At 66.9% G+C, this 51056-nt stretch carries 45 protein-coding genes, 2 pseudogenes and 1 riboswitch; of the genes and pseudogenes, 26 read left to right on the top strand and 21 right to left on the bottom strand.

The window, feature by feature from the left end; translation table 11 throughout:
- Window positions 1–65 precede the first annotated feature (65 nt).
- Entirely contained in the window at window positions 66–1814 is a 1749-nt protein-coding gene (locus CF68_RS06415; protein ID WP_035816838.1) for a class I adenylate-forming enzyme family protein, read from the top strand.
- A 62-nt stretch (window positions 1815–1876) separates the two neighbouring features.
- Window positions 1877–2704, top strand: a complete 828-nt coding sequence (locus CF68_RS06410; RefSeq protein WP_051591428.1) for a phosphatase PAP2 family protein — start codon at window positions 1877–1879, stop codon at window positions 2702–2704.
- Window positions 2705–2737: 33 nt separating this feature from the next.
- Here the strand turns inward: CF68_RS06410 and CF68_RS06405 are convergent, their stop codons facing one another.
- The 4 genes from CF68_RS06405 to CF68_RS37450 all read right to left on the bottom strand — a co-directional run bounded on the left by CF68_RS06405 (window position 2738) and on the right by CF68_RS37450 (window position 4689).
- A complete protein-coding gene (locus CF68_RS06405) occupies window positions 2738–3220 on the bottom strand; it encodes a CreA family protein (RefSeq protein WP_035816837.1) in 483 nt (160 codons plus the stop codon).
- A gap of 14 nt (window positions 3221–3234) precedes the next feature.
- Window positions 3235–3720 (bottom strand): acyl-CoA thioesterase, encoded by a 486-nt coding sequence (locus CF68_RS06400; protein WP_013952870.1) that lies wholly within the window; start codon window positions 3718–3720, stop codon window positions 3235–3237.
- Window positions 3721–3931: 211 nt separating this feature from the next.
- Window positions 3932–4213, bottom strand: coding sequence for an HU family DNA-binding protein (locus CF68_RS06395; RefSeq protein WP_010814166.1), 282 nt, complete (start codon window positions 4211–4213; stop codon window positions 3932–3934).
- 302 nt (window positions 4214–4515) lie between these two features.
- Window positions 4516–4689: a hypothetical protein gene (locus CF68_RS37450; protein WP_161786854.1), complete on the bottom strand. Its 174-nt coding sequence runs from the start codon at window positions 4687–4689 to the stop codon at window positions 4516–4518.
- A 32-nt stretch (window positions 4690–4721) separates the two neighbouring features.
- Here CF68_RS37450 and CF68_RS06390 point away from each other — a divergent pair, with 32 nt between their 5' ends.
- Both CF68_RS06390 and CF68_RS06385 read left to right on the top strand, forming a co-directional pair.
- Entirely contained in the window at window positions 4722–5924 is a 1203-nt protein-coding gene (locus CF68_RS06390; protein ID WP_035816835.1) for an ammonium transporter, read from the top strand.
- A gap of 213 nt (window positions 5925–6137) precedes the next feature.
- Entirely contained in the window at window positions 6138–6998 is an 861-nt protein-coding gene (locus CF68_RS06385) for a mechanosensitive ion channel family protein (protein WP_035816833.1), read from the top strand.
- A gap of 19 nt (window positions 6999–7017) precedes the next feature.
- Here the strand turns inward: CF68_RS06385 and CF68_RS06380 are convergent, their stop codons facing one another.
- Window positions 7018–8217: a Bcr/CflA family multidrug efflux MFS transporter gene (locus CF68_RS06380; protein ID WP_035816832.1), complete on the bottom strand. Its 1200-nt coding sequence runs from the start codon at window positions 8215–8217 to the stop codon at window positions 7018–7020.
- Between the two features lie 392 nt (window positions 8218–8609).
- Between CF68_RS06380 and CF68_RS06375 the strand changes: the two genes are divergently transcribed.
- Entirely contained in the window at window positions 8610–9197 is a 588-nt protein-coding gene (locus tag CF68_RS06375) for a hypothetical protein (RefSeq protein ID WP_035816831.1), read from the top strand.
- Window positions 9198–9303: 106 nt separating this feature from the next.
- Here the strand turns inward: CF68_RS06375 and mdoH are convergent, their stop codons facing one another.
- From mdoH to CF68_RS06360, 3 genes are all read right to left on the bottom strand, one after another.
- The gene (mdoH, locus tag CF68_RS06370) at window positions 9304–11913 is read right to left on the bottom strand and encodes a glucans biosynthesis glucosyltransferase MdoH (RefSeq protein ID WP_084187100.1); all 2610 of its coding nucleotides are present in this window, start codon (window positions 11911–11913) and stop codon (window positions 9304–9306) included.
- On the bottom strand, window positions 11886–13484 hold the full coding sequence (locus CF68_RS06365) for a glucan biosynthesis protein G (RefSeq protein WP_035816848.1): 1599 nt from the start codon (window positions 13482–13484) through the stop codon (window positions 11886–11888). Before CF68_RS06365 ends, mdoH begins: the two co-directional genes overlap by 28 nt.
- A 367-nt stretch (window positions 13485–13851) precedes the next feature.
- Window positions 13852–14223 carry a hypothetical protein gene (locus tag CF68_RS06360; protein WP_035816830.1) on the bottom strand — a complete coding sequence of 124 codons (372 nt, stop codon included), beginning with the start codon at window positions 14221–14223 and terminating at the stop codon, window positions 13852–13854.
- Window positions 14224–14425: 202 nt separating this feature from the next.
- Here CF68_RS06360 and CF68_RS06355 point away from each other — a divergent pair, with 202 nt between their 5' ends.
- On the top strand, window positions 14426–14857 hold the full coding sequence (locus CF68_RS06355; protein WP_035816828.1) for an RT0821/Lpp0805 family surface protein: 432 nt from the start codon (window positions 14426–14428) through the stop codon (window positions 14855–14857).
- A gap of 29 nt (window positions 14858–14886) precedes the next feature.
- Here the strand turns inward: CF68_RS06355 and CF68_RS06350 are convergent, their stop codons facing one another.
- The 4 genes from CF68_RS06350 to ribB all read right to left on the bottom strand — a co-directional run bounded on the left by CF68_RS06350 (window position 14887) and on the right by ribB (window position 18772).
- Window positions 14887–16593 carry a mechanosensitive ion channel family protein gene (locus CF68_RS06350; protein ID WP_235205684.1) on the bottom strand — a complete coding sequence of 569 codons (1707 nt, stop codon included), beginning with the start codon at window positions 16591–16593 and terminating at the stop codon, window positions 14887–14889.
- Between the two features lie 395 nt (window positions 16594–16988).
- Window positions 16989–17222, bottom strand: a complete 234-nt coding sequence (locus CF68_RS06345) for a hypothetical protein (protein WP_010814156.1) — start codon at window positions 17220–17222, stop codon at window positions 16989–16991.
- A gap of 175 nt (window positions 17223–17397) precedes the next feature.
- Window positions 17398–17985: a surface-adhesin E family protein gene (locus tag CF68_RS06340; RefSeq protein WP_035816824.1), complete on the bottom strand. Its 588-nt coding sequence runs from the start codon at window positions 17983–17985 to the stop codon at window positions 17398–17400.
- Window positions 17986–18088: 103 nt separating this feature from the next.
- Window positions 18089–18772: a 3,4-dihydroxy-2-butanone-4-phosphate synthase gene (ribB, locus tag CF68_RS06335; RefSeq protein ID WP_147266306.1), complete on the bottom strand. Its 684-nt coding sequence runs from the start codon at window positions 18770–18772 to the stop codon at window positions 18089–18091.
- 170 nt (window positions 18773–18942) lie between these two features.
- A riboswitch (FMN riboswitch) is annotated at window positions 18943–19101 on the bottom strand.
- A 347-nt stretch (window positions 19102–19448) separates the two neighbouring features.
- Between ribB and CF68_RS06330 the strand changes: the two genes are divergently transcribed.
- Window positions 19449–19988: an acyloxyacyl hydrolase gene (locus CF68_RS06330; protein ID WP_035816823.1), complete on the top strand. Its 540-nt coding sequence runs from the start codon at window positions 19449–19451 to the stop codon at window positions 19986–19988.
- On the opposite strand, the gene CF68_RS06325 is transcribed toward CF68_RS06330, so the two are convergent.
- From CF68_RS06325 to CF68_RS06305, 5 genes are all read right to left on the bottom strand, one after another.
- Entirely contained in the window at window positions 19963–20856 is an 894-nt protein-coding gene (locus CF68_RS06325; protein ID WP_035816844.1) for a helix-turn-helix domain-containing protein, read from the bottom strand. The two genes, CF68_RS06330 and CF68_RS06325, sit on opposite strands and share 26 nt — an antisense overlap.
- A 36-nt stretch (window positions 20857–20892) precedes the next feature.
- Entirely contained in the window at window positions 20893–21882 is a 990-nt protein-coding gene (locus CF68_RS06320; RefSeq protein ID WP_035816822.1) for a LysR family transcriptional regulator, read from the bottom strand.
- A 57-nt stretch (window positions 21883–21939) separates the two neighbouring features.
- Window positions 21940–22890 (bottom strand): amidohydrolase, encoded by a 951-nt coding sequence (locus CF68_RS06315; protein ID WP_035816820.1) that lies wholly within the window; start codon window positions 22888–22890, stop codon window positions 21940–21942.
- The gene (locus tag CF68_RS06310) at window positions 22887–24224 is read right to left on the bottom strand and encodes an MFS transporter (RefSeq protein WP_235205683.1); all 1338 of its coding nucleotides are present in this window, start codon (window positions 24222–24224) and stop codon (window positions 22887–22889) included. Before CF68_RS06310 ends, CF68_RS06315 begins: the two co-directional genes overlap by 4 nt.
- A gap of 76 nt (window positions 24225–24300) precedes the next feature.
- Window positions 24301–25245, bottom strand: coding sequence for a YncE family protein (locus CF68_RS06305; protein WP_035816818.1), 945 nt, complete (start codon window positions 25243–25245; stop codon window positions 24301–24303).
- A 252-nt stretch (window positions 25246–25497) separates the two neighbouring features.
- Here CF68_RS06305 and CF68_RS06300 point away from each other — a divergent pair.
- From CF68_RS06300 to CF68_RS06290, 3 genes and pseudogenes are all read left to right on the top strand, one after another.
- Window positions 25498–26819: pseudogene (locus CF68_RS06300) on the top strand (hemolysin family protein).
- Between the two features lie 315 nt (window positions 26820–27134).
- Window positions 27135–28457 carry an EAL domain-containing protein gene (locus CF68_RS06295; RefSeq protein ID WP_035816817.1) on the top strand — a complete coding sequence of 441 codons (1323 nt, stop codon included), beginning with the start codon at window positions 27135–27137 and terminating at the stop codon, window positions 28455–28457.
- A 145-nt stretch (window positions 28458–28602) separates the two neighbouring features.
- On the top strand, window positions 28603–28734 hold the full coding sequence (locus CF68_RS06290) for an entericidin A/B family lipoprotein (RefSeq protein ID WP_010814145.1): 132 nt from the start codon (window positions 28603–28605) through the stop codon (window positions 28732–28734).
- A 94-nt stretch (window positions 28735–28828) separates the two neighbouring features.
- On the opposite strand, the gene CF68_RS06285 is transcribed toward CF68_RS06290, so the two are convergent.
- From CF68_RS06285 to CF68_RS06275, 3 genes are all read right to left on the bottom strand, one after another.
- Window positions 28829–29473, bottom strand: coding sequence for a bifunctional 4-hydroxy-2-oxoglutarate aldolase/2-dehydro-3-deoxy-phosphogluconate aldolase (locus CF68_RS06285; RefSeq protein ID WP_035816816.1), 645 nt, complete (start codon window positions 29471–29473; stop codon window positions 28829–28831).
- A gap of 65 nt (window positions 29474–29538) precedes the next feature.
- On the bottom strand, window positions 29539–30474 hold the full coding sequence (locus CF68_RS06280; protein WP_035816815.1) for a sugar kinase: 936 nt from the start codon (window positions 30472–30474) through the stop codon (window positions 29539–29541).
- Window positions 30475–30487: 13 nt separating this feature from the next.
- On the bottom strand, window positions 30488–31756 hold the full coding sequence (locus CF68_RS06275) for an amino acid deaminase (protein WP_035816840.1): 1269 nt from the start codon (window positions 31754–31756) through the stop codon (window positions 30488–30490).
- A 224-nt stretch (window positions 31757–31980) separates the two neighbouring features.
- Between CF68_RS06275 and CF68_RS06270 the strand changes: the two genes are divergently transcribed.
- The 14 genes from CF68_RS06270 (at window position 31981) to CF68_RS06205 (ending at window position 49489) form a co-directional block, all read left to right on the top strand.
- Complete coding sequence (locus CF68_RS06270) at window positions 31981–32886, top strand: MurR/RpiR family transcriptional regulator (protein ID WP_035816814.1); 906 nt, start codon at window positions 31981–31983, stop codon at window positions 32884–32886.
- 2 nt (window positions 32887–32888) lie between these two features.
- Window positions 32889–34361: an amidohydrolase family protein gene (locus tag CF68_RS06265; protein ID WP_035816812.1), complete on the top strand. Its 1473-nt coding sequence runs from the start codon at window positions 32889–32891 to the stop codon at window positions 34359–34361.
- Window positions 34362–34413: 52 nt separating this feature from the next.
- Window positions 34414–34806: a RidA family protein gene (locus CF68_RS06260; protein WP_035816810.1), complete on the top strand. Its 393-nt coding sequence runs from the start codon at window positions 34414–34416 to the stop codon at window positions 34804–34806.
- A 111-nt stretch (window positions 34807–34917) separates the two neighbouring features.
- Window positions 34918–36279: a GntP family permease gene (locus CF68_RS06255; RefSeq protein WP_035816808.1), complete on the top strand. Its 1362-nt coding sequence runs from the start codon at window positions 34918–34920 to the stop codon at window positions 36277–36279.
- A 168-nt stretch (window positions 36280–36447) separates the two neighbouring features.
- Window positions 36448–37356 (top strand): aldo/keto reductase, encoded by a 909-nt coding sequence (locus tag CF68_RS06250; protein WP_013952843.1) that lies wholly within the window; start codon window positions 36448–36450, stop codon window positions 37354–37356.
- 12 nt (window positions 37357–37368) lie between these two features.
- Entirely contained in the window at window positions 37369–38736 is a 1368-nt protein-coding gene (locus tag CF68_RS06245) for an NTP/NDP exchange transporter (RefSeq protein ID WP_051591426.1), read from the top strand.
- Between the two features lie 150 nt (window positions 38737–38886).
- Window positions 38887–40350, top strand: coding sequence for an MFS transporter (locus CF68_RS06240; RefSeq protein WP_013952841.1), 1464 nt, complete (start codon window positions 38887–38889; stop codon window positions 40348–40350).
- The gene (locus CF68_RS06235) at window positions 40347–41870 is read left to right on the top strand and encodes an FGGY family carbohydrate kinase (protein ID WP_035816806.1); all 1524 of its coding nucleotides are present in this window, start codon (window positions 40347–40349) and stop codon (window positions 41868–41870) included. Before CF68_RS06240 ends, CF68_RS06235 begins: the two co-directional genes overlap by 4 nt.
- Window positions 41871–41888: 18 nt before the next feature.
- On the top strand, window positions 41889–43568 hold the full coding sequence (locus CF68_RS06230) for a glycerol-3-phosphate dehydrogenase/oxidase (protein ID WP_035816804.1): 1680 nt from the start codon (window positions 41889–41891) through the stop codon (window positions 43566–43568).
- Window positions 43565–45115, top strand: coding sequence for an FAD-binding oxidoreductase (locus tag CF68_RS06225; protein ID WP_035816803.1), 1551 nt, complete (start codon window positions 43565–43567; stop codon window positions 45113–45115). Before CF68_RS06230 ends, CF68_RS06225 begins: the two co-directional genes overlap by 4 nt.
- Window positions 45116–45120: 5 nt before the next feature.
- Window positions 45121–45705 carry a glycerol-3-phosphate responsive antiterminator gene (locus tag CF68_RS06220; RefSeq protein WP_013952837.1) on the top strand — a complete coding sequence of 195 codons (585 nt, stop codon included), beginning with the start codon at window positions 45121–45123 and terminating at the stop codon, window positions 45703–45705.
- Window positions 45706–45884: 179 nt separating this feature from the next.
- Window positions 45885–46991, top strand: coding sequence for an S-(hydroxymethyl)glutathione dehydrogenase/class III alcohol dehydrogenase (locus CF68_RS06215; RefSeq protein ID WP_013952836.1), 1107 nt, complete (start codon window positions 45885–45887; stop codon window positions 46989–46991).
- A gap of 13 nt (window positions 46992–47004) precedes the next feature.
- On the top strand, window positions 47005–47847 hold the full coding sequence (fghA, locus tag CF68_RS06210; RefSeq protein ID WP_013952835.1) for an S-formylglutathione hydrolase: 843 nt from the start codon (window positions 47005–47007) through the stop codon (window positions 47845–47847).
- A gap of 430 nt (window positions 47848–48277) precedes the next feature.
- Window positions 48278–49489 (top strand): GGDEF domain-containing protein, encoded by a 1212-nt coding sequence (locus tag CF68_RS06205; protein ID WP_035816802.1) that lies wholly within the window; start codon window positions 48278–48280, stop codon window positions 49487–49489.
- A 248-nt stretch (window positions 49490–49737) separates the two neighbouring features.
- Here the strand turns inward: CF68_RS06205 and CF68_RS36020 are convergent, their stop codons facing one another.
- Complete coding sequence (locus tag CF68_RS36020; RefSeq protein ID WP_084187098.1) at window positions 49738–50040, bottom strand: helix-turn-helix domain-containing protein; 303 nt, start codon at window positions 50038–50040, stop codon at window positions 49738–49740.
- A gap of 194 nt (window positions 50041–50234) precedes the next feature.
- Here CF68_RS36020 and CF68_RS06200 point away from each other — a divergent pair, with 194 nt between their 5' ends.
- On the top strand, window positions 50235–50585 hold the full coding sequence (locus CF68_RS06200) for a DUF2958 domain-containing protein (RefSeq protein ID WP_035816801.1): 351 nt from the start codon (window positions 50235–50237) through the stop codon (window positions 50583–50585).
- Window positions 50586–50849: 264 nt separating this feature from the next.
- Window positions 50850–51056: pseudogene (locus tag CF68_RS06195) on the top strand (MFS transporter); the annotation flags it as partial.

The raw sequence follows: 51056 nt of genomic DNA, 5'->3' as shown, positions 1-51056 counted from the left end.
GAAGGCCGGCGCCCGCCGCTTTCCTGCATTTCCCTCAACCTGCAGTGCAGTTCCGGGAGGCAGTCATGTCGAGCAATCCGCAGTTGGCCGGCACCTGGCCGGTCATGTCGCTGGCCGAGGCACACGCCCGGCTTACCGCGCCCGGCGCGCCGTTCGAAACCGAAACGCGCGTGATCCGCGGCATCCCCACCACCGTCTGGAAGAACGCCCCCCCCACGCTGCGCGAGCTGTTGCTGAACACGCGCGCGTTTGCCGACCGCACCTTCGTGGTCTACGAGGACGAGCGCGTCTCCTACGATGCCTTCCGGCGCGCCGCCATCGCCATGGCCCATGCACTGGTGCGCGACGGCGTGCGCAAGGGCGACCGCGTGGCCGTGGCCATGCGCAACCTGCCTGAATGGCCGGTGGCGTTCTACGGCGCGCTGCTGGCAGGCGCCATCGTGACGCCGCTCAATGCCTGGTGGACCGGTGCCGAGCTGGAATATGGCCTGGCCGATTCGGGCAGCCGCGTGGCGATCGTCGATGCCGAACGGCTCGACCGCATCCTGGAACACCTGCCGGGCTGCCCGGCGCTGGAACGCGTCTATGCCTCACGCGCCGGCGGCACCGCGGCCGAGCCGCGCGTGGCTCCGCTGGAGAGCGTGATCGGCAGCCCGGCTGACTGGGCCGCGCTGCCAGACCAGGCACCGCCACAGGTCGACATCGATCCGGACGACGACGCCACCATCTTCTACACCTCGGGCACCACCGGCAAACCCAAGGGCGCGCTAGGCACGCACCGCAACTCCACCAACGTGGCAGTCGCCGGCAGCTTCAGCCCGATCCGCAACCTGTTGCGCCGGGGCGAGCCGATTCCCGCGCCGGATCCCGCCGCACCGCAAAAGGCCATGCTGCTGGCGGTGCCGTTCTTCCACGTCACCGGCTGCATGGCGGTGCTCAACGGCGCCATCGCCACCGGCGGCAAGATCGTGCTGATGCACCGCTGGGACGCGCTGCGCGGCATGGAACTGATCGAGCTCGAGCGCTGCACCGCGGCCGGCGGCGTGCCCACCATCGCATGGCAGATCCTCGAGCATCCTGAGCGCGGCCGCTTCGACCTGTCCTCGCTGGAGAACGTCAACTACGGCGGCGCGCCGGCATCGCCCGAACTGGTGCGGCGCATCGGCGAGGTATTCCCGCTGGCCGCACCCGGCATCGGCTGGGGCATGACGGAAACATCGTCGACCTTCACCAGCCACAGCGCCGAGGAATACGTGATGCGCCCGGACAGCAGCGGCCCGGCACTGCCGATCGGCGAGATGAAGGTAGTGGACGGACACGGCCGCGCCTTGCCGCCCGGCGAAACCGGCGAGCTGATGGCGCGCGGCGCCAATGTCGTGCGCGGCTACTGGAACAAGCCCGAGGCCACGGCGCAGACCTTTGCCGACGGCTGGCTGCGCACCGGCGACATTGCGCGGCTGGATGAGGAAGGCTACGTCTATATCGTCGACCGGATGAAGGACATGCTGATTCGCGGCGGCGAGAACATCTACTGCATCGAGGTGGAAAGCACCCTCTACGAGCATCCGGCGGTGATGGATGCCGCGGTGGTCGGCCTCGCGCACAAGACGCTGGGCGAAGAACCGGCCGCGGTGATCAGCCTGAAGCCCGGCATGCAGGCGAGCGAGGTCGAGCTGCAGGATTTCGTGCGCACACGGCTGGCGGCGTTCAAGGTGCCGGTGCGTATCCTGATTTACCAGGAGATGCTGCCGCGCAATGCCAATGGCAAGATCCTGAAGTCGAACCTGCGCAAGCTGTTCGACGCTGCCGCCTGAGCTACGGCAGGACAGCCGACTCGACAAAAACAACAAGGAACGACAAATTGACGGAACAAGCAATGCGTGACCACTCCCTGTCCACCCCGGTGCGGACAATCGCCGCAGTGGCACTCGCCGCCCTGCTGGCGGGCTGCGCCGCCGGCGGCACCAACCTGTCCGCGGTACCAGAGCTGCGCCCTGGCGTGCCTGCCGGTTACCTGGCTACCGATGCGCGCCCGGACAGCCTGAAGCTGCTGCCCGCGCCCCCGGCGCAGGGCTCGGCAGCGCTGGCGCTGGATGAGGATGCCGCGCGGCAGGCCGGGACGCTGCGCGGTTCACCGCGCTGGCAAGTGGCTGGCGAGGATGCCGTGCTGACGTTCCCGCAGGCCGCCAGCGCATTCTCCTGCGCGCTGGGCGTGCCGGTCAGCGAGAAAGAAACGCCGTACCTGAACATCCTGCTGCGCCGCAGCCTGGTCGATGCAGGCCTGTCCACCTACAAGGCCAAGGACCACTACAAGCGCACACGCCCCTTCGTTGCCAACAAGACCCAGATGTGCACGCCAGCCGAGGCCGCCAAGCTGGAAAAGGACGGTTCGTACCCGTCCGGCCACAGCGCCATTGGCTGGGCCTGGGCGCTGATCCTGGCGGAGGTCGAGCCGGAACGCGCCAATGACATCCTGGCGCGCGGGCGCGCATTCGGCCAGAGCCGCGTGGTCTGCAATGTGCACTGGCAAAGCGATGTCAACGAGGGCCGCATGATGGCCGCGGCAACGGTGGCGCGGCTGCATGCCGATCCCACCTTCCGCGCCGACCTGGACCAGGCCCGCCGCGAAGTGGCGGCGGCACGCGCCAGCGGCGCGCGCCCGTCGCGCGACTGCCAGGCGGAGAGCGCAGCGCTGGCCCCCTGATCCGCCGGTTGCCGGAGCCGGCTACGGCACCGATTACTTCACCGGGATGACCGTGCCGGTCGGCACCGGCACGGCGGTGACGCTGTTCTGCGGGCTGCCGCTGACAATGCGGTCGGAGTACGTCAGGTACACCAGCGTATTGCGCTTGCGGTCGACCGCGCGCACGACGTGCAGGGCCTTGAACAGGATCGACATGCGCTCGGAGAAGACGTTGTCCTGCTGCCGGATCGGCCCCTTGAAGGCTATCGTGCCCACCTGCCGGCAGGCGATCGATGCCTCCGGCGGGTCTTCAGCCATGCCCAGCTGGCCCTTGATGCCGCCCGTGCGGGCGCGCGACACATAGCAGGTCACGCCGTCCACCTGGGGGTCGTCATAGGCTTCGATCACGACCTTGTCGGAGCCGGTCATGCGGAAATTGGTGCTGACGCTGCCGATTTCCTCGGCGTGGGCGCCCGAGGCGGCCGCCAGACAGGCGACGGCCAGGATCGTGCGGATGCGATTGCAGTTGCGCTTCATGGCGGGGTCGGTATTCAGGTCACCGACGACTTGATGTCGTCGTGGCGCTTTTCCATTTCCTGGCGCAGCGCGCGGCGCTGCTGGGCGGCGGCAAAGCGCTGGCGCTCCACCTCGTCGCGCGGCTCCAGCGGCGGCACCTCGGCCGGCGTGCCGTTGTCATCCACGGCCACCATGGTGAAGTAGCAGCTGTTGGTATGGCGCACCAGCTTGCTGCGGATATTTTCCGTCACCACCTTGATGCCGATTTCCATCGAGCTGCGGCCGGTGAAGTTGACCGAGGCCAGGAAGGTCACCAGCTCGCCCACGTGGATCGGCTGGCGGAACACCACCTGGTCGACCGACAGCGTCACCACGTAGCGGCCGGCGTAGCGGCTGGCGCAGGCATAGGCAACCATGTCCAGGTACTTGAGGATGGTGCCGCCGTGGACGTTGCCGGAAAAGTTGGCCATGTCCGGCGTCATCAGCACGGTCATGGAAAGCTGGTGGGACTGGTCGTTCATGATGCGGGTACGGATTGCGGGGCGGGATTTCGGGGGCGAACCTGCGACGGCGGCATTACCTGAATGCTATTGCCCGAACGCTGGCGCCGGCAGTTTAACCCGGATCGTGCCCGCCGTTGCCGGCGGCAGCCCGGTGCCGGCAGGCGTGGCCGTGCCAGGCAACAAAAAAGCGGCCTGCAAGGCCGCTTTTCACGCTGTGGACGCAAACTGCTTACTTCTTCTTGTTCACCGCGTCCTTGAAACCCTGTCCGGCAGAGAACTTGACCGTCTTGGCGGCCGGGATCTTGATGGTTTCACCGGTACGCGGATTGCGGCCGGTGCGGGCGGCGCGTTTGCCGGCGCTGAAGCTGCCAAAGCCCACCAGCGTCACCGAATCGCCCTTTGCCACTGCCTTCTTGATACTGTCCAGCGCTGCGTTGAGCGCACGCTCGGCGGCGGCATTGCTCAGTTCTGCTTCCGCGGCGATGGCCGATACCAGTTCACCTTTATTCATGGCTGATTTCCCTTGTTGGTCGTCGTCACCGATGTGCGTGCCTCGCGGCAAAGCCATCGATCGGCGCAGTCTAATCTGCCCGTTGCGCGTAGAGCAATCCCCAGTGGCACCAATGCGACAAAAAAACCCGCAAATCCTTGATTGAGGCCGGTTAGCGGGCAATTTCCCTCGCTTTTCCCGCTTGCCAGAAGCCGGCTTTGCCAGGCCGTCCCGCCGCGCGGCAACGCCGGACCGGACCGCGCCAGGGGCAAACAAATAGCATAGGACAAATTCCCATAAATGGGGCGTCGCACCATAACGGTTCAGCCCGCGCCGCCGTTGCGCGCCATTTCGGCGCATCCGCACCACCACGGCAATGCCAGCGGCAACGCTGCCAACAGCATCACCGTTGCCTGCGCGCGGCATTCCGGTGCGGTTTTACCCGACAAGGTGCAAGCGGCACCAGGATGCGGCCATTGCTGGAATGCTTTTTGCATACTCACGCTCCCATTTTGAGCATGAGGTCACTATGGACAACTGGAAGAGCGGCACCGACGCCCTGTTTATCCTGCTAGGCGCCATCATGGTGCTGGCCATGCACGCCGGCTTCGCCTTCCTGGAACTGGGCACGGTGCGCAAGAAGAACCAGGTCAACGCACTGGTAAAGATCCTGGTGGATTTTGCAGTTTCGACGATCGCCTATTTCTTTATCGGCTACACCATTGCCTACGGCGTGCAATTCATGTCCGGGGCCGAAACGCTGGCGCAGAAAAACGGTTACGAACTGGTCAAGTTCTTTTTCCTGGCGACATTTGCCGCGGCCATTCCGGCGATTATCTCGGGCGGTATCGCCGAGCGTTCACGCTTCAATCCGCAACTGGTCGCCACCTTCGTGCTAGTGGGTTTTGTCTATCCGTTCTTCGAAGGCATCGCCTGGAACCAGCGCTATGGCGTGCAGGACTGGATCACGCGCGTGGCCGGCGCACCGTTCCATGACTTCGCCGGCTCGGTGGTGGTGCATGCGCTGGGCGGCTGGATCGCGCTGCCTGCGGTGCTGCTGCTGGGCGCGCGGCGCGGGCGCTACCAGAAGGACGGCCGCATCAGCGCCCATCCGCCCTCAAACATCCCGTTCCTGGCGCTGGGCGCCTGGGTGCTGGCGGTGGGCTGGTTCGGCTTCAACGTCATGAGCGCGCAGACGGTCGACAAGGTCAGCGGCCTGGTGGCGATCAACTCGCTGATGGCAATGGCCGGCGGCACGCTGGCGGCCTGGGCGGCCGGACGCAACGACCCGGGCTTTGCCTACAACGGCCCGCTGGCCGGGCTGGTGGCGGTATGCGCGGGCTCGGACCTGATGCACCCGCTCGGCGCGCTGATCACCGGCGCGGTGGCCGGCGCGCTCTTTGTCTATATGTTCACGCTGGCGCAGAACAAATGGCATATCGATGACGTGCTCGGCGTGTGGCCGCTGCACGGGCTGTGCGGCGCCTGGGGCGGCATTGCCGCGGGCATCTTCGGGGCCAGGGCGCTGGGCGGGCTGGGCGGCGTGACGCTGGGCGCGCAGGCGATCGGCACCGTGCTTGGCATCGTGGTGGCGCTGGCCGGCGGCACCCTGGTATATGGCGCGCTGAAGAAGCTGGTGGGCATCCGGCTCGATGCCGAAGGCGAATTCAATGGGGCGGACCTGACCTTGCACCGGATTTCGGCAACGCCGGAACGGGAAACCAACTGGTAATGGCGTTCGGGCCGTCCTGATTTAAATAGACAAGCTGCGCAAAGCGGCTTGTCTTAACAATAATTTGCTTGCACTTCCGGTACGGCGTCTCAATAATTGCCGTGCCCATGTATTGCGCCGCAACAGCGCGCAGGGCTAGCACACAGCTGCCGGCTGAATCGGGGGATGTTGTGCCGGCGGCCGGCCGGACACCAACATGAAAGGAATACGCCGATGGATGCCACTACCTTCGATAACCTCAAGGCCCTGGTTGTCACCTATGCGACGGAATTCGGGGTCAAGATCCTGGCGGCCCTTGCCTTCTGGGTCATCGGCCGCTGGCTGATCCACTTTGTCGTGCGTATGGTGCAGAACGCGCTCGACAAGCAGAAGGTCGATCCCACGCTGCTGCGCTATGTCGGCTCGATCGTCACTGTGACGCTGAACGTGGTGCTGGTGATCGGCATCCTCGGATACTTCGGCATCCAGACCACGACCTTTGCCGCACTGATCGCCGCCGCTGGCGTGGCCATCGGCATGGCCTGGTCGGGGTTGATGGCGAACTTCGCTGCCGGTGCGTTCCTGGTGGTGCTGCGCCCGTTCAAGGTGGGAGACTTCGTGACGATCGGCGGCGTGACCGGCACGGTGCGCGAGATCGGCCTGTTCGCGACCTCGCTCGACACACCAGACAATGTGCAGACCGTGGTCGGCAACAACAAGATCTTCAGCGATACCATCCAGAACTTCACGGCCAACCCGTACCGGCGCGTGGAACTGAAAGCCCAGCTTGCCGGCAGCACCGACACTGCCCATGCGGCAGCGCTGCTGAAGGCCCGCATCGCCGAGATCCCCAACGTGCTGGCCGAGCCCCCGGTCGATGTCGAGATCCTGGAGTTCACACTGGTCGGCCCGGTGCTGGCGGTGCGTCCGCACTGCCACAACGACCACTACTGGCAAGTCTATTTCGATACCAACCGCATCATCCGCGAGAGCTTCGGCCAGGCCGGCTATGCCGCACCGATGCCAGCGCAGATGGTGGTGGTGCAACAAGCGGCTGTCGAGCAGCAGGCCGCCGCTGCGCAACAGGCCGCCTGACGACGGCTCGCAGCCGGTATTAGCGGGGGCGCCCGTAGTAGCGCATCAGCACCGCGCCCGCGCCGCAGGCCGCCATCACCACGCCCAGCGGCAGCGCGGTGCCGTCGCGCCAAAAGCTGACGGCCGCGCCGCCCAGCGTCCCGAGTGAAAACTGCAGCGTGCCCATCAGCGCCGAAGCCGTGCCGGCGCGATGGCCCTGATGGGCGAGCGCCAGTGCCGACGCATTCGGCGATACGCAGCCGAGCGCGCCGATAAAGACGAAAAAGCCCGCCAGCAGCACCGGCAGCACCGCCACGCCTGCAAGCGCGGCAACAGCCAGCCCCAGGCCCGCTGCACAGGCCGCCAGCAGCGCGCCCCCGAGCACCTGATCGAGCGAGCGGCCGCGCACCAGCCTGGCGTTGAGCTGCGACATCGTGATCAGGCCCAGCGCATTGGCGCCGAACACAAAGCCGTAGTGCGACGGCGCAATGCCGTGCAGCTCGATCAGCACGAACGGCGAGCCGGAGATATACGCGAACATGCCCGCCGAGCCGAAACCCGCAGACAGCGAGTAGCCGAGGAACTCGCGATCCCGCAGCAGCTCGGCGTAGCTTTTCGCCACCGTGCCGAGCCGCAGCGGCGCCGCATGGCGCCGGTCCAGCGATTCCTCCATGCGCAGGTGGACCAGCAGCAGGATCAGCATCCCTGCCACCGCCAGCACCCAGAAGATCGCGCGCCAGCCCGACACCGAGAGAATGGCGCCGCCGACGATCGGTGCCAGGATTGGCGCAACCCCCATCACCAGCATCAGCGACGAGAAGGCGCGCGCCGACTCATGCGCCTCAAGCCGGTCGCGGATCACCGCGCGTGCCATCACCATGCCGGCGCAGCCGCCCAGCGCCTGCAGGAAGCGCCACAGCATCAGCGACTCCACGCTGCGTGCCAGCGCGCAACCCACCGCGGCGGCCACGTAGAGGCCCAAGCCGACATAGAGCGGCGGCTTGCGCCCGAAGCGGTCGCTGAACGGCCCATAGAAGGCCTGCCCCAGCGCCAGCCCCACCAGGAATGTGCCGAGGGTCAGCTGCACCTGGCCGATGTCCACGCCGAGATCGCCGGCCAGGGACGGAAAACTCGGCAGGTACATGTCGATCGACAACGGCGCGATCGCCATCAGCGAGCCGCAGATCAGCAGCCAGGCAGGAAAGCGCGCGGCCGAGGCAGCGCTGGTGGAATGGGGCATGGAATGTATCCGGGGGAACGGCGCTGTCACGCACGGCCAGCCTGCTTGCGCCGCGGCCCGCGCCTGCAACCCGTGAAAAGACGCAATTGTTGCACAGCATAACGAAGGCGGTACGGCACTGGCGTGCAGGGTTTTGAAACAGTCGTTCAGAAAAACTGCCCTGCCAAGGTCGGGTTCGATGGTGCTGGCGAAGTTGGCGCTATTGGTGAATAGTGGTGTCAGGTACTTTGCGATCACGGCAGCGCGAATCCGGCGCTGCAGATGCCCGTGCCGGGTGGCGCGGCTTTCACCTGCGGCAAGGTGGAGGGTACAATGCCAGCCTGTCGGCGCAAGCCACACCGTCGGCCACGCAGAGACGGACGACAGTATCGGTCCCGGCAACGTTAGCCTGCATGAGAATACGACACACGCCGCTTCCCGCTTCGCTAGGCCCGGCCGCACTCGCGGCCGTGCTGATGCTGCCGCTGCCCCTGCCGGCCAAGGCCGCGCCGGCGCAGGTGCGCACTGTCGCCACCTCGGTGCCAGCCCCTGTGATCGATGAAGCCGACCCGCTGTCACGCATGCTCAAGGGCGCTGCCACCGGCCAGAACACCGGCGCCGCCGGCGTGCCAGAATTGCTGCGCAACACCACGCGGCCCGACAACGTGCTGGCACGCGCCTGCCGCCAGCTCAACGACGCCCTGCCGATCGAAATCGACGGCGAAACGCGGCTGCGCCGCTGCCAGTCGATCCCCGGCAAGCATGTGCTGTTCCAGTTGGAGCTCACCAACTACCGCGGGCCGATGCTGGACCTGGCCAGCTTCGAGGTCAACTACGCCGCGCCCCTGCAGCGCAATATCTGCGCCAACCGCGACGTCGAGATCCTGACCAAGCTTGGCATCAGCCTGATGTTCCGCTACATGACGCGCAAGGACCGTGGCGAGCGCCGCATCGGCGATGTCTACATCAACGCGCCCATCTGCACGGCGGCGCTGCGCTAGCCAATACAAACAAGAATCGATTGCAACTGATGCGGGACGGCATGCCGCCCGCCCAAAAGAAAGACGGCCCGCAGATGCGGGCCGTTCTCGTTTGGGGCAGTCCCGCTCAGGCAGCGCGCGGGCGCAGCGGCAGCACGTTGGCCGCACGCCGCACCAGGATGCGCGTGTCCTTCCAGCCGGCATCGGCCAGCGGCGAGCCCCACACCAGTTCATGCAGGCGTGCCAGTGCAAACGGATTGCCCAACAGCACATGCTTCTGCGCGGGGGTCAGCGCGCGCGGGCCATGCGTGAGCGCATGCTCGACCAGGGCCTCATGGCGCTTACGTGCCGATTCCGGCTGCACCACGCGCGGCGTGGCGGTCGCGCACATCAGCGCATTGGTGACCGGGTCCACCACGGCGTCGACAAAGTCAGGCGTTTCGGCCGCGGCTTCGACGTGCTGCTGCGTCTCGACGATCTCGCGCGGTACCTGCGTCTCCTCCGGGATCATGAAGAGGCCCGCATTGCGCGAGGCACGCCCGAACGAAACCCGCGACAGCATCACCGACAACGGGATCGACAGCGCCAGCGAGCCCACGATCGGCAACAGCCACAGCACGTAGGACGGGTTCAGCCAGTACACCAAACCACCCCAAGCCAGGCCCAGCGCAGTGTGCCAGCCGTGGCGGCGGAATGCTTCGCCCCAAGTGGTCTCGGCGTCTTCACGCGGCGGCGACTTCCACGAGATGCCCCACCCGCTGTACGCGGCGATCACGAACTTGGTGTGGAACAGCATGCGCGTGGGCGCCAGCAGCGCGGACAGCATCACCTCGATCAGCATGCTGGCAATCAGCTGCACCGCCCCGCCATAACGCCGCGCCTGCTTCATCAGCAGCACCACGCTGGCGAGCTTGGGCAGGAACAGCAGCGTCGCGGTGGCGGAGAACAGTGCGAGCGCCTTTTCGGGATGCCACTCGGGCCAGGTCGGGAACAACTGATATTGCTGCGTGAAGTACTCCGGCGGCACCAGCGCGTGCTTGGCCAGCATCGCCGTGGACAGCAGCAGGAACAGCAGCCACAGCGGCGCCGACAGGTAGGCCATGATGCCGGTCAGGAACACCGCGCGGTGCACCACGTGGAAGCCCTGCTTGAGCCACAGCCTGAAGTTCATCAGGTTGCCCTGGCACCAGCGGCGGTCGCGCTTGACCTCGTCCAGCAGGTTGGGCGGCAGCTCTTCGTACGAGCCTTCCAGGTCATAGGCAATCCACACGCCCCAGCCGGCACGGCGCATCAGCGCGGCTTCGACAAAGTCGTGCGACAGGATCTCGCCCGACAGCGGGCCGCGGCCGGGCAGCGGCGCCAGCGCGCAGTGCTCGATGAACGGATGCACGCGGATGATGGCGTTATGGCCCCAGTAGTGCGACTCACCCAGCTGCCAGTAATGCAGGCCGGCCGTGAACAGCGGCCCGTACACGCGCGTGGCGAACTGCTGCACGCGCGCGTAGAGGGTCTCGCGGCCCACTGCCAGGGGTGCGGACTGGATGATGCCCGCACCGGGGTTGGCTTCCATCAGCCGCACCAGCGTGGCCAGGCAGTCGCCGCTCATCACGCTGTCGGCATCGAGCACCACCATGTAGCGGTACTTGCTGCCCCAGCGGCGGCAGAAGTCGGCCACGTTGCCGGTCTTGCGCTTCACGCGGTGGCGGCGCCAGCGGTAGAAGATGCGGCCGAAGCCGCCGACGGCGCGGCACAACTCCATCCACGCGTCATGCTCGGCGGTGCGCAGGTCCGGATTGCCGCTGTCCGACAGCACGATGAAATCGAAGTTGGACAGGTGGCTGGTGCGCGCCAGCGATTCATAGGTGGCGCGCAACCCCGCGAACACGCGCGTCACGTCCTCATTGCAGATCGGCATGATGATCGCGGTGCGCGCCTCGGGCGCTATCGGCCCGTCGGGCGCGGCCGAGCGCGAGATCAGGTGGCGGTCGCCGTCCTTGGCCAGCACCAGGAAGCCCATCATTGCCGTCCAGAAGCCGGCCGACACCCATGAGAACAGGACGGCGAACAGCACCAGGATGGCGATCTCGAGCGGATCGGCGCCGTGGTACGGCAGCACATTGCTCATGAAGTACGTGGCCAGCACGGTCTGGATCACCACCAGGCCCAGCAGGAACCAGCGGCGGTGCGAGCCGGCCGGATGCCATTTGCCTTCGGCATCGGGACCGTCATGCAGCGTGTCCCACGTCTCGGGCACGGGCGGACGGCCCAGCATGCGGCGCCAGGTATTGCGCAGCCAGCCGGTGACGATATGCGGCGGCCACTGGCGCGGCACCATCGAACTGCGCTCGGGCTCGGGGCCGGTGTCGACCTTCACGGTGCCGTCTTCGCGCCGCTGCAGCAGCGGCGCGCCATCCACCTGGGGATTGCCATATGCCATCGTGAAACGCCGGCCGACGGAGGCGTAGGCACTACCGCCTTGCGCGGGCGGCGTGTCCTTGGCCGCCAGGCGCGACTGCAGGCGCGTGATCGCGTCCTGCGCATCGCGGCCGTCAGCGGTAACCGCGATCACGGGGGCAACGGATGCCACGGGGGTGACCGGTGCGACCGGCGTCGCGGCGCCGTCCGCCAGCAGCTCGCTGCGCACTTCAGGCGATACCGGCAAGCGGTCGACATAGCGCTCGCATGCCGCCGCCTGGGCCGGTCGCTGCTTTAGCCTGGGGGTAAGATGTAGCTCCACGTCTCGGATAGGGTTGTATTGCCGTTGCGAAGATAGCCGCGCAACTCTACCGGCTTGGTTTCGTCCTTGCGGCGCATCACCATGGTCATGCGCCAGCCGCCGGTCGCCTCATTGCGCTGCACCGACGTCTTCAGCAGCTCACCGTTGGCATCGGCCGAAACCACCGGGTCGATGCGCACGTTCGCCGGCAGCTTGCCGAAGGCCGGGCCTTCGAAGTCCACCACCAGCGAAAAGCTCGTGTCTTCCTTGTTGCGGGTCTGGCCCTGCCCCAAGCGGGTCTGGGTCACCCACGACAGCGGCGGCTGTTGTTCGCCGTCCTTCTGCCACAGCAGCCGGTACTCATAGTCGAAGGGTTGCTTCGGCTTGGGCGGGTTGTCCGGCACCCAGTACGCGACGATGTTGTCGTTGGTCTCGTCCGGCGTCGGGATCAGCACCAGCTCTACCCGGCCCGAGCCCCAGTTGCCGCGCGGCTGCACCCAGCCACTGGGCCGGCGCTCATACCACGAGCCGATCTCCTGGTAGCTGTTGAAGGTGCGGTCGCGCTGCATCAGCCCGAAGCCCTGCGGATTGGTCGCCGCGAACGAGGTGACCAGCAAGCGCTTGGGATTGACCAGCGGGCGCCAGACCCATTCGCCGGTGCCCAGGTGGATCGACAGCCCGTCAGAGTCATGCACCTCGGGGCGGAAATCCTGTGCCGGCGACGGCTGGTTCTCGCCGAACAGGAACATGCTGGTCAGCGGCGCCAGGCCCAGCTTGGTCACGTTCTCGCGCAGATAGAGGCGCGACTTGACCTCCATCGCGGTCTCGGCGCCGGGCTTGATGGTGAAACGGTACGCGCCGCTCATGCGGCGCGAATCCATCAGCGCGTAGATCGTGATCTCCTTGGCATTGGGGCCGGGGCGCTCGATCCAGTATTCAACAAAGCGCGGGAACTCCTCGCCCGAATTGAGCGCGGTGTCTACCGCCAGGCCGCGTGCCGACAAGCCGTACCACTGGTCCTTGCCCAGCGCGCGGAAGTAGCTTGCGCCCAGGAACGACGCCAGTTCATCCTTGCGCTTGCCCTGGTTCAGCGGATACAGGATGCGGAAGCCTGCGAAGCCCAGGCCCTTGAGCTTGCCGGCATCGACCTTGTGCGGGCCGTAGTTGAACGCGGACGGGTCGAAGCGGAATTCACGCACGCTGTTGCCCACCACTTCATGGATGCGCACGGGCTGGTCGAACACCATGCCCTCGTGGAAGAACGACAGCTCGAACGGCGCGCGCGTGCCGCGCCAGGCAAAGCGCTCGGGCTTGTATTCGATCTCGCGGTAGCGCTCGTACGACAGCTCGCGCAACTCGCGCGGCAGGTTCTGCGGCGGCGCCTTGTAGGGCGAGGCTGCCAGCTGGCGCGCGCGCGCCGCCACGGTGTCGAAATCGAACGCATGGGCTGCCATGGCACACAGCGCCAGCGCGCTGCCACCAAGCCAGGCTGCGATCCGCACACCCGCCCGCGCCGCGCGGCGGCGGGCCCCCGGCCCGGCAGCGGGCAAGGTAAGAGTAACGGACAGGCGTGGCGTGGCGATCTGTGACATGTATGCCAGGGTAAGCGGATGAATCGGGGTGACCGGCATCGGCGGTCGGAACGAAGGACGACTCAGCAAGAGACGGGCCCGGCGCCGAGTGGCGAGGCCCGGACACGAGGCAGACGGCCCGCGGGGCACTGTGTCCGGTTTGTTGCGATGCGCAATAAACCATAACAATTCGAGACGCAAAAGTCACGTTTCGATCACGCAAGGTTTGAAACAAAATGTTGGCCAGGTTGCCCGAAAGCCGCTCCGGACAAGGCATTGCGGGCGCCGGGGTCACACGGCCGCAAGCCCCGGCGAGGCCAACGCCTGCCGGCTGCGAGAATCTGGTGAAAGTCGGGGCCAGCCGGCAGCCGGCCCTTTTAATACGGTGTTACTTTTTAGCCCCTTCGCTGTACGGATCGAACTTGCCGCTCTTGGCGCCTTCGGAATACGGATCGAACTTCCCGCTCTTCATGCCACCCTGGCTATATGAGTCGAAGGACTTCTGCGCGCCGCCCTGGATCGGCTCCATCTGGTCAGGGCGGGCACCCGGGTTCAGCGAAGTCACGTTGTCGCTTTTTGCGCCATCCGAGTACGGGCTGAATTTGTCCTGCTTGGCGCCATCGGAGTAGGGACTGAACTGGTCTTGCTTGGCGCCGTCGGTGTAGGGATTGAATTTGTCGGCCTTGCCCGTGGTCTGGGCGTGCAGCGTGCCGAATGCGCAGGCCAGGGCCAGGCCGATGGTCAGATAGCTCAGCTTCATGGGATCTCCTCTCGCAGGGGGAAAGGCGCTTGCCTTGCAAAGCGCACGGCAGGCGCCGCTGCCGGCCGACGCGAAGCGCGGGGGCAACAATCAACGCTAGGTCAGCGGCTGGCACGTGTCAACCGCACCGCAGCGCTGCTGCGGCGCTGCATTGCGCTTACAATGCCACCCAAACGCCACCACGAAGCCACAAGGAATCGTCATGCTGCCTCGGCCATCCGACCCTACCGCCAGCCCTGTCCGCCCTGCCCTGCGCGCCGCCGTCACTGGCGCGCTTGGCGCCGCCCTGCTGTTTGCCGCTGCGGCACCGGCGCAGGCGTACTTCGACAATTACCTGAGCGGCACCATCATCGGCACGCTCAATGACAAGGAAGGCGCGTCGCTGGCAAAGTCAGTGCGCACGGCACTGAACGATACGGCCGACGGCAAGACCGTTGAATGGACGTTCCCCGCGGCGGGGCGGCGCCAGCAGATCGACGGCACCATCACGCCGACCGAAAGCAAGACCGACAAGGGCCAGCCCTGCCGGCGCCTGAAGTCCGACCTCAAGCGCGGCAGCGCTGAAGAGCACTGGAGCGGCTGGTTCTGCAAGCAGTCCAACGGGCAATGGAAGTCGCGCCACGTGGCTGACTAAGCGGCGCTGAGCGCTCGCGCCGCCGGCGTTCATGCCGCGCGCGACGGCGCGCGATGCGGCCGCGCCGCCGGATCGACCTGCGGCGATCCGGGTTCCTCGTACCACCTGGTCCCGGGCACGTAGACGGTCTTGTCCGGCTGCGCCATGAAATGCGGCGACATGATCTGCACGCCGTGGGTGTTGAACTGGTCCTGGATCGCCGCGTGCAGGGCCGACAGCGCGTAGAAGCGATTGCGCGGATGGTCCAGCGCGCAGAACAGCTCGTACTCGACGTAGAAGTCGGACAGCCCCCGCTGCAGCACGAATGACGTCGGCGACGGCGCAATATGCGCCGCCTCGGCCGCGGCTGCCAGCAGCATCGCATGAACCTGCCGCCAGGGCGTGTCGTAGCCGATCGTGACCGAAGTCGAGATCAGCGCAGCCTGCCAGCCTTCCTGCACGCGGGGATCACGCACGCTGCCGTGCCGGGTGTAGTTATGGATGGCACTGCCGACCACCACCGCGTTGGGCAGCGTCACCTCTTCATTGCGCAGGTTGATCACCTTCACCGACAGCGCATCCAGCGAGGCCACGGTGCCCACCGTATCGCCGATGCACACCATGTCGCCACGCCGCAGCGCACGCGAATACACCACCACCATGCCGCTCATCAGCTGGTTGACCACATTGGCCGATCCCAGCGTCACCATGAAGCCGAGCAGCACCGACAGCCCCTTGAAGACATCGCTGTCCGAGCCCGGGATGTAGGGGTAGGCAAAGGTGAAGCCCAGCGCCCAGATCACCACCGCCGCCAGCCGCCGCGTGGCGCCCGCGGTTTCCGGATGCATGCCGGGCACCGTGATCTGGCCCTTCTGCACCGCCTTGAAGATATTCGACACCAGCCGCTGCACCGCGCGGGTAATCAGCACGATCACCGCCACCGTGACCAGGCCCGGCACCGACGACACCATCGACAGCGCGATCTGCGACAGCAAGCCGACGATAAAGGCGCCCATGCGATCGCCCATGGGCTGGGTCAGCGGAAACAGCTCGAGCGCAAACTCCAGCCAGGCAAAGGCCAGCACCAGCACCAGCCCGATCGCCAGGATCTGCACGATGCGGGCAACCAGCTGGTAGAGCGCGCCGGTCCAGTCGAACTGGCCGCCGACGCGCTGCGCCAGGTGCCGCTCCAGTGCCACCTGCAGGCGAGCGCGCAGGGCCACGCCGGCTCGCGCCACGCCCCATGTCAGCGCGGCCAGCACGGCCAGGCCAAGCAGGCTCAGCGCGGCACCGCGCAGCAGGTTGGGCCAGTGCAGGTGCGCGCGCCGCGCGGCAATGGCCTGGCGCAGGCCCGCCGCGGTCCGCGTTGCGGCAGCCTCAAGCGTAAGGTGATCCTCCGGGGAAAGGTCTTGCGAGGTCAGCGCGAACAAGAGCCGGTCGCCCAGCCGGAAGGCGACCATCGGCGCGTCGCCGAACGTGCCGCTGACCTGTCCGAGCGGCAGTGCCAGTTCGCTTTCCGTCAGGTCGTCGAACACCAGTTTCGCGCGCGAGACGCGCATGGCCGGGGTGGCACCCGCGATCTCGGCGCGCATGGTGGCGATGGGCCGGTCCATCAGGCGCAGCTCGACGGCAGCCCCGCTGCGCACGGCAATCGGAGCCTGCACGGCCGCGGGATCGGACGCCGGCGCAGCCAGGCTGGCTTGCATCCACAGCGCGCCTATCACCCAGCCCAGTCCCGCCATCCAGAATGCCGTCAATCGCCGCCACCGCCGCCACACCGCTAGCGTTGCCATAAGACCGCTCCCGTCCAAGTTCGCATGCGCCGGCGCGAGGGCTGCACGCCCTGTCCGGCACGATGCCCGCAAGCATAGCGTGCGGCGGCGCAGGCGCAAAGCCGGCGCGGCGGCAGCCGCCTGCGGCAGCGGACGAAAAAAAGGGAGGCCGAAGCCTCCTGTTGCGATCCGCCCGGACATGCCCTGCTCTATCCCCCCGGAAGACACGCAACGCGTGCCGCGGGGCTGTCCTGCGCACGGCGGGTCCGCGCCATGCAGGCGCGGCCGGCCATTATCTGCGTGGCGGCATGGCAGTCACGGGCGCAGCCTGCATCCCCGCTTGCCGGGGAGCCGTGCGCCCGCCGCCATCATCAGCGCGCTCAGGCGCCTTTGTTCTTGGTCGGATCCTTGGCCGCAGGCGCGTGGCTCTTCTTCTTGCTGCTGGTCTTCTTGGCCTTGGCCTTGCTGCTGTCTGCCTTGGCCGGCGCGGCCTTGTCAGTCGACGCTGCCGCCGGCGTGGCCGGGGTGGCAGGCGTCGCCGGAGTCGCCGGCGTCTGCGCCATCGCGCCCGCACCGAACATTGCCATCGACAGCATGACGATCCATTTCTTCATTTCCGTCTCCTCGTTTGCCCTGCAGGTAGGTATGGCAGGGATCCCTGCCATGACTGACGCTTTTGGCTCGCGCCCTGTCACCAGCATCAACGAGGAAGGTTTGCGCGCCGTTGACCGGGACAAACCCTGATAGGAAGCTGGATAGGGAGCCGTGGATCGCCGCTCGCCGCCAGGCTTACCTGCACAGCTTGCGCAGCAACTCCCCGGCAATCGTGCCGGGGCCGGCGACCTGGAAGGTGCCGTACTGCGGCGCGCGGATCGTATAGAGCGAGTCGCCGCGCGCAAAGCGCTTGCTGTAGAGCGTCTGCTCGACCACGGCGAACATGGACGTGGCGCAGTTCAGCACCATGCGCTTGAGCGACGAGCGGATCGGCTCGCCGCTGGCGGTGCGGATCACGCCCGACGGCGAATTCCGCATCACCACCACGCCGACTTCGGTGCCCTGGCGGCGCACCGCGGACTGGTCGAAATACGAAATCACGCCATTGGCACCCATCAGGGGAAGCCATCGTTGCGGATCGGGGGCGGCGGGATCGGGGGCCGCGACCAGCCGGCAGCCTTCCCTGGGCGTGGACCGGAACACAGTGCCGGTGCCAGCGACCTGGCACTCGTACAGGCCAGCGGCTGCAGCCGAGCGGGTGGTGTTGGAGGGAACGGGAGACGGGGCCGGCGCGGCGCTGTCTTCGGCATGCGCCAGCGGTGCGGCCAGTCCGAGCAGGCAGCCAGCAAACGCGGCTGCGTGCCTAAAAATGCGGAACATCATGGAATTGCCCTCATATAGACGGGAAAAAGCGATCCGCATTGTCGCACAGGAAGCACGCATCCCGGCGCGTTTGCATGCCGGGGTGCGTGCAGGCGGCGACTTTTCAGTCGTGCAGGCGCCGCCAGGCCACCAGGTCCTCGATGGTCAGCACCGGCAACTGGTACATCTCGGCAAAGGCCAGCGCCTCCGGCCGGCGTGCCATGGTGCCATCCGGGTTCATCAGCTCGCACAGCACCGCGGCCGGCGACAGGCCCGCCATGCGGGCCAGGTCGACCGAGCCCTCGGTATGGCCGCGGCGCACCAGCACGCCGCCGTCGCGTGCCACCAGCGGAAACACATGGCCCGGGCTGACCACCGCATCGGTGCCCGCATCCCCGGCAATGGCAGCGCGGATGGTGGTGATGCGATCGGCGGCGCTGACGCCCGTGCTGACACCTTCGCGGGCCTCGATCGATACCGTGAAAGCGGTGCCGTACTGGCTGCGGTTGTGCTCGACCATCGGCCGCAGGCCGAGGCTGCGCACCTTGTCCTCGGTCAGGCACAAGCAGACGATGCCGCTGCATTCGCGGATCATCATCGCCATGTTGGCATTGGTCAGGCGCTCCGCGGCCAGGATCAGGTCGGCCTCGTTCTCGCGGTCGTCATCGTCGAGCAACACGACCGGACGGCCTTCGCGCATGGCGTCCAGCGCCTGCGCGATGCGCGCGGCCAGGGAACGGGGGTCGGCATCGGCGGCAAGATCCGCGGACACCTCGGGTGCAACAGCTTCGGTGGAAAGGCTAGACATGAAACGCTCCTTGTTCAGCATCAATGGGCGTTTCAGGGGAAGGATCAACGGAGTTGCAGCGCCGCACGCCGCGCCTGAAGCGCGCGCACGAACAGCCGCGCCCTGCGCGCGGCGCAAGGCAACAGCGAACCGCAAGGCCGGCAAGGCGCCGGGCCACGCGGGCAAACTCCGTCCATCTTCTTTCATCCGGACTATGACCGTCGGCCCTGGCCTCTCACCAGGTCTGCTGACCTCGCACGGGAATGCGAGCGCTCGCGGGCTCGCCGGACACGCACTGCGCGCCGCGGCATACCGCCGGTGGGGACTTTCACCCCGCCCTGAAGACGTAACGAACCGGCGCGGGCTTGCAGCCGGCGCCGGCCCGCGAATGGTAGCACGATTGCTATTTTTTTCATTGTCCCGACGCACAGCGCCGGACGGGCGCTCGCCCACGCTTGAACATATCCGACCATCGCAACGTGGCCTCCCGTGTACTACAAATAAGGCAGGAAGGCAGCGCATGTGCAAGCGGGCGCCCGCCGTGGCGGCCGGCTCATGCCTTACCGGACAACAACGCAGCACCTCTTCATCCGTGCTCCCCATGCGCCGACACGAACAAGAAGCCAGACAAGACCGCCGTGTGAGTTGTTCCTCCTTCCATCCGCCCCCGCCCTGGCGGCCTGCGTGGCAACAACGGGTGCGCCGCACCGTCGCCGCGGGCCTGCTGGCCCTGCCCTTGTGCCTGGCAGCGACGGCACGCGCCGCGCCTGCCGTGCAGCTTGGCTACGGCTTCGACGATGGCCACGACGTGCAGAAGGCGGAGGTCGCCATGTTGTGGGATTCGGGCTTTGCGTGGGGCAATCCGCAAGGCTGGCAGGTCGACCTGCAATGGGAGGTCAACGTTGCGCGCTGGCGCAGCAGCAGCGACAACCAACCCAACGACCTATGGGAGTTTGGTGCCTCGCCGGTGGTGCGGATCGCATGGTGGCGCCACACCTGGGTGCCCTTCCTCGAGCTGTCGGTCGGGCCGCGCCTGCTGACCAGCACGCACACCTCGGCCAACCACGACATTTCCACCGCCTTCCAGTTCTCGGAGTACGCCGGGATCGGCTTGACGGTGGGCAAGGACCGGCGCTTTACCGCGGGCTACCGCTTCCAGCACCTGTCCAATGGCGGCATCAAGGACCCCAATCCCGGCACCACCTTCCACGTCATTTACCTGCGCTACCGCTTCTGACGGCGGCCGCTGCAGCCCCGGCCTGCGCTTCAAACAGGGTGCGGGTGGCATCGTCAGCCGGGAAGAAGCACTCGATGCGCAGCTCCTGCAGCGTGATGTCCTGTGGAATGCCGAGCGTGGTCAGGGTCGAAAACAGCGACGCACGGAACGCGCCCGCATGCAGCACCACCGGCAGCAATGGCGCCGGCGGGCCATCGCTGCCGTCGTCCTCGGGCAGCAGCGCGCCGCCCGGCCCCACCATGTCAGGATGCCAGGCGGCGATGCGCCCGAAGATCTCGCGCGCGGTCTGGTCGTGGGCCTGCACCTGCAGCTCCTGCCACACGCGCCGCAACAGGTAGCGCCCGACCTGGCGCGCGTTCTCGATCACCGGCCACAGGCCCTCCGGATCAAACACGGTCAGCATCAGGTTGACCCTGTGGCTGTTTTCCGCGAGCGATGCCGGCGCGCGCCCGCCCAGCAGGGTCTCGAGCATGCGCCGGTAGGCCGGGTTGGCATCCACCAAGTTCCAGAAACGGTCCAGCACCACGGCGGGGTACGGCTCCTGCTTGGCCAGGATCAGCGCGATCGCCTGCTGCACCATCTGCAGCGGCGGCGAAGCCAGCGCGTGTTCGCTGTAGGCCGGGGCAAAGCCGCTGGCCAGCAGCAGCCGGTTGCGCTGGCGCAGCGGCACGCCCAGGCGCTCGGCCAGCGCCAGCACCATTTCACGGCTGGGGCGGGCGCGGCCGGATTCCAGGAAGGAGATGTGGCGCTGCGACACCCCGGCGGCCAGCGACAGCGCCAGCTGGCTGTAGCCGCGCTTGCTGCGCCAGTAGCGCAGCAGGCCGGGGAAGTCGAGGGTGGCCTCGGAGGCTGGGGTCAGCGTGTCCATGGCATGCATTACAGCATGCACCACGGCGTATGACCATTACCTTGCAGGTAATGGCTCCAATTCAGTCACCGCCTGCGGAGCGCCGGGCACCGCCGCGCGCACCGCGTCGATCAGCAGGCGCATGGCCGGCGTCGCGGCGCGCCGCCGGCGCAGCACAATCCCATAGGGTACCAACCGCCCGCGCATCGCCACCGGCAGGACCGCCAGCGCACCCAGGGCGACGAAGTACTCCGCGATGGCGCCCGGCACGACGGCAATGCGGTCGCTGTCCGCCAGCAGCGGCAGCGTGCCCATGATCGACGAGGTCTCGATGATGTCTTCCGGCAGCGGCACGCGGTTGTCGCGGAAGGTCTGGTCGATGATCTGCCACATCGGCACCGCCGCCGGCGGGATGATCCAGGGATAGCCGGCCAGGGAAGCCAGCTTGACGCCGCGCTTGCCCGCCTGCGGATGGCCGGCGCGCGCCACGATGGCCAGCGACTCTTCGAACAGTGGCTCGAAGTCGAGATCGTCGGCCACCGTGCCTTCGGGAATGCGTCCGATCACCACGTCCAGCGCATCCTGCCGCAGCGCCTGTACCAGTACGTCGCTGGTATCGACCTGCATCACGATATGCAAACGCGGATAGCGCGCCTTGAGCGCGTTGATGACGCCCGACAGCACCGAAGGCACAGGGGCCAGGATCGAGCCGAGCCGCACCTTGCCCACCTCGCCCGCGGCGATGGCGGCAAATTCATCGTGCAGGGCATCCAGGTCGGCCAGCACCACGCGCGCATAGCGGATCAGCGCCTCGCCGAACACCGTCGGCTCGATGCCGCGCGCATGCCGCGTGAACAGCAACGTGCCGACCACGCTCTCGAGCTCGTGCAATGCCTTGGTGACGGCTGGCTGGGACAGCGCCATCTGTGTGGCGGCGCGCCGCAGCGAGCGGTGCTCGGCAAGGGCCAGGGCCAGGCGCAGATGCCGCATATGCAGGCGTTTACGCAGGGTGGCGGCACTGGAGAGGGTGGCTGGGAGGTCTGGCATGGTGGCCGGGCTGCGGCGAAGATAGGACTTATAGCATGCTTGTGCTTGCCGCTGGTTCTAGGCCAGCTCGGACGGCCTTGGAACATTGATCCGATAGAACCTGACCGCATTGCCAGCCAGCACCCGCTGCCTGGCCACAGGATCCGGCAGCGCCTCGCACACCGTGCCGAGGATCGTACCGAAGTCCGCGCTCAAGCCCGAGACCGGCAGGTTGCTGCCGAACATCGCCCGCTCATGCCCGAAAATCGCCAGCACCTCGCGCACGATGCGGCGGTTGCCCTGCGCATCCCAGCGCCCGCCGGCCAGCCCGAACTCCGACAGCTTGACCGACACATTGGCGCAGGCAGCCAGCGCCCCCATGCCGTCGCGCCAGCAAGCCAGGCCCTCCTCCGAGCGGTCCAGCGGCAGGCCCGCGTGATTGAGCGCGATCGGCACGCCCGGCAAGGCGGCCGCCACCCGCGCCGCCTCGCGCAAATGCCAGAACGGTACCCGCAGATCCCACGACAAGCCATGGCGTTCCAGCCGCGCCAGGTCATCCAGCCAGGCCTGGTCCTGCATCGACCCCGGCCGCCCTGCCACCGACTCGCCCGGCGCCGACGCCGTCAGCGGTTTGCACCGGATCCCCCTGACCCGCGCGAAACCGGCCTGGCGCGCCAGCAGCTCGGCGCATCCGGGAGTGCCGAACGGCGCGTAGGCCACCACCGCTGCAGCCAGGCCGGGCCGCCACGCTTCCTGGTGCAGCCATGCAGTTTCGTCGACGGCTTCGCGGCGGTCGCGTTCGGCCTCTACGTGCACGGTGGCCAGCACGGTGACGGCGCTGGTGTCATGCGCGTACTGCGCCTCAAGGTAATCGCTGCGCAGGGCCTGGTAATCGCCGAGAAAGAAGCTCTGCGGCCGGTATTCGTCCTGCAGCCAGGGATAGCGGCCGCGCCCGAGTTGCCACAAGTGGTGGTGAGCGTCGACGATGGCCAGGCCTGCGGGCAGCGCGGCAGTTGTTATCCCGCTCATCGGCACCGCCTCGGCAGCGTGGCGGCCAGGGCGCCGGCCAGCACCAGCGCGGCGACCAGCAGGTAGACACCGGCGCCCGCGCCGACGCGCTCGATCAGCACGCCCGCGGCATAGGGACCGCAGAATCCGCCCAGGTTGCCGAGCGCATTGATCACGCCGCGCGCCACGCCCGCGTGCTCGGCGGCCAGCAGCCGCGGCGGCAGAGTCCAGAACACGCCCGCGGCGGACTGCAGGAAGAAGCCGCTGCCAACCAGGAGGCCATAGGAGAGCCAGGTATTGTCGTGCCACCACACCGAACCGGCCAGGCAGGCGGCAAAACCCAGCAGCGGCCAGACCACGAAGACCTTGCGCCGGCCGGTGCGGTCGGACAGCGAGGAGATCGCAAGGATGCCGGCCATGGTGCCCAGGTAGGGCAGCACGGCCAGCATGCCGACCTGCCCCATGCCGCCTCCGGTCAGGCCCTTCAGGATGGTGGGTAGCCACAGCGTGTACCCGTAGATCCCCATCTGGTAGAGAAAATTGACCGCGATCAGGCGCCAGATCACGTCCTGCGACAGGATGTGAGCCAATACCGCCCGCGTGCCGGCCGCGCCCTGGCCCAAGTTCGCGCCAGCCGCCGCTGCCTGCTGCTCTTCCTCGCGCAGGCGGGCCAGCAGATAAGCCTTCTCTTCGGCAGAAATCCAGCGCGCCTGCTCCGGCCGGTCACAGGCCAGCTTCCACCACACGCCAAGGCAGGCCAGCGAAATCAGGCCTTCAACGATAAACAGCCAGCGCCAGTCGAGCGCCGCGATCACCAGCCCCGACAGCGGCGCGGTGATGATGCCGGCGATCGGCACGAACAGGATCACCAGGGCGTTGGCGCGTCCGCGTTCGTGGTCGGGAAACCAGTTGCCGACCATGGTCAGCACCACCGGCAGCATGCCCCCCTCGGCCACCCCGAGGGCAAAGCGCAGAATCAGCAGTTCCGTCTCGTTGCGCACCAGTCCGGTCAGCACGGAAATGACGGCCCAGGCCAGCATCGACCAGGCGATGAAATTGCGCCCGCTGCCGCGCACCGCCAGCTTGCCGCCGGGAATCTGCAGGAACAGATAGCCGACAAAGAAAATGCCGCCGGCCAGGCCGGCCATGCTGGCGCCGATACCGAGCGCATCGCCCATCCCGCCCGGCATCGCGAAGGCGATATTGACGCGATCCATGTACGAGACGATGCAGACCATCAGGATCGGCGGGATGATGCGCCACCAGCGCTGGGCTGGAATGCTGGGGGCACCGGTGAGTGGTGTCGCATCGATGGCGACGGACGTGCCGGCGCCGGCTTGGTCCAAGCCTTTCATACTCTGTCTCCGTATGGATTTCCGGGTATAAGCCGCTGGCATCTGCGCTGCCTTCGCGGCCTTGAACGCCCGCTGACTACCGCGGCGGCAAAGCCAGGATGGCAAGGCCGTCCGGTTCCTTGCCAGTAGTGAAGGCATGGCGCAGCGTCAGGCCAGGCAGGTCAAGCTGGCCGACGGTGTGGTCGTTGAGCGCGATATAGGCGCGGCTCGGGTCAGCCGGATGGAAGGCGAGCGCGATCGGCTTGGCGCCGGTGTCGACCCGGCCGGTTTCCGCGAGCGAGTCAGGGTCGAAAATGCGGATGCTGCGCTCGCCGTAGTTGAGTACGAACAGGCGGTCGTCCGGCGACCAGTAAATGCGGGTGGGGTCCTCGCCGGTCGGCACCGTGCGCACCGCTTCCATCGTGCGCGCGTCCAGCCGGGTAAGACTGTGATCGTCGCGACTGGCGACGTAGAGCGCCGCTTCGTCGCGGCTCAGGCAGCAGCCCTCGGGGCGCCTGCCAGCGTACGCGGCGCGCGGAGCGCGGGTGGCATCGTAGGGGTGAACCAGCGTCACGGTGTGCGACAGCAGGTTGGTCACGTAGGCCCGCTCGCCATCGGCCGACAACACGAACAGATGGCTCTTGACCCCGCCCGCCGGCACGGCGCGGTCCGGCACCGTGCGCTCCAGCGGCGCCTCGAACACCAGCAGCATATTGTCGCGCTCGCTTAGCGCGTAGACACGCCCTTGCCGGTCGATCTGCAGGCCGTGGATGCGGTGATAGGGCGAGCAATCCAGCCGTGCCCCGACCGCGCCGCGCATCAGGTCAACCGCGATTACCGCGGCGCCGCCATCGCCGGCGTGCGCGAAGGTCTGCACGCCATAGTGGCCGACGTAGCCGCGCAGGCGCTCGCGGTCCACCACGAATTCATGGGGATAATCAGGCAACTGCACGCTGAAGCGGCGCTCACCGCCATCCAGTTCGTAAGCGCTGAAGCTATGGCCGAATTTCTCCACCAGCACGGCCGTCCATTGGCTGTCCATTCTGTCTCCTTGTGATTCGCACGCCTGTAGGCTCCAGGCTTTTCGGAAGGCGGCACAGGTGCTGCCATGGACGAAAGTTTGGCGCAGCCAACGATAACTATCTATTGAATATTTGGTATCGAGCTATCTCCATTAGTTATCGCTACGTCAAGCGGAGGTGCCACCATCACCTGCGCCGCGGAACCGCCGAGCCGTCATGCGCGGATGGTATGCTTGGTGCTTTCAACTCACACGCATAGGGCGCGCACCCTGATGGAAATTGCCATACTGCTGGCGCTGATTCTGCTCAACGGCCTGTTCGCGATGTCCGAGATCGCACTGGTCACGGCCCGCAAGGCACGTCTGCAGCGCCAGATCGAGAACGGTGACCGCGGCGCGATTGCCGCGGTCCAGCTGGGCGAGGACCCCACGCGCTTCCTGTCCACGGTGCAGATCGGCATCACGTCGATCGGCGTGCTCAACGGCGTGGTCGGCGAATCCACGCTGGCGCAGCCGCTGGGCCTCTGGCTGCAAGGCTTCGGCTTGTCGCCGAACACCTCCGGCTATGTGGCGACCGCCATCGTGGTTGCCGGCCTGACCTATTTTTCCATCGTGCTGGGTGAACTGGTGCCCAAGCGCCTGGGCCAGATGGCCCCGGAAGCCATCGCACGGCTGGTGGCGCGCCCGATCGGCTGGCTGGCCGTGGCCTCCACCCCATTCGTCAAGCTGCTGTCCAGCTCCACGCGGCTGGTGCTGCGGCTGCTCGGCACCAAGGTCGACCGCGGCCCGGGCGTGACCGAGGAAGAAATCCACGCGCTGCTGGTCGAGGGCTCCGAAGCCGGCGTGATCGAGCAGCACGAGCACACCATGGTGCGCAACGTGTTCCGGCTGGACGACCGCCAGCTGGCATCGCTAATGGTGCCGCGCGGCGATGTCGTGTACCTGGACGTGGAAGAGACGCTGGATGAAAACCTGCTCCGCATCGAAGAATCCGACCACTCGCGCTTTCCGGTCGTGCGCGGCGGCATGCACGACATCATCGGCGTGNCGGCGTGGTCGGCGCGCGCCAGCTGCTGGCGCGCCGGCTGCGCGGCGAAGAAGCCGACCTGAAGGCCGCGGCGCAGCCGGCGGTGTTCGTGCCCGAGAGCGTGACCGGCATGGAACTGCTGGAAAATTTCCGCGGCTCCGGCGGCCAGATGGCCTTTGTCATCGACGAATACGGCGAAGTGCTGGGCCTGGTCACGCTGCAGGACCTGATCGAGGCCATCACCGGCGAATTCAAGGCCGACGCCGCCGGCGAGGAATGGGCGGTGCAGCGCGACGACGGCTCGTGGCTGCTCGACGGCCTGATCCCGATCCCGGAACTGAAGGACCGCATCGGCCTGCGCCAGGTGCCAGAGGAAGAAAAAGAGCGCTACCACACCCTGTCCGGCATGCTGCTCCTGCTGCTGGGCCGCCTGCCGCAGATCGCCGACAGCGTGCAATGGGGCGACTGGCGCTTCGAGATCGTCGACATGGACGGCAAGCGCATCGACAAGGTGTTGGCGTCGCGCCTGCCCCCGCAGGAAGGACCTGAGGAAGAGACCACCGGCTGATCAGGCCAGCCCACCCGCCGATGCCTGATTCCGGCAGTGGCGTCAATCCTGGATCACAGCCGATGACGGCCATATTGATCCATATCAAGTTGCAGGTTGCGACCAAGTCACCTTGGCGCAATTTGCAATGGTCTGCCCCTCCCCTTCGCTTATGATCGGCCTGTGCGGCCCGCATGCGGCCGTGGCAGGCATGGATCACCAAGGCCTGACGACAAGCGCCGGCGGCCGCCCCAGCGGCCAGCCGAACGACCAAATTTGCTACCGGGGAGACGCGGACATCGCAAAGCCATTAACCGGCTGTCCGCAAGACCATCCATGCATCCTGATGCCGATGACATCGCCGCGCCAGCGGCCGCGGGCGCGGGCACGATACAGCCTTCAGCCCTGGTGTCCGCGCTTGCGGCACGCCGCTCCGGCACCGGGCAGCCGGCGACCATCCTCTCGATCCGCCTGGACCGCTTTGCCAGCGCCTGCGAAACCCTGGGCCCCCGGCGCGCCGCCAGGCTGAAGGCCATCGTGCAGGCACGCATCGCCTGCCTGCTGCCGCCTGGCGCCATCATGCACTGGATGGCGCCGGCAGACCTGGTGGTCATTACCGCGCTGCCGGACGGCGTGCCCGACCCCGGCCCGGTGGCCAGCCGGCTGGCCGACGAGCTGTCCCGGCCGTTCGCGCTGGAGGGCTTCGAGCTGTTCATTTCGTCCAGCATCGGCGTGGCCACCGACCATCCGGATATCCCGGCTGAACGCAGCCTGCAGCAGGCCCTGGACGCGATGCTGCGGGTCGATCGACGGGGGGGCGACGGCCTGGCGCGCGCCGACAAGCCCACCGCGCCGCCGACCGCGCCCCTGCTGGCAGCCCTGCCCGACGCACTGGAGCGCGGCGAGCTGAGCCTGCAGCTGCAGCCGCGCGCCGACTTCGCCAGCGCCGTGGTCAGCGGCTACACCGTGCGGCTGCGCTGGCACCATGCGGCGCTGGGACGCGTGGCGCCGCAGGATTTCCTGCCGGCGGTGGAGTCGCTGGGGCTGGTCGGCCGGATTGGCAGCTGGCTGCTGGAAAGCGTGCTGCCACTGGTACGCGCCGCCGAAAACGTGGCCCCGCTGCAATTCACCCTGCTGGCTTCCAGCGCACAGCTGCACCGCCCGCAGATGGTGGAGGCACTGGCCCATGCCATCGACGCAGCCGGCATCGCGCCGGACCGCCTGTGCATCGAGGTGTCGGCCAGCGCCGTGCCGGCCGACCCCGACATCATTGCCCGCTTTGACGCGCTGCGCGGGCGCGGGCTGCAACTGGCACTGGGCGATTTCGACGACAGCCCGGGCTGCCGCCGCTTGCTGACGGCGCTGCACCCGGACAGCGTCACGCTGGACGCGCGCCGGCTGGGCCATGCACCCCGGGCCGGCGAATCCGCCAACCGTGCCGAGAGCCTGCGCGCCGCCTGCCGGCTGGCCCGGAGCGCCGGCGTGTCGGTCTGTGCCAAAGGGATCGAGACCCGCCAGCAGCTCGAGGCGGTGCGTGCCTGGGGCTGCCACAGCGTGCAGGGCTACCTGCTGGCGCAGCCGTTCCCCGCGACCTGGCTGCTCCAGACCCATGCGGCAATCCAGCAGCGCGCCCGGGAGTTGCTGGCGCCCCACGCCTGAGAACCGGCTGGCGTTGCGGGCCGTTGCACGATTTACAAATTGGCACATACCAGATGGCAAACCCGCTCACAGCAGCGGTAAAATCGGCGCAAATCCCTCAATCCCTGAATCTCTCGATTCTTAAAATCCTCAAAAGGAGCCCGGCGTGAAGAAAGGTTGGATCTGGTGCGTTTTGTTTGCCACCCTGTTGGCTGGCTGCAACACGATGGCGGGGCTCGGCCAGGACATTCAGCGCGGTGGCCAGAAGCTCGAAAGCTCGGCGGACCGTCACAAGTAAGCCGCCAGCCCCCCAAGTCTGATGCGGCCCGGACCGCGTCGATATGAAAACGGCACGCCGCATGGCGTGCCGTTTCTCTTTGCGCTGCCGCTGCTCAGCGCTTGTTGCGCAATGCCTTGGCCTGCTCGGCCAGTGTGCGGATGCGGCCCCAGTCGCCACTGGCGACGGCGTCCTTGGGCACCACCCACGAACCGCCCACGCACACCACGTTCGGCAGCGCCAGGTAGGTCGGCGCCAGCGCGGCGTCGATGCCGCCGGTCGGGCAGAAGCGCAGCTGCGGCAGCGGGCCGCCCAGCGACTTCAGCATCGGCACGCCGCCCGCGGCCTGCGCCGGGAAGAACTTGAGGAACGTGAAGCCGGCTTCCAGCGCCGCCATCGCCTCACTCGCGGTGGCCACGCCCGGCAGCAGCGAAATGCCCGCGCCCTGCGCGCCCTCGGCCAGCGCCGGGGTCAGGCCGGGCGAGACGGCAAACTGTGCGCCCGCATCGCGCACGGCGTGCAGCTGCTCAACGTTCAGCACCGTGCCGGCACCGACGCAGGCCTGCGGCAAGGCTGCCGCCACCGCCCTGATCGCCTCCAGCGCCACCGGCGTACGCAGCGTGATCTCAAGCAGCGGCAAGCCGCCGGTGACCAGTGCCTCGCTGACGTGCAGGGCCTCGTCGACCGAGTGGAACTCCAGCACCGGGATCACCGGTACATCGGCAAGGCGTTGAAGCAGCGGGGAAGTCTGGTTTTGCATGGCTGTCTCGAAATAGGAAGTGCAGAAGCAGGGTTTCAGGGAAGCAGGAGTTCAGGCCTACAGGGTCACGCGATCACCGACACCGACTGCGCCAGCCGGCCCAGCACGGTCTGGGCATCGGGGATCGGCGCCACCGCGCCATAGCCGGTGGTAGACAGCGCCGCGGCCACGTTGGCATAGCGCGCCGCCTCAAACGGATCGGCACCCGCGGCCAGGCGCGCGACAAAGCTGCCGCCGAAGCAATCGCCGGCCCCGGTGGCATCGACCGGCTTGACCGGATAAGGCGGCACCAGCGCGCGCGACTCGGGCGTGGCCACATAGGAGCCCTCTTCGCCCAGCTTCAGCGCGACCAGGCCGATGCCGCAGCCCAGCAGGTAGTCGACGATGGCGTCGCGGTCGTCCAGCCCGGTCAGCACGGTGATGTCATCCCAGCTGGGCAGGCACACGTCGGTCAGCATGAGGGCCTCGCGCATGATGCCGCGCGCGCGCGCCAGCGACCACAGCCGCAGCCGCAGGTTGGTGTCCAGCGTGACCTTGGTGCCGGCCTTGCGCGCATGCTCCATCGCGTCCAGCCCGGCATCGCAGGCGCTGGTGCTGATGGCCAGGCTGATGCCCGACAGGTGCAGGTAGCGCGCCGCGGCGATCGCGCCTAGCGGCAGATGCTCGTGCTGGTAGCGGCTGGCGGCAGAGCCTTCGCGCAGGTAGTCGAAGCGGTGGCCGTGGTTGTCGTGCGAGACAAAGTAGACCCCGGTAGGCGCGCTCGGGTCGATGCGCACGTGGCGGGTATCGACCCGCTCCTGCGTCCATAGCGCGCGCAGGCGCTCGCCGAAGGTGTCGGCGCCGACCGCGCAGATATAGCCGGTGCTGGCGCCCTGGCGCGCAGCGGCAATGCAGAAGTTGGAAGTGTCGCCGCCAAAGCCTTGCAGGTAGCGCGACGGATCGTCGGGCTGCTGGTTGAACTCCACCAGCGGTTCGCCGTAGGCCAGGATGTCGATGCTCATGGGGCTGCCTGCCTCAGAAGAAGGTTTGCACGATGTCGATCACGCGCATGTCGCGGTCCAGCACCGGGATATGGCGCCACTTGTCGAAAGTCAGGCACGGGTGCGAGATATCGAAGGCGATCATGTCGCCTACCTGCACGTCGTCGCCCGGCTTGACCTGCAGGTAGGCGTGCTGGTCCATCATGCCGGTGACTTCCCAGTGCGCGGGGACGTCCACCGGCGCCTCGGTGCCGGGCCGGTACAGGCGCGCCGGGATCGGCATGCCGGCGTCGAAGGCCGCATCGCGCTTGCCCATGCCGATGATGACGCGGTCCGGCTCGGGGATCGACTGCACATAGGCCCACAGCTGCAGCGCCGGCAGCAGGCCCTCGCGCATCTTCTGCGCGACCGGGTTGCTGGCCAGGATGCGCTGCTGCGCGGCGCGGTAGATGCCCACATCGTGCGTCAGGTAGCAGCCCGGACGCAGCACGATGTCGATCGGCGCGCCGATCTCGGTGCGCGCGAATTCCTCGGCCACCACGTCGTACCAGGCCGAGCCCGCGCCCGACATCACCACCGGGCTGCGGCCGAAGCGGCCTTCATGTGCCAGTTGCCGCGTCACCGCCACGGTGCGCTGCAGGAACTTGCGGATATCGGCTTCTTCCTTGAGCACGCCTTCATAGATCTCAACGCCGGCCAGCGACAGCGCCTGCGGCCAGCGCGCCAGCGCGTCCAGCACGGCCTGCTGCTGCGCATCGTCGCGCACGCCGGTGCGCCCACCTTCCACGCCCAGTTCCAGCAGCACCTGCAGCTTCTGGCCGCGCTCCTGGAAGAACTTGCCGAGCTGGTCGACCAGCTCGGCCGAGTCCACCAGCGCGAAGAATTCGAAATCCGGATCGCGCAGCAGGTCAGCGATGATTTCCATATTGCGGCGGCCCACCAGCTGGTTGGCCATCAGCACGCGCTTGACGCCGTGCGCATGCGCGGCAGCGGTCTGGTGCGCGGTGGCCAGCGTGATGCCCCACGCGCCGGCGCCGAGCTGGCGCGCAAACAGCTTGGGCGCCATGGTGGTCTTGCCGTGCGGCGCAAGCTGCACGCCGTATTCGTTCATGAAGCGGCGCATCCATTCCAGGTTGTGCGCAAGCCGGTCTTCATAGAGCACCGCGGCCGGCAGGCTCAACTCTTCCTGCAACAGGTTCCAGCCGGTCTGGCCGGCTGCATCCGGGGCGATCGGGGCTTCCATCCGGCCCAGCGCCTTGTTGAGCGGATCGATCACGCCGGCCTGATACTTTATTTCACGCATGCTTGTCATCACCTTGAAAAAATCTGATTGACGTAATGATAGCCCTGAAAATAAGATATTTCATCCTTGTTATAAAGTAACACGCAGATGCCCGGACGGGCTAGCCGGGACAACGCGACTGGCATCCGCCACGTGCGCCAATCACTGTTATAGCCCCTGCCCGCAAGCACTGCAGCTTTCGTCACATTTCTATCCGCCCCGTCTTTCGACCAGACCTGCCACTCATGACCGCGCCCTTCGACATCCTGACCCGCATCGCCGAGCGCGGCCCCGCGCTGCGCCTGGCCGAGCAAAAGGTGGCGCAGGTGGTGCTGGAAGACCTGGCCGGCGCGGCCGCCGCCAGCATCAATGAACTGGCGCGCAAGGCCGGCGTCAGCGAGGCCAGCGTGACGCGCTTTGCCAAGGCCATCGGCTGCCGCGACGTGCGCGACCTGAAGCTGCGCCTGGCCCAGGCCACCGCGGTGGGTGCGCGCTTCCTGCAGCCCGGCAGCGTTCCCGCCGGTGAAGCCACCCCGGCCACGCTGGCCGACAGCATCCACGCCGACATCCTCACCGCGCTGGAAGTCAACCGCGGCATGATGGATGCGCAGCGCATCGAACAGGCCGCGCGCCTGTTGCTTGGCGCACGCATGGTCTACGCTTTTGGCATGGGCGGCGCCTCGTCGTTCATGGCCGACGAGGCGCGCCATCGCCTGGCGCGCCTGGGCCAGCCGGTGGCGAGCTACCAGGACGCCCTGCTGCAGAAGATGGTGGCGGCCACGCTGGGCCGCGACGACGTGGTGCTGGCCTTCTCGGCCAGCGGCCGCGTGCCGGAGATGCTGGCCAGCTGCGATATCGCGCGCGAGTACGGTGCCCGCCTGGTGGCCGTGACCGCGCTGGGCTCGCCGCTGGCCGCGCGTGCCGACGTGCTGCTGCCGGTGCGCACGCTGGAGACGGATTTCATTTTCAAGCCGTCGGCTTCGCGCTACGCCATGCTGATGGTGCTGGACGTGCTGGCCACGCAATGCGCGCTGTTGCAGCCGGACCAGAGCAAAGAGCGACTGCGCCGGCTCAAGTACGTGCTGGACACCCACCGCGGTGAAAGCGGCCCCGCCAGGGGCCCCGACAGCCGCCAGCCGCTGGGAGACTGACCATGCCACACCTGTTCGATACCCTGATTCGCTGCGTTACCCTGATCGACGGCTCCGGCGCCGCCGCGCGCCTGGCCGACGTGGCCCTGCGCGACGGCCGCATCGCCCGCATCGATGAAGCCGGCGCGATCGATCCCGACGCCGCCTCGCATGTAGTCGAAGGCGACGGCCTGGTCCTTGCACCGGGCTTTATCGACGTGCATACGCACGACGATACCAACGTGGTGCGCCAGCCCGAGATGACGCCCAAGCTGTCGCAGGGCGTGACCACGGTGGTGGTCGGCAACTGCGGCATCAGCGCCGCGCCGGTGACGCTGGCGGGCGAGCCGCCCGACCCGATGAACCTGCTCGGCCATGCCGACGCCTTCCGCTACCCGGATTTCAAAAGCTACGTCGATGCGGTGGAAGCCGCGCAGCCTGCGGTCAACGTTGCCGCGCTGGTCGGCCATACCGCGCTGCGCAGCAACCATATGGACCGCTTTGACCGCGCCGCCACGCCGGAAGAAATCGCAGCAATGCGAGCACAGCTGGAAGAAGCGCTGCAGCACGGCGCGCTGGGCCTGTCCACAGGCCTGGCCTACGCCAATGCCTTCAGCGCGCCGACCGATGAGGTGCTGGCGCTGGCCGAACCGCTGGCCAAGGCCGGCGCGCTCTACGCCACCCACCTGCGCAGCGAGTTTGCCGAGATCCTCGACGCCATGGACGAGGCCTTCCGCATCGGCCGCCATGCGCGCGTGCCGGTGGTGATCTCGCACCTGAAATGCGCGGGCGTGGCCAACTGGGGCCGCAGCACCGAGGTGCTGGACGCGCTCGACGGCGCGCAGCGCTGGCAGCCGGTGGGCTGCGACTGCTACCCCTACACCGCCAGTTCCTCCACGCTGGACCTGAAGCAGGTCACCAGCGACTTCGACATCATGGTGACCTGGTCCGAAGGCGCGCCCGAAATGGGCGGCCGCCTGCTGGCCGATATCGCCGCCGAATGGCAGGTCGACCTGCACGAAGCCGCGCGCCGGCTGATGCCCGCGGGCGCGGTCTACCACTGCATGGAAGACGCCGACGTCGACCGCATCCTGAGCCATCCGGCCACGGTGGTCGGCTCGGACGGTCTGCCCAACGACCCGCTGCCGCATCCTCGCCTGTGGGGCGCCTTCCCGCGCGTGCTGGGCCATTACGCCCGCGACCGCGAGCTGTTCCCGCTGACGGTGGCCGTCAACAAGATGACCGGCATGTCCGCCGAGCGCTTCGGGCTGCAGGAGCGCGGCTTCGTGCGCGAAGGCTACTGGGCCGACCTGGTGCTGTTCGACGCCACCACCATCCGCGATGCGGCCAGCTTTACCGATCCCATGCAACCGGCCGAGGGCATTGCCGCGGTCTGGGTCAACGGCGAGCTGTCATGGCAGCAGCGCCAGACCACCGGCGTGCGCGCCGGCCGGTTCCTGCCGCGAGGCTCGCGGCCTGAGTCCGGCGCCGCCTGACCGGCGCGCTGCCCTCCTTCCTTCCCATATCCAACACATCCCAGGAGTACCCATGGACATCAAACGATTCGGCGTCGAAGGCGGCACCGGTACCGGCGGCCAGCACATGCCCTTTGCCCGCGCGGTCGCGGCCGACGGCTGGCTCTACGTCTCCGGCCAGGTGCCGATGGTCAACGGCGAGGTCATCGACGGCGGCATCGTGCCCCAGACCCACCAGGCAATCAAGAACGTGCTGGCCATCCTGACCGAGGCCGGCTACGGCCCCGAGCACGTCGTGCGTTGCGGCGTCTGGCTGGACGACACGCGCGACTTCGCCTCGTTCAACAAGATCTTCAAGGAGTACTTCGGCGCCAACCCGCCCGCGCGCGCCTGCGTGCAGTCGAGCATGGTGGTGGACTGCAAGGTCGAAGTGGACTGCATCGCCTACAAGAAGCCGGCGGCCTGAGCCTGCTGCCTGCGGATTGTGTACTCCCCTCCCCCAACCGCGGAAGAGGGGAAAAACTAAAAACTAACCCCTGCCGCCACAAGCGGCCTTTTTTCCACACAAGGAGACAACATGGGTCCCGTCACCGGAACCACGCTCTTGGTGTATGCGCTGATCGCAGTGATCGCACTGGTGGTGCTGATCGCGCGCTTCAAGCTCAACCCCTTCATTACCCTGGTGGTCGTATCGGTGCTGCTCGGCTTTGCCGTGGGCATGCCGATGGGCGACATCGTCAAGTCCTTTGAAGCCGGTGTCGGCGGCACGCTGGGCCATATCGCGCTGGTGGTGGGCCTTGGCACCATGCTCGGCAAGATGATGGCCGAATCCGGCGGCGCAGAGCGTATCGCGAACACACTGATCGATTTCTTCGGCGCGAAGAACGTGCATTGGGCGATGGCCACCATCGCCTTTATCGTTGGCCTGCCGGTGTTCTTTGAAGTGGGCTTCGTGCTGCTGGTGCCGATCGCCTTCAACGTGGCCAAGCGCACCGGCACGTCGATGGTGCTGGTCGGCATCCCGATGGTGGCCGGCCTGTCCGTGGTGCACGGCCTGATCCCGCCGCACCCGGCCGCGCTGCTGGCGGTGACCGCCTATGGCGCTGACATCGGCAAGACCATCATGTACGCGCTGATCGTGGGCATTCCCACGGCAGCCCTCGCCGGCCCGCTGTTCGCCAAGCTGATGGACCGCTACGTCAAGCTGCCCGAGGTCAACCCGCTGGCGGACCAGTTCACCGAAGAGGATGAGCGCGTCAAGGCATCGCACGAGTTGCCGGGCTTCGGCATCACGGTGTTCACCATCCTGCTGCCCGTGATCCTGATGCTGATCGGCAGCTGGGCCGACCTGTTCACCACGCCCAAGACCTTTGCCAACGACTTCCTGAAACTGATCGGCAACTCGGTGATGGCGCTGCTGATTGCCGCGCTGATGAGCTTCTACACCTTCGGCAAGGCGCGCGGCTTCAACCGCGAGACCATCCTCAAGTTCACCAACGAGTGCGTGGCGCCCACCGCCATCATCACGCTGGTGGTCGGCGCCGGCGGCGGCTTTGGCCGCATCCTGCGCGACTCCGGTATCTCCAACGCCATCGTCGACGTCGCCACCGGCGCCAACGTGTCGGTGCTGGTGCTGGGTTGGCTAGTGGCGGTGATGATCCGCATCGCCACGGGCTCGGCCACGGTGGCCATGACCACCGCCGCGGGCATCGTCGCGCCGATCGCCGCCAGCGTGCCGGGCACCCGCCCGGAACTGCTGGTGCTGACCACCGGCGCCGGCTCGCTGATCCTGTCGCACGTGAACGACGGCGGCTTCTGGCTGGTCAAGGAGTACTTCAACATGACCGTGACCCAGACCTTCCAGACCTGGTCGGTGTGCGAGACCATCATCTCGGTGGTGGCGCTGCTGCTGACGCTGGGCCTGGCCACGGTGATCTGACGCCCTGGGGCGGCGGCCTTGCCGGTGGCGGCAAGACCGCACTCCAGGCCAGGCTTTGGCGGGATCAGAACGGGTGACGTGGCGAAAAAGTGCATTGAAGCAACGGTTTACAAGCCCCCGGACAGCTACTAAGGTCAACCAGTGTGTGACCTGCCGCGAACCGTCCCAATGCCACTAGATCGCCGCTCCTTCCTGGCCCTGGCCGCCGGCCTCGCCGCCTGCGCCGCCCTGCCCGCCGGCGCTGCCACCGTAGCCGTGCCAATGCGCCGCAACATCCCGGGCACCACCGAAGCCCTGCCCGTGATCGGCATGGGCACCGCCGACACCTTCAACGTCGGCACCGGCGCCGATGAACGCAAGCCGCTGGCGGAGGTGATGGGCCTGCTTCTGCAGAGCGAAGGCTCAGTCGTCGATACCGCGCCCAGCTACGGCAGCGCCGAAGCCGTGACCGGCGACCTGCTGCGCGCGGCCAATGCCCGCAGCCGGGTGTTCCTGGCCACCAAGATCTCGGCCAAGTCCGGCGCGCCCGCGCAGGCGCAATGGGCGCACTCGCTGGCCGACCTGCACGTGGACAAGATCGACCTGCTGCAGATACACAACCTGATCGACTGGCAGGCCAACCTGCGCTGGCTGCGCGAGTTGAAGGAACAGGGCCGCATTCGCTACCTGGGCATCACCCATTACCGCGAGGACGCGCACGAGGCGCTGGAGAAGATCGTGCGCAGCGAGCGCGTGGACTTTGTCCAGATCAACTACTCCGTGGCCGAGCGCAATGCCGAGCGTACGCTGCTGCCGCTGTGCGAAGCGCGTGGGGTGGCGGTGCTGGTCAACCGGCCATTCCAGGACGGGCGCCTCTTTCGCGTCGTCAAGGACCGCCCGCTGCCACCGTGGGCCGGCGATATCGACTGCGGCTCGTGGGGCCAGTTGTTCCTGAAGTTCATCGTCAGCCATCCCGCCGTGACCGCGGCGATCCCGGCCACCTCCAAGCCGCGCAACATGGCCGACAACCTTGGGGCCGGACTGGGCCGCATGCCCGATCCCGGCCAGCGCGAGCGCATCGCCGCGCTGCTGCGCTGAGCCGTATCGATCGTGGACGATCCCGCGCGCGACCCGCCTGCCGGTGGCCTGGCCCGGCTGCGGCGCGGTTTCGGCATCCACCCCGGCGAGACCGGCGCCGTGGTGGCCGGCTTCCTGTTTTTCTTCTGCCTGTTCGCCAGCTATTTCATGCTGCGGCCAGTGCGCGAGACCATGGGCATTGCCGGCGGCGTGAAGAACCTGCAGTGGCTGTTCACCGCCACCTTTGTCGTGATGCTGGCCGCGATTCCGCTGTACGGCGCGATCTGCGCCTGGCTGCCGCGGCGCCGCTTCGTGCCCTGGGTGTACGCCTTCTTTATCGCCAACCTGCTGGGCTTTGCCCTGGCCACTCGCGCCCTGCCTGACAACGTCTGGCTGGCGCGCGTGTTCTACGTCTGGCTGTCGGTGTTCAACCTGTTCGTGGTGTCGGTGGCATGGAGCCTGATGGCCGATGTGTTCCGCCCCGAGCAGGCGCGCCGTCTGTTCGCACTGCTGGCCGCCGGCGCCAGCGCGGGCGGGCTGGTCGGGCCCGTGCTGGGCGGCTGGTTGGTGCCGCGGATCGGCCTGACCGGACTGATGCTGCTGTCGGCCGCGCTGCTGGCCGCCACGCTGCCCGGCGTGGGCTGGCTGTTCGGCTGGCGCCGCCGCGCCGGCGCGGGCGTGGTGCAGCCGGGCGAAGCCCCGGCCGGCGCGGCGCAGGATCCGGCCACCCCCATTGGCGGCGGGCTGCTGGCCGGGCTGTCGCTGCTGCTGCGCTCGCGCTACCTGCTCGGCATCGGCCTGTTCGTGATCCTGCTGGCCACGGCCAGTACCTTCCTGTATTTCGAGCAGGCGCGGCTGGTGGCCGAGGCCTTCCCGGAACGCACCCGCCAGACCCAGGTCTTCAGCGCGCTGGATGCTGCCGTGCAGGCGCTGACCATCCTGGTCCAGCTCTTCTTCACCGGCCGCATGGCGCGCCGCTATGGCGTCTCAGTACTGCTGACCGCGGTGCCGCTGGCGGTGGCCTGCGGCTTTCTCGTACTGGCGCTGTTGCCGACCTTCGGCGTGCTGGCCGGCGTGATGATCCTGCGCCGTGTCGGCGAATACGCGCTGCTGCGCCCCGGGCGCGAGATGCTGTTCACCGTGGTCAATCCCGAGACCAAGTACAAGGCCAAGAACGTGATCGACACCGCCGTCTACCGTGCGGGCGATGCAGTCAGTGCGTGGGTCAAGACGGGGATCGATGCGCTGTCGGGCCATCCCGCCACGGTGGCGCTGGCTGGCGCGGTGCTGGCGCTGGCGTGGGCGGGACTGGGGTGGTGGCTGGGGCGGCGGCATGAGGGGCAGCTGGGCCCGCCGGATGCCAGTCTGCGCCGTGCCGTGGGGAATACCGCTGCACGCTAGTGCTCAGGACAAGGGTTTTCCCGGTTGACGCTGTGTCTGCGAAGCCATACATTGGCCACGCAGATCTAGATAAGAGACCATCTGTAAGATGGTCTCTTCGCGCCTTGCAGTCGCTGCGGCCTCTTACAGAACAAATAAGAGGAGACCGCCGTGCAACGCTCTGCCATCAAAATTCGTGGCATCGATGATGTCATTGCCTACATAGATTCCTGCCCAGGCATTCGCGGCAGGGCCGGTGTCATCTGGTGGCTCGCACTCGGCGGGCTATTCCTTGATGCGTTTTCCAATTCTGCGCTGAGCGCCGGCCTCGGGCCGATGACGCGCAACCTTCAACTCGCGCCCGCAAAGGTCGCCCTGTTGACCTCGTTTGCCTCCTGGGTGGCCATTGCCTTCAACCCTATCGGCGGCTGGATGGCCGACCGCTGGGGCCGCGTCCGCCCGCTGATTCTCGCCAAGGTCCTGGCTGTGGTCGGCGCATTGCTGGTGGTGTTTGCCCCCGGCTTCGAGGTGATCCTGGCCGGGCGCTTCTTTGTCGGTGCGGCCTACGGCATCGACTTTGCCATCGCCATGGCGGTGCTGGCGGAGTTCACGCCGGTGAAGCTCAAGAGTCGGCTGAACACGTGGCAAGGCATGTGGTACACGGCCGTCTGCTCCAACTTGCTGCTGGCACTGCTGTTCTACTCCTGGGACGTTGGCGATACGATCTGGCGCTACTCAGTGGCAGCCACCGCGGTCTTTGGCGTGATCATCCTGCTGCTGCAAGGCTTGTTCCTGGTGGAAAGCCCGATCTGGCTGGCACGCAAGGAATGGCTCGATGCCGCCGCGCATGCCATGACGCGCATCTACGGACGTGAGTTCGTTGCCGCCCCGCCCGCGGAACGCATCCCCGTCCTCAACCAGGCGCGCCGCGGCCTGGCCAATGTGCTGTTGATCTTCCGCGGCGTCTACCTGCCGCGCACCATCCTGGCGGCCACCGTGCAGATCGGGCAGTCGATCCAGTACTTCGCGATCGGCTGGTACCTGCCGCTGATCAGTGCGGCCCTGTTCGGCAAGGACTTTGTCTACGCGACGATCGGCGCGCTGGTCTTCAACGTCTGCGGCATCTTTGGCGGCTTCCTCTCGCCCTTTATAGGCCGGAAGCTGGGCCTGCGCCGCGCCTCGGCATTCGGCTTTGCGGCGGTATTCGCCATGCTGCTGATCCTGGGCCTGTTTAACGGCAAGATGCCGATGTGGATGGCAGTGGTCGTTCCGTCGCTGTTCATCCTGTTCCACTCGGGCGGGCCCGGCGCAAACGGCAAGAGCCTGTCGTCACTGTCTTTCCGCAGCGAACTGCGCGCGGGCGCCAACGGCATCATCGGCGCGCTCGGTGCCATAGGCGCTGCACTGGGCCTGCTGGTCTTCCCGCTGTTCCGCGCACAGTATGGGCTGGAGACCACCTTCCTGATTCTCTCCGTGGTCCCGCTGCTGGCAAGCATCATCTGCTTTGCGATCCGCTGGGACCCGACCCGCACCACCATCAACCCCGACAATGAAGCCGACGCCCCGCAGTTCAAGGGCGATGTGCCGGACGCTCCGGGCTTCATGAATCCCGCGATTGAAAAGGCCCGCCCATGACCCAGCGCAGAAATGTCATCCTTGCGATCGATGAGGGCACCTCAGGCACGCGGGCAGCGGTGGTGGCCGCCGACGGTCATGTCATGTGCCTCGAGTACACCACGCTTGAGGTCCGATCCCCCTGCCCTGGCGTGGTCGAACAGGACGCCAACGTCTTGCTCGACAAAACCCTGGCGGTTTGCCGCGCCACCCTGGCGCAGGCTGCTCGCGAAAACCTGACTGTCACCGCCCTCGCCATCGCCACCCAGCGCGCCACCGCGGTACTGTGGGACACGCAGACCGGACGTGCGCTGGTACCCGCCATGGTGTGGCAGGACACGCGGTACGCGGCCGATCTTGACCAGCTCGCGCCGGCATGGGACGCAAATCTGCGCAAAACGGTCGGCCGCCCCACCGGTGTACGCTCGCCATACCTGTGGGCAGCGCGGCACCTGCGCGACACGCCGGCTGTGGCTGACGCCTTCAGTGCGCGCCGGCTCGCCTTCGGCACCATCGACAGCTGGCTGCTCTGGCACCTGTCGACGGCACGCGCATGCATCACCACGCCGACCAACGCCACCTCCTGCAACGCCTACGTGCTGACCGGGCATCGCTACCAGCTCGACTGGATCGACGCGCTTGGCTTTCCGCGTGAACTGCTGCCTGAGCTGCGCCAGGATGCGGACGACTTCGGCCGCACGCGGCCGGACGTGCTGGGTATCGACGTACCGATCCTGGCTTGTGCCGGGGACCAGCTCGCCGGCGCAATCGGCCTGGGATGTCTCGATGCCGGCCAGGCGATGTGCCTGCATGGCACCGGCAGCTTCGTCGATCTGGTAGTCGGCCCGAACCTTCCCGCACGCAGTGGCAAGTCGGACAGCACCCTGACCATGACCGCGCGCCGGCAGCTGGGCGTGTCGCACTTCTCCGTCGAAACCTTTGTCGCCACCACCGGCTCCGCGCTCAACTGGGTCTGCGACAAGCTCGGCTGGTTTCAGAACGCCAGGCAAATCAGTGCGCTGGCCAGCACTGTTGCGTCGTCACGGGGCGTGACCTTTATTCCCGCGCTGACAGGGCTGCGGGTCCCACGCATGCAGCCTGAAGCGCGCGCAGCATTGACCGGTATCTCGATGGCAACGACGCAGGCCGAGATGGCCTTTGCCATCCTCGAAGGCATTGCGCATTCGGTAACTTCATGCATCGAGGCAAACCGGGAGATCGCGGGCGTGCCGGTGTCGGAGCTCGTGGTTGGCGGCGGCTTGTCCGGCAGCGATGCGCTGCTGCAAATGCAGGCGGATCTCAGCGGAATTCCCATCCACCGCATGAAGGAGACCGACCGCGCCAGCCTGCGCGGCATCGCTTACCTTGCCGGCTCATCCGGCCTGCTTTGGGATTCCATGCAGCAGGCCCGTGCCACCACCACCCCGGACGCGGTATTCGAACCGGCGATCAGCGCCGATGAACGTGCCCAGCGGCGCGCGCGCTGGAATGCGCGGGTGGCATCCGAGCTCAACCATGCGGACGCGCTTGCGGTCCATTAATCAGGAGCAACAACAGACATGGTGATTTTTCCATCCCGCAGCGCTAACCGCGAGCGCGCCGCCATGACCAGCACCGAGCCGTTGCGGCTGGTGCGCCGGGACCTGCTTGACCGCCTGGAGACAGATGCATTCGACATCCTGGTGGTCGGTGGTGGTGTGACGGGCACCTACGCCGCGCTGGATGCCAGCTTGCGCGGCTATCGCGTGGCGCTGGTTGAAAAGTGCGACTTCGCCGCGGGGACTTCGTCCAAGTCATCCAAGATGGTGCACGGCGGCCTGCGCTATATCGAGCAGGGCAATCTCGGCCTGGTGCGCCATTCACTGCTGGAGCGCCAGCGCCTGCGCCGCAACGCGCGCCACCTGGTGCAACGGCTGCCGTTCCTGTTCCCGGTGATGGAGCGCAACGGCGTGTTCGACAAGCGCCTGGCCAAGGCCTTCGAGAGCCTGCTCTGGACCTACGACCTCGCCGGTGGCTGGCGCGAGGGAATCCTGCACCAGAAGCTGACCAAGGCCGAGGTGCTGTCCCACTGCCCGACCTTCAATGAGGAACATCTGACCGGCGGCTACCTGTACTTCGATGCGCGCGTCGACGATGCCCGCCTGACACTGAACATCGCGCGCACGGCAGCGTTCCATGGCGCGGCCGTGGTCAATCACGCGACCGTCGCCGAGATCACCCGCGACGGCCACGGCAAGGTGGATGGCGCCATTGTCCACGCCGGCGAGCGCGAGATCCGCGTGCGCGCAGGCGTGGTCATCATGGCTACCGGCGTCTGGCTGCGCGACTGGACCGGACGCAGGAAGGGCGAGGCCAGGACCCTGCACATTCGCCCCGCCAAGGGCGTCCACGTTGCCATCCCGTGGCTGAAGATCCGCAATGACTGCACGGTGACGATCCCGGTGCCCGGGCGCAGCCGCCGGGCAACCATCACGCGGTGGGGCAATGTGTCCTACCTTGGCACCACCGACGAAGACTATGTGGGCGACCTCGACAATGTCATGTGCACCCGGCAGGAACTCGACTTCCTGCTGGAGGGCGCGCGCTCGGCACTAAAGACCGACCTGACGCCGGAAGACGTGGTGGGCAGCATCGCGGGGTGTCGCCCGCTGGTGGCGCCGCCCGGCGGCAAGACCCTGGAAATCAAGCGCAATCACGAGATTCATACCGCGGACGACGGTCTGGTGACCATCGTCGGCGGCAAGCTCACGACCTCGCGGCACATGGCCGAGCAAACCATCGATGCAGCGCAGAAGGTCATCGGCAAGCGCAGCAAGTGCCTGACCAAAGCGGCCTATCTGCTCGGGGCGGCTGGCTATGACGCGCAGGCCATCGTCGCATCCGGCGGCATGTCCGCGCACCTGGGCGAGCGCTACGGCACAGAGGCGCGCTTTGTCAGCGACATCCTGCAGGCGGACGCCACCCTGGCTAGGCCGATCGTCGAAGGCCTGCCCTATACCGAGGCCGAAATCGTCTACGCCGTGCGCCATGAACTGGCCGGCACGGTTGACGACGTCTTGTCACGACGCATCCGCGCCCGCCTGATGGCGCGCGATGCCTCCGCCCGGGCCGCAGCGCGGGTGGGCCAGATCCTCCAGGCCGAACTCGGATTGTCCGAGGCGGCCGTGGCGCGGCAGGTCAGCGAATACCTGGCCGCCGTCGCCCTCGAAAAATCCGTCCTCATGGGAGACTCAGCATGATCAGCAAGGAAGCCATCAAGCGCGGCTACAACCGCGGCAACTACGTCGTCGGCGCCCACACGCCGCCGGGCTATGCGGCAAACATCCAAGACACCCCGGATGCGCCGGGCCTGCAACGTGACACCATTTCCGTCTGCGCGGCCGATCTCGCGGCCCTGCGCAAAGTGGCCGACGAGGTCTTGACCGATACCGCCGATGTCGTGGCGTGGACCCGCGACTGGTGGGCCGGATCGATGATCACAGAGACCGCAGGCAAGCCCGCCACGCCGCGCGGGGTCATCGTACGCGCTTCCACCGTGGAACAGGTGCAGGCAGTCATGCGCATTGCCAGCGCCAGTGCCATTCCGGTCACCGTATCGGCCGGCCGCAGCAACGTGACGGGCGCCGCCCTGCCCGTGCGCGGCGGAATCGTGCTGGACGTGTGCGGCCTTAACAAGCTGGTCGGATTCGACAAGGACAGCCAGATCGTCGACGTGGAAGCCGGCATGTTCGGCGACATCTTCGAGGAGACCATGCAGAAGGAATTCGGCATGACGATGGGCCACTGGCCATCATCGTACGCGATCAGCACGGTCGGCGGATGGGCAGCCTGCCGCGGCGCCGGTCAGTTGTCCACGCGCTACGGCAAGATCGAGGACATGGTGTTTGGCATGGACGTGGTGCTGGCCGACGGCAGCCTGGTCACCGTAGGCGGCTACTCGCGCGCGGCATTGGGCCCGGATCTGCAGCAACTGTTCATCGGGTCCGAAGGCATGCTGGGCGTGATCGTGCGCGTGCGCCTCAAGCTGCACCGCCTGCCCGACTACGGGCGTGCCATCGCCTATGGCTTCAAGACCTTTGCCATTGGCCTGGACGCCTGCCGCGAGATCATGCAACGCGGGGCCAACCCCGCCGCGCTGCGGCTCTATGACAAACTGGAGAGCGGAGTGCAGTTCGGGCTGCCCGACACCAACGTCCTGCTGGTTGCCGACGAGGGCTCGCGCGAGATGGTCGATGCGGTGATGACGATCAGCGAGCGCGTGTGCCAGGAACGTGGTGACAAGCTGGACAGCGCGGCGATTTTCGAACGCTGGCTCGATACGCGCTACCTGACGGGCAAGAGCGCCGAGGGCTTCAAGCGCAGCCCCGGCTTTGTCGCCGACACGCTCGAAATGTCGGGACCGTGGCGCGACCTGGCTGCCATCTACACGGACGTTGTCAAGGCCATCAATGCCGTGCCGGGCACCCTCGCCGGCTCCGCGCATCAGTCGCACGCCTATGTGGACGGCGCCTGCCTGTACTTCTCGCTGCGCGGCGAGGTCGCGGTGGAGGACCGCCAGAAGTGGTATCACCAGGCATGGGATGCTGCCAATGCGGTGCTGATCCAATACAATGCGGCACTGAGCCACCACCACGGAATCGGACTGCTGCGCGCGCCATACATGGCCTCGTCGCTGGACACGGCATTCCCGCTGCTGGCGGCAGTCAAGCAGGCACTTGACCCGCAGAATATCCTGAACCCAGGCAAGCTGGGTCTCAGTGACGTGCTCACCAACGAACCGAAGTAACCAGCATGGACAGGTCCCTCGGTGCGCGCCTGACGCGACACCCCGTCATCGGCACACTCTACGGTGTTGACCAGATCGACGCCATCTTTGAAAGCGTGGCCGAAGTCTGCATCGTCGCCAACGTGGAGTTGCGCAAGCTGCAGCCCGTCATCGCCACGCTGGCCAGCGCTGGCAAGTACGTCATCGTCAATATCGACAGCTGCGAAGGCTTGTCGCAGGACAAGGGCGGGGTGGATTATCTGGCCGACATCGGGGTGACCAGTCTGGTTTCCACGCGCGTGGCAACGATCCAGCGGGCCAACCGCGCGGGCATGGTGACGATGCAGAAGGTCTTTGTGACCGACCGTTCCACCTGGCCGCGCAGCGTCAAGGCGCTCGAACAGAGCGACCCGAACCTGGTGCAGCTGATGCCGGCGCCGATGCTGTCGCACCTGCCCGAAGCGGACCGCAAGGCGCTGCCGCCGATCGTGACATCAGGCTTTGTCTGCAATCGGGATGATATCCGCAGCGCGCTCGCACATGGCGCTGTGGCCGTCTCCACCAGCGACCGCAAGCTCTGGAATCTGGAAGCGAGAGCGCTCAAGGCGTAAGAGTCCCGCCTGGCGCCGCCTGGGCAGTTTCGCTGAACGATGATCGGCCAAAACTGGCCTGCTGCGGCAGGAAGATCGTATAGTCATGTCCTCGGACCTGGCTTGCCCCCGCGCCGCGCCGGCCGTCGCCGCGCAGCCTGCAAGCCCCCCCCACATTCCTGATCCCGGAGGACTCCCCCATGAAAACCAAAGCCGCCATCGCCTGGAAAGCCGGTGCCCCGCTGACCATTGAAGACGTGGACCTGGACGGCCCGCGCGCCGGGGAAGTGCTGGTGGAAGTCAAGGCCACCGGTATCTGCCATACCGACTACTACACACTGTCTGGAGCCGACCCGGAAGGCATCTTCCCGGCGATCCTGGGCCACGAGGGCGCAGGCATCGTCACCGACGTCGGCCCTGGCGTCACCTCGCTCAAGCCTGGCGACCACGTGATCCCGCTGTACACGCCGGAATGCCGCCAGTGCAAGTTCTGCCTGTCGCGCAAGACCAACCTGTGCCAGGCAATCCGCGCCACCCAGGGCAAGGGCCTGATGCCGGACGGCACCTCGCGCTTCTCGATCGACGGCAAGCCGATCTTCCACTACATGGGCACCTCGACCTTCGCCAACCACATCGTGGTGCCGGAGATCGCGCTGGCCAAGATCCGCCCGGATGCGCCGTTCGACAAGGTCTGCTATATCGGCTGCGGCGTCACCACCGGCGTGGGCGCGGTGCTGTTCACCGCCAAGGTGGAAGCCGGCGCCAATGTGGTGGTGTTCGGCCTGGGCGGCATCGGCCTGAACGTGATCCAGGCGGCCAAGATGGTAGGCGCCGACAAGATCATCGGCGTAGACCTGAACCCTGGCCGCGAAGCCATGGCGCGCAAGTTCGGCATGACCCACTTCATCAACCCGAAGGACGTGGAGAACGTGGTCGACCACATCATCCAGCTGACCGACGGCGGTGCCGACTATTCGTTCGAATGCATCGGCAACACGCAGGTCATGCGCCAGGCGCTGGAGTGCTGCCACAAGGGCTGGGGCAAGTCGATCATCATCGGCGTGGCCGAGGCCGGCGCGGAGATCTCAACGCGCCCGTTCCAACTGGTGACGGGGCGCGAATGGAAGGGTTCGGCCTTCGGCGGCGCGCGCGGGCGCACTGACGTGCCGAAGATCGTCGACTGGTACATGGAAGGCAAGCTCAATATCGACGACCTGATCACGCATACGCTGCCGCTGGAGCGCATCAACGAGGGCTTCGACCTGATGAAGCGCGGCGAGTCGATCCGCTCCGTGGTGCTGTACTGAGGACGGCGCCGACATGGAACTGATCTCGCAACACGGCTGCTACGGAGGCGTGCAGCGCTTCTATCGCCATGACTCGGCGGCCATCGGGCTGCCGATGCGTTTCTCGGTCTACCTGCCGCCGCAGGCGCAGGGAGGCGGCAAGGTGCCGGTGCTGTTCTACCTGGCCGGCCTGACCTGCACCGAAGAAACCTTCATGATCAAGGCCGGTGCGCAGCGCTTTGCCGCCGAGCACGGCCTGATGCTGGTGGCGCCCGATACCAGCCCGCGCGGCGCGGGCCTGCCGGGCGAGGCCGATGCCTGGGACTTCGGCGTGGGTGCCGGGTTCTATGTCGATGCCACCGAGGCGCCGTGGCAGGAGTACTGGCGCATGGAAAGCTACGTGGCCGACGAGCTGTTCGGGCTGGTCACCACCGCGTTGCCGGGCGATGCCGGCCGTGTCGGCATCTTCGGGCATTCCATGGGCGGGCACGGCGCGCTGGTGCTGGCACAGCGCCATCCGCAGCGCTTCCGCTCGGTGTCGGCGTTTGCGCCGATCGCCGCGCCGTCACGCTGCCCGTGGGGGGAGAAGGCTTTTACCGGCTACCTGGGCAGCGACCGCGCCGCGTGGGCCGAATATGACGCCAGCGAGCTGATGGCACGCCAGCAGGGCGCGCCCTTCCCGGCCGGCATCCTGGTCGACCAGGGACTGGACGACCAGTTCCTGCAAAGCCAGCTGCATCCGGAAGCATTCGCGGCGGCCTGCCAGGCCGTCGGCCAGCCGCTGACGCTGCGCCGGCATAGCGGCTACGACCACGGCTACTACTTCATTACGACCTTTATCGCCGACCACATCCGGCATCACGCCGGACAGCTCTAGCGCCTGAGCGCTCAAACGCACCCACTGCCCCGCACCGCCCCCCAATCAGGGGATGCCCGGTGCCGGGCCCGACCCCATAATTGCTGCTCGACCGGCCCCAGAGCCGGAACAAGATGGGGTCACATCATGAACCACGTCGTCTCCCTCGGCGGCTATATCCTCGGCTGCCTGGCAGCGCTGCTGATCGCCGCGCGGTGGTTGTTGCGCAATGACCCGGCGCTGTGCGCCGACTAGCCGCGCGAAGCGCCACGACGAAGCGACTAGCCCAGGCGCCGCGGCAGCCCCGGCACAGGAGGCGGCCGCCTCACATGCCACGGACAGCGCGACGGCGCCCCCCCCCGGCGGCGCCCGCAGGGCCCGCTCGCCCCTTATCATTACGGGTCGCGCCGGTCCGGCGCATTCCAGCCACGCCGCCGCCAGCCCCTGTCCGATGTCCGTGCCGATCGCCCTGCTCACCATCACGACTGCCCTCAGCGCCATGATGCTGGCCATCGTGTGGTCGCTGCGCCGCTGCGAGCTGCCCGGCGTGGGCGAATGGTGCAATGCCAACCTGACCGCAACCGGAGCGTTGGTGCTGTTCTCGCTGCGCAGCATGATTCCGGATTTGTTGTCGGTCGGCGTTGCCAACGCCGCGCTGGCGTGGTCGCTGGCGCTGTTCTACGCCGGCAGCGTTCGCTTCTGCGGCGGCGTGCCGCCGTGGCGGCGGCTGCTGGCGGCAACGGCGGTGACAACTGCGGGCGTGATTGTCTGGCGCCATGCCGTCGACGTCTTCACCACGCGCGTCGTCATTGTCTCGGTCTTCCATGCGGTGCTGTGCGCGCTGGTCGGGCTAACCTTGCTGCGCCGCCGCCCGCGCGGACAATCGGCACGGTTCTTTATCACGACCGCCTGCTTCGCGCTGTTCTTCGCCACCGGCCATGCAGTGCGCGGCACACTGTCCGCGCTGCAGTGGCTGGGCAATCCCTACCTGCAGGAATCGATGCTGGTCAACACAGTTTTCCTGACCCTGGGCGCACTGGTGATGCCGGCGATGACCATGGGCGCGGTGCTGATGATCCATGACGCCATCGTGCGCCGGCTTGAAGCGGTCGCCAATACCGATACGCTGACGGGCGTGCTGTCGCGCAAGGCGTTCGAGGAAGGCGCCCAGCGCGAGCTGGCGCGCGCCGCCGGCGGCAATCCGGCCCCCGCGCTGCTGATCGTCGACATCGACCATTTCAAGTCGGTCAACGACACCTACGGCCACGCGGCCGGCGATGTCGTGCTGCAGGCGTTCGCAAGACTGGCGGCGGCGCAACTGCGGCCCGGCGACCTGCTGGGCCGCCTCGGCGGCGAAGAGTTCATGGTGCTGCTGCCCGCGACCGGCGAGGCGGGTGCCAGCGCGGTGGCGGAGCGCATCCGCGCCAGCGTGCAGCGCCAAGCTGTCACGACGGTCGCGTCGGACGGCAACAGCCACACCGTGCGCTATACCGTCAGCGGCGGTACCGCCGGCTGGCATCCGGGCCTGACGCTGGCGCAGCTGAGCGCGCGTGCCGATGCGGCGCTGTATCGCGCCAAGGTGGACGGGCGCAATCGTATCGCAGCGCATAGCGTACCAGACTTGGCCACGCAGACCGCACCAGAAGGCGCGCACACGCTCTGACTGCTAATAGCTACAGTCGCCCGCGGCGGTGATTGAGAACGACAACTACCTTCCGCTGTCATGCGTGACGCTCAGCGTCGGCGGTACCTCCGGATGCCGATGCTCCGGGCCTCAAGGCTAAAACAAGGCGCGCTCGCCCTCGGTGGCACACGCCCTTCGTCGCTGCACCGTGTTTGCCCGCGACCAGCACCCGCATGCCATGCTGGAACAGCAGGCTCGGTATCGCGGCGCAGCACGAAATATGATAATTAAGGCGCATTCTCGATTGCAAACGCAATCACAGCGGCTCGATGCTTCTTTGGAAGCCTATGAAATACAAGCAGCAACTCGGCTTCGTCGTCTGCTGACGCATAGAAATAGGACGTGGGCACCTTCAGCACGGCTGCTAACTTTTCTACAAGCAGCCAATCGGGTGTTCTTTTCCCGAGCTCGTACCGATTCATTCGCGTGCTGGCAGACATAGGGTCCAGCCCGGATTCAATCCCCAGCTTTTCTTGCGATAACCCGGCACGATGCCGCGCCTCCTTAAGTCGTTTCGCGAGTACTGACATTTCTGCCTTCTAGTTGGTGAAGACAGGAATCGTCCGGCGTTGTGCTGGTGCAAATACTACCGATTTGGTAGTATTCAAATTCTTTGGGATGACCAAGAGGGTGCGGGGCTTCATCTGATTACGGCAAGGCGGCAATTGCCGAGCCCAGTATCGCCTCGCTCCTCTGTGAAGTGAACCTTCCAGGAGGCAACGAAATGATCAAATCCCTGATCACCGTCGAACAACGCGCACAGCTGCTCGCAAACGGCCAAGCATACGCAGCCGGCCACGCTGGCGACCCGCGGCCCGTGGTGCGGCTGTTTACCCCTGACGCGCATGCGACATGGGTCTTGGCCGCGCTCGACCCGGCCGATGGTGACACCGCCTATGGTCTGTGCGACGTGGGTATCGGCATGCCCGAACTAGGCCATGTAAGGCTGTCCGACCTTGCATCCATCGTCGGGCCGCTCAAGAGGCCGATTCTCCGGGACCTGTACTTTAGGCCAACGCGACCGCTATCGGCGTATGCGCAGCTGGCGCAGCTCGACGGCTCGATTCCCGACTGACCGATCCGGTTGGTCCACTCCTGATGGCTGCCCAGGCAGCCCCTACGGCGCCCCATTAGTAGTTGCAGCGGGGGCTGCCGCTGTTCGCTCAGCGCAAACAACATGGAAAGACCGATGGCGTTGGCACCACTTGATGCCCTGGTGCTTCCATGCAGCGTGGCACATGCCTGATCGGCATCGCTCACGCGCAACCAATGGGGTCTTGGTCTCAAAAGGACCAGCCCTGACCGAAGTCCATTGATCACTACCTGACGAGGACCGAACGTGAATCCACAACAAGAACCGCATGTGAATCTCCTGAGCGTACCGGGCGGCGTCTTACCCGCACCGGCGCGCACGCTGGCTGCTCGCGACTACAAGACCTTGGGTCTTGCCGCCCTCGGCGGCACGCTCGAATTCTATGACTTCGTCATCTACGTCTTCTTCGTCACGGTACTGGGCGCGCTATTCTTCCCGCCCAACATGCCAGAT

It is taken from the genome of Cupriavidus sp. SK-4, assembly GCF_000611125.1.
Taxonomy (GTDB): Bacteria; Pseudomonadota; Gammaproteobacteria; order Burkholderiales; family Burkholderiaceae; genus Cupriavidus; species Cupriavidus necator.
The sequence above is the reverse complement of the archived record's forward strand: the minus strand, read 5'-3'. Positions and strand labels throughout refer to the sequence as shown.

Excerpts from the sequence above, each read along its gene's own strand:
- CF68_RS06410 (WP_051591428.1), top strand. The coding sequence starts at position 1,877 with ATGCGTGACCACTCCCTGTCCACCCCGGTGCGGACAATCGCCGCAGTG.
- fghA (WP_013952835.1), top strand. The coding sequence starts at position 47,005 with ATGGAACTGATCTCGCAACACGGCTGCTACGGAGGCGTGCAGCGCTTC.
- CF68_RS06230 (WP_035816804.1), top strand. The coding sequence starts at position 41,889 with ATGGTGATTTTTCCATCCCGCAGCGCTAACCGCGAGCGCGCCGCCATG.
- CF68_RS06225 (WP_035816803.1), top strand. The coding sequence starts at position 43,565 with ATGATCAGCAAGGAAGCCATCAAGCGCGGCTACAACCGCGGCAACTAC.
- CF68_RS06400 (WP_013952870.1), bottom strand. The coding sequence starts at position 3,720 with ATGAACGACCAGTCCCACCAGCTTTCCATGACCGTGCTGATGACGCCG.
- CF68_RS06295 (WP_035816817.1), top strand. The coding sequence starts at position 27,135 with ATGCATCCTGATGCCGATGACATCGCCGCGCCAGCGGCCGCGGGCGCG.
- CF68_RS06395 (WP_010814166.1), bottom strand. The coding sequence starts at position 4,213 with ATGAATAAAGGTGAACTGGTATCGGCCATCGCCGCGGAAGCAGAACTG.
- CF68_RS37450 (WP_161786854.1), bottom strand. The coding sequence starts at position 4,689 with ATGCAAAAAGCATTCCAGCAATGGCCGCATCCTGGTGCCGCTTGCACC.
- CF68_RS06215 (WP_013952836.1), top strand. The coding sequence starts at position 45,885 with ATGAAAACCAAAGCCGCCATCGCCTGGAAAGCCGGTGCCCCGCTGACC.
- CF68_RS06375 (WP_035816831.1), top strand. The coding sequence starts at position 8,610 with ATGAGAATACGACACACGCCGCTTCCCGCTTCGCTAGGCCCGGCCGCA.
- CF68_RS06270 (WP_035816814.1), top strand. The coding sequence starts at position 31,981 with ATGACCGCGCCCTTCGACATCCTGACCCGCATCGCCGAGCGCGGCCCC.
- CF68_RS06220 (WP_013952837.1), top strand. The coding sequence starts at position 45,121 with ATGGACAGGTCCCTCGGTGCGCGCCTGACGCGACACCCCGTCATCGGC.
- CF68_RS06345 (WP_010814156.1), bottom strand. The coding sequence starts at position 17,222 with ATGAAGAAATGGATCGTCATGCTGTCGATGGCAATGTTCGGTGCGGGC.
- CF68_RS06340 (WP_035816824.1), bottom strand. The coding sequence starts at position 17,985 with ATGATGTTCCGCATTTTTAGGCACGCAGCCGCGTTTGCTGGCTGCCTG.
- CF68_RS06325 (WP_035816844.1), bottom strand. The coding sequence starts at position 20,856 with ATGGACACGCTGACCCCAGCCTCCGAGGCCACCCTCGACTTCCCCGGC.
- CF68_RS06275 (WP_035816840.1), bottom strand. The coding sequence starts at position 31,756 with ATGCGTGAAATAAAGTATCAGGCCGGCGTGATCGATCCGCTCAACAAG.
- CF68_RS06360 (WP_035816830.1), bottom strand. The coding sequence starts at position 14,223 with ATGAAGCTGAGCTATCTGACCATCGGCCTGGCCCTGGCCTGCGCATTC.
- CF68_RS06320 (WP_035816822.1), bottom strand. The coding sequence starts at position 21,882 with ATGCCAGACCTCCCAGCCACCCTCTCCAGTGCCGCCACCCTGCGTAAA.
- CF68_RS06265 (WP_035816812.1), top strand. The coding sequence starts at position 32,889 with ATGCCACACCTGTTCGATACCCTGATTCGCTGCGTTACCCTGATCGAC.
- CF68_RS06355 (WP_035816828.1), top strand. The coding sequence starts at position 14,426 with ATGCTGCCTCGGCCATCCGACCCTACCGCCAGCCCTGTCCGCCCTGCC.
- CF68_RS06280 (WP_035816815.1), bottom strand. The coding sequence starts at position 30,474 with ATGAGCATCGACATCCTGGCCTACGGCGAACCGCTGGTGGAGTTCAAC.
- CF68_RS06255 (WP_035816808.1), top strand. The coding sequence starts at position 34,918 with ATGGGTCCCGTCACCGGAACCACGCTCTTGGTGTATGCGCTGATCGCA.
- CF68_RS36020 (WP_084187098.1), bottom strand. The coding sequence starts at position 50,040 with ATGTCAGTACTCGCGAAACGACTTAAGGAGGCGCGGCATCGTGCCGGG.
- CF68_RS06250 (WP_013952843.1), top strand. The coding sequence starts at position 36,448 with ATGCCACTAGATCGCCGCTCCTTCCTGGCCCTGGCCGCCGGCCTCGCC.
- CF68_RS06310 (WP_235205683.1), bottom strand. The coding sequence starts at position 24,224 with ATGAAAGGCTTGGACCAAGCCGGCGCCGGCACGTCCGTCGCCATCGAT.
- CF68_RS06260 (WP_035816810.1), top strand. The coding sequence starts at position 34,414 with ATGGACATCAAACGATTCGGCGTCGAAGGCGGCACCGGTACCGGCGGC.
- CF68_RS06285 (WP_035816816.1), bottom strand. The coding sequence starts at position 29,473 with ATGCAAAACCAGACTTCCCCGCTGCTTCAACGCCTTGCCGATGTACCG.
- CF68_RS06415 (WP_035816838.1), top strand. The coding sequence starts at position 66 with ATGTCGAGCAATCCGCAGTTGGCCGGCACCTGGCCGGTCATGTCGCTG.
- CF68_RS06315 (WP_035816820.1), bottom strand. The coding sequence starts at position 22,890 with ATGAGCGGGATAACAACTGCCGCGCTGCCCGCAGGCCTGGCCATCGTC.
- CF68_RS06385 (WP_035816833.1), top strand. The coding sequence starts at position 6,138 with ATGGATGCCACTACCTTCGATAACCTCAAGGCCCTGGTTGTCACCTAT.
- ribB (WP_147266306.1), bottom strand. The coding sequence starts at position 18,772 with ATGTCTAGCCTTTCCACCGAAGCTGTTGCACCCGAGGTGTCCGCGGAT.
- CF68_RS06390 (WP_035816835.1), top strand. The coding sequence starts at position 4,722 with ATGGACAACTGGAAGAGCGGCACCGACGCCCTGTTTATCCTGCTAGGC.
- CF68_RS06205 (WP_035816802.1), top strand. The coding sequence starts at position 48,278 with ATGTCCGTGCCGATCGCCCTGCTCACCATCACGACTGCCCTCAGCGCC.
- CF68_RS06305 (WP_035816818.1), bottom strand. The coding sequence starts at position 25,245 with ATGGACAGCCAATGGACGGCCGTGCTGGTGGAGAAATTCGGCCATAGC.
- CF68_RS06235 (WP_035816806.1), top strand. The coding sequence starts at position 40,347 with ATGACCCAGCGCAGAAATGTCATCCTTGCGATCGATGAGGGCACCTCA.
- CF68_RS06380 (WP_035816832.1), bottom strand. The coding sequence starts at position 8,217 with ATGCCCCATTCCACCAGCGCTGCCTCGGCCGCGCGCTTTCCTGCCTGG.
- CF68_RS06405 (WP_035816837.1), bottom strand. The coding sequence starts at position 3,220 with ATGAAGCGCAACTGCAATCGCATCCGCACGATCCTGGCCGTCGCCTGT.
- CF68_RS06200 (WP_035816801.1), top strand. The coding sequence starts at position 50,235 with ATGATCAAATCCCTGATCACCGTCGAACAACGCGCACAGCTGCTCGCA.
- CF68_RS06365 (WP_035816848.1), bottom strand. The coding sequence starts at position 13,484 with ATGTCACAGATCGCCACGCCACGCCTGTCCGTTACTCTTACCTTGCCC.